The organism is Vibrio sp. Vb0349 (genome assembly GCF_033338975.1).
Map to the genome: position 1 here is coordinate 1 of NZ_JAWOTS010000004.1, position 57,671 is coordinate 57,671.

Here is a 57,671-nt window from a genome sequence, read left to right on the forward strand (position 1 = left end):
CTTTAAAATACAAAACGCCCGATGAAGTACATCGAGCGTTTTAGTTAAAAAGTGTCAACCCATATCAGGACGGGTCACGCCGATCTTTTTAGCGTTTGAACGTTACTTGCTCTGCTTGTTCAAGATGAATATGAGTTGTCGCAGGCTGTGTTTCTGCGATCACTTTACCGTGACGAACAGAGTAGCGAACCGGCACTTGGCGACGTACTGCGTCAAAACCATTTTCTGCGGGAAGAATCAGTAAACTACCTGGTTTGCCTTCTTCAATGCCGTGCTTGTCTTGAATGTTCAGTGTACGTGCTGAATTGGTGCTGATCAGATCCAGTGAGTTGTTGATTTGGTCGTAACCCATCACCTGACACACGTGCAGACCCATATGCAGCACTTGCAGCATGTTTGCAGTGCCTAGTGGGTACCAAGGGTCAAATACATCATCGTGTCCAAAGCAGACGTTGATGTTGGCATTCAGCATCTCTTTCACTCGTGTTACGCCGCGACGTTTTGGGTAATCATCAAAACGGCCTTGTAAGTGAATGTTCACCAATGGATTTGCCACGAAGTTGATACCGGACATGCGTAATAAACGGAACAGGCGAGATGCGTATGCACCGTTGTAGGAACCCATCGCTGTGGTGTGACTGGCCGTGACTTTATTCCCCATATCAAACTTGTGCGCTAATGCTGCCAGTGTTTCAACGAAGCGAGATTGTTCGTCATCGATTTCATCACAATGCACGTCGATCAGGCGGTCGTATTTTTGCGCTAACTCGAATACGTAGTGCAGCGATTCAATGCCATATTCGCGTGTGAATTCAAAGTGTGGAATCGCGCCAATCACGTCCGCACCTAATTTGACGGCTTCTTCTAGCAGCTCTTTGCCATTTGGGTAAGAGAGAATTCCTTCCTGCGGGAAGGCGACAATTTGGATATCTACCCATTCTTTCATCTCTTCACGCACTTCTACCATCGCTTTTAGGGCAATTAGGGTAGGGTCTGAAACATCGACGTGGGTACGAACGTGTTGTACGCCGTTTGCTATCTGCCATTTTAAGGTTTGTTTTGCGCGCGCTTTCACGTCTTCAATCGACAGCATTTCTTTGCGCTCAGCCCAACGTTCAATACCCTCAAACAATGTGCCAGAGATGTTCCAGCTTGGCTCGCCTGCGGTTTGAGTTGTATCTAAGTGAATGTGTGGATCGCAGAAAGGCGCAACCGCCATACCGCCTTCAGCATCGATGATGTCACCGTTATGACTAAGCTCCACATCGTTGCTTTCAATGTGCTTGAATTGACCATCTTCAATCAAAATTTGCTGCAGACCTTCTTGTCCTTTTAGCGTTACGTTTTTGATCAGTAGTGTTGTCATGATGGTTCCTTACGCTGGCTGTGTAGCCAGTGCTTTTTTGTTAAGAATAGGATTAAGAATCAGGAAGCTAATTGCGCCGCCAAGTACAGCGTTAATCGGCACTACGCCAGGCAGGAAGTGTCCCGCACCAACGCCAATCACGACAGCGATAATGCCAGCCCAGTTAACGTTTTGGAATTGGGCGGCTTCAAAGTTTGCGTAGCGTTTACGGTTCGTGAAGAAGTCAGCGATGATCACACCGCCAATCGGTGGAATTGCCAAAGATAAGAAGGTCAGCCAGCCAACAAAGTTATTGTAGAGCCAGAGAGCGCAAAGTGTGCCAACAAGACCGTTCGCCATTGAGATGTATTTACTTGGTAAGCCTGTGATGTTGGAAAATCCAAGACCCGATGCGTAGAGCGCGTTGTCGTTGGTCGTCCAGATGTTCAAGCCAAGAACGATGATAGCTGGAATAAGAAGACCTTGCGCGATCATCACTTCAGAAATGTCTGATTGACCCGTCACCGACGCACCTGCCGCGCCAAAGATAAACATTAACGAGTTACCGATGAAAAATGCCACCATGGTGATCATCACGGCGCTGCGCGGCTTTTTACCAAAGCGTACGAAATCCGCCGTTAATGTACCAGCACTGACAAAAGAGCCGACAACCATCGCGAGAGCTATTGAAAAATCGAGTGGCTCGGTTGGTTGAACTTGTTGTAGTTCGCCAATACCACCAACGCTATTTACTGCCTCGATGACAGAGTAGCCGCCAAGTAGCGCAATGGCAGGAACGGCAATTGCTGACAACACCATCAGTGCGGAGATGCCAAAGTAAACGGTCGCGGTCATGAGCAAACCGGATACAAGGATCAACGTGTTGGTATCGATGCCCGTTGCTTTATGCACCGGAATCGCAAACATCGCGACACCAACTCCAAACCACCCAACTTGAGTACCGCCAAGAAGAGCGGAAGGAAGCCAAGAGCCTTTAGAACCAAAAGAGAAACGAGCAAGAAGGTGAGTAGAGAGACCAGTAGAAGCGCCGATGTAACCGAGGAAAGAAGTGTAAATACCGAGGATTAGGTTACCGATGAGAACAGCGAGGAAAAAATCATTGAAGGAGAGCCCAGTACCGAGAGAACCCCCAGTCCACATACTTGCGGAGAAAAAAGTGAGTCCTAACATCACCATTGTAAGTGATGCCACGCCTTTTCTGGCCGTGTTGGGAACTGGTCCAAGACTGTAATTATTGTCTCCAGCCATTATTACCTCCGCACATTGAAACATTAAATTATAGCACCTGATTTCAGGCAAACGGCGCGTATTATCGTGATGTAAATTTAATAGTCAATGATAAAATTGCAATTTAAACGTTTGCTTGATTTTTGTTGTGTATTTTTTCTTTTAATAACAATAGCTTGATTTTTAAATTCTAAAAGTGAAAAGTTTGGTTTTACGTGTTTTCTATGATTTATAGACAGATTTTCTATGTGAAGTTAATGTTTTGAATTGCTATTTGTTTTTATGGATTAAATTTATCTATAACTCTAAATTGTTCAGTCGATTTCTATGAAAAGAAAACGTTTTCATGATGAGGTTTTTGGTTTGGACGGTATTTGTTCTTTTCTTGGGTATGTTTTCTTGGTTTTATTTTATGTAGGTGATTTATTTTTGTTGAAGCTGACATTTCTAATGGTTTATTGGGCGAATATTTGAATTTTATAAACAGTAAACAATCTGTTGTGGGCAAGAAAAGTACAACCGAGCTCGGTCAGAGGATAAGAGGGCAATAGCCACATAAAAAAATAGCCAACCGCAAAGAGTGCGATTGGCTTATATACATGTGAACAAAATCAAGTTCACTAACAACGTCAGTTGGCTAGGTGACCCTCGGCTTAAGAAGGGTCGATTTATATAATGCAGTTACTGTGCCAACTTTAATATGCCCTAAAATACGTAGTTTCTGTGACATGCGTTGCTTAAAGTTTGAGTATGTTTGCAATTTGCAACTGCGTTATGCAATTTGACTCTATTATGCTAATGATTGATTAATAAACAATGAACCTTTTAAAGCATGACTAAACTCGCCGTTCCTAAAAAGGCGAAAAAACCAACTACATCTGTCACTGTTGTTAGAATCACCGAGCCAGCCAAAGCGGGGTCCAATTTAAACTTATCCAGAATAATGGGAATCAGCACACCAAATAAAGCTGCGGTAATAATATTGACGATAATGGCCAGCGCGATGGTTCCCCCAAGAACCGGAGATTGAAACCACAATCCGGCGAGCCCGCCGATGATTAACGCCCAAGCAATGCCGTTCAGAGAGCCAATACCCAACTCATTTTTCAAAAGCTTGAAGCGGTTACCTGGGGTGATCTGATTAAGCGCCATCGCACGAATCATTAGAGTGAGCGTTTGGCTGCCAGCAATGCCCCCCATGGATGCAACAATTGGCATGAGCACCGCCAAAGCCACCACCTGCGCAATTACATCTTCAAATAGTCCGATAGTGACAGAAGCCAAAATCGCAGTAAGCAAATTGATGCCTAACCAAACACCGCGCTTTTGCGAGCTTTTTAATACTGGCGCAAACAAGTCATCGCCTTCATCCATACCTGTACCCGCCATCAAACGTGCTTCGTAGATTTCACGCTGTGTACTCAATGCAAACTGCCAATCGACTTCACCGATCAGTGTTTGGTCTGCATCAGTTACAGGGAGAGCGGGCAGTGTGCTGTGTTCTAATGCCTCTACCGCTTCAGGAAGCATCATTTTACTGTCTAGCACCGTCACAGCCTCAATAATGAGTGTTTTTAAGCGAGTATCGGGGTCACCACGTAAGATATCGAAGTAGTTGACCGTTCCACGATACTGTTTATTACGATTAATCAGATACACCTGTTGAGGCGTGTCGTAGCTATAGCGCTCCATTAACTGCTTAGCTGTCCCAATCGTAATGTTGAAGGGCAGGGTGATGATCTTACGTTCAGCCCAGTGGCCGAGTTCTTCATCAGCATACTCGTTTGCTTGATCGTAAAGTTCCAACTCATCTTTTTCTATCAACGAGAGCGCTTCGCTGATGATCGACTCTGGCAACGAATCGGCCCATTCGATGAGCGACAAGTTGTCGAGTTTAGCGAGAGTTAGCTTTAGCTCGACTTCAGATAACGCGTTGATGATAGAGAAACGTACGTCCGCACGCATTTCCGTTAACACGTCGATATGTAGCTCTAGTGGTAAAGCTCGCCATAAGCGAACACGATCGTCGATTGGAAAGGCTTCTAGAATCAGGGCAACCGCGCCGGGCTCGAGGCCCGCTTCAATAGATTCATTGAGCGTTGCGACTTGATCCGCTTCTTCGGCTTGGCCAATTTGCTGGATTAGAGTGGAGAGATCTTGAAACTTGCTCACCGAGTACCCCGATAGTTAATTCGTTTTATGGAAGTATGGCATGTTATTGAGATGCACAACTATGCATCTTAACCTTGCTCAAGGTACTTGAAAGTAACAGAAAAACAATAGGCTATTCGCTGTTGATGGTGAGATATGGCTGTACCAATTGGCGAATGTTCACTTTTGCGCCAATACGGGCTGCCAGCAAGTACATTCCGCCGATTTTTCTGTGTAAAAATAGGGCATCTGCTGGTGGAGTATGCCAGTATTCTTGTTCCATGCTCAAAATAGTGCCAGCTTCGCGAAGCTTTTGTGCTAAGCCGCTGGCTTTAAAGTCATAAGGCTCATCAACTAACATTGGTTCACATGCCATTTTCACTAGATCGAGAATCGCTTGGCGCTGGTCTGGAAGGATGGTTTGGCTGAAGAAGCCTATTTGTTCAAGCGCATCATTTAAGCCTTGTTCGTCATTATTCACGACAGACGCAAAAGCTTGGCGATAGCCGGTACTGAACCGTTCGCTGTATTCGCGGGTCGCCCCGAAATCTAGCAAGCCGATTTGACGAGTGTTTTCGATATATAAGTAGTTGGCGAAGTTTGGGTCGGTTTGTACCATCTTAAATTCGAACAGCTCTCGAAACAGTAATTCGAGTAGGCTGTGCATGACAAAATCTCGCGTACTCTGATCATAATGTTCGATTTGCTCAATCGGACTGCCATCAATGAATTCCATCGCGAGAACGGAGTCTGAGCAACTTTCAGTATGAATCTTGGGCACCACAAAATGAGGGTGCTCCTTCAAAGCGTCATGATAACGAATGGCAAATTGTGCCTCTCGTGCGTAATCGGCCTCGTCATGTAGCTGCTTTTTCGCTTCTTCGAGCAATCCTTTGTAGTCGACAGACTCGGGAATCAACCCAACGACCTTGAGCAGTGTACCGACATTATCGACGTCGCTATCGATACTTTTCCGTATGCCCGGATATTGCACTTTGACGGCTAGGTTATCGCCCGCATCGCTGTAAGCTTGGTGCACTTGTCCTATTGATGCACTGGCGATTGGTTTGAAGTTAAATGACAGAAACTCAGCTTTCCAATTCGTTCCTAGCGAACTTTCCATTACTGCGTTGAGTTGTTTTGCAGGCATTGGGTCTGCGTCGGAACGAAGACGGGAAAGAATATCGGCAAGTTCAGGTTCTAAAACATCACCAGCATCCATTGATAGCATTTGACCAAGCTTCATTGCAGCGCCACGCAGGTGAGCAAGTTGGTCAGTTAAGCGCGCGATGTTCTGTGGCGTCAGCAAGAGGTCTTTCGCTTTTGGTTTGTTGCCTTTGGTTATCTGTTTCGTGCCTTCTGCAATCACATTGCCTGCGACACGGGTAGCAAGTGAAGCGAACTTGCTGAATCTTGAGATGCGATGGGTAGGTAGGCTTCTTTCCTTTGCCGACATAAATCTTCTCCGCTATTTACTAACTAATTGTTATACGGGAAAAGGATATGTTTGGATACAAATGAAAAGAAAACCGCCAGCGTAACTGGCGGTTTGCGAGTTTAGATAGAGTAGAAGAAGTACAGTTGAGACTTCATTCGGATGATGATCCCGCGAATCACATCTAAGAAGGCCATGAAGCCTATCGGTTTTTCACCGCTGACCCATGCGAGGCCAACAGAGCCAACAGGGATGTCGTAGCCTTCTGGCTCATCAATCTTAAGACGAACAAAGTGGTGTTTGTTCTGTAAGTTCTTTCCAGTGGTGACACGTACGGAATCATCGAAACCCAGTAGATTACCTTGTGACTCACCTGTTGCTTCAACAATGCCTTCGACGGTCGCTGAGAAGATCTTACCTGGGTAAACGGACGAAGAGAATTCCGCTGGCTGACCCGGTTTGATGTTACGAATCGCCTGGTGGTTGACTCGCATCAGCACGTACTTCTCGTTAGTGTACATGTTGATACGCGGCATCATCGATACACGCTGACCTTCACGCAGGATAAAGTTGGTGACAAAGCCATCTGTTGGGGCATGAACTTTTGTGCTATTCAAATCCCATTGCGCTTTTGCAATTTGCTCTTCAGCTTGGCGCAGTTCAGCTTGTTTAGTTTCAACTGCAAGTTCCGCTTTATGAATCGCCAGTTTTGCACGGGAAATATCGACTTGTTTCTTCTTGATTTGAGACTCAAGGGTCAACACGTTGTGACGTGCCATATCAACCGCACTCGATTGTTTGTCGATATCGCTTTCCGTGATGGTGTTGTGCACTACTCGGTTTTGCTCAACATAACGATCTAGCATTTTTTTCTGCAATTTGTAGTCAACTTTCGCCGCTTCCAACTGGCTCTTTGATGTTTCTAGATCTTGCACTAGCGCTTCGTGGTTAGCTTCTTCAATCTCGATGTCGCCTTTTGCTGTAGCTAATGCAACGCGAGCAGAATCAGCGGATACGTTCGCTTGATTTAATGCGATTTTGTATTGCGTTGGGTCAAGTTCATAAATGAGCTGACCTTCTTTAACTTGCTGATTCGGCTCAATGTAAATGTGGTCAACTTTACCTTTTACATTGGTTGAATCTGGACGCAATTGGATGTGTGGTGACTGCACGACAGAACCGCCGGATAAATCCATCGGGGTGAAGTTAATCAAACCTACCCAGACGAACATTAGCCAACCCAAGCCGCCAAGATAAGCGAACGATTTGGTTGCTTTGTTCCAAGGCATGCCAACCAAACGCAACAGATAGATGAAGAGTGCCCATACCGCTAAACCTTCTAACATTATGCTTCCTCTTTTGGCTGTGTTTCTGTTTGCGGTTTACTTTTCCATGTATCACGCAGATTGATGATGGCTTTTTCCATATCAACGAATGCAAAGATCACGGCTAGCACCCAAACCCAGTGCCAGACAAACCCTATCCAGGTCAGCGCAGTGATGAGCCCTATCTGATGATGGTCTTTGCTGTGTGCTTTATTGATAGGTAATTCATGGATTTTCCAAAAGCCGTAACACGCGCCCGCGACACTCGCGATTAAAACGACAGCAGCGACAACATGTAACGCCGTATCTGCGCCTGTACCGACAAATGGGACACTCAGTAAACTCATTAAACACTCCTCTATCAAACTGTTGGCGTATTGTGATCTGAATTTGATTCGCGGCTTTCTTTGTGACAGATTCAATCACTATAGGATTAAATTTGATGTGATTGGTTATGAAAACGGTTCGGTTTATTCGTGCGATGGGCATTCTAAACATGCATAACCTCGCGTTATCTAAATACAATTTGGACTCGGATGAGTTAGGGATCCCAGCATCGGTGTTTCGCAACCCAATGACACTGATCCCGCTAAAAGCCGTTGCGGAATGGTACCGTTGTGTTGAACAAGCCAGTGGTGACCCGGATGTGGTGTTGAGTCTCAGCCGAGGTATTGAACTGCAAAAGCTAGGGCCAGTGGGACGCTGGTTATTCTCCGGCAATGATTTAGCCAGTACCATTCGGCGAGTGAATTATGGTGTGAGCAACCTACAATCAGGGGCGTTTTTTGCTGGCGAACAGTCGGGTAAAATCATCAAATGGACTTACCACAACCCGTTTATAGAAACGTCAGTAAAGGTGCACGATAGTATCCGCTGTGCGGTATTTATGATTAAGGTGTTACGCGAATTTCTTGGCAAAGATTACCAGCCTTTACGTGTCAAGGTTTCAGGCTCGAGAAAAAATACTGAGCGATACCGGGAATATTTCGGCTGCGAGGTGGAATGGAGTCAGCCAAAAACAGAGATATGGATCCCGGGAGATGACCGACTAGCTTCTCGCCAAGTGAGCCATCGAGAAGACAGCCGTCTAGCGATGAGTTTTTCCGATTTGGATGATTTGCTTAATATGCCCGACCCAGAAGATGAGTTGAAAGTGATTTATGAAGTGGTGAATTACAGCAGCCATTATGGATTGCCAACGTTAGAGCGCGTGTCTTCTCTGCTTGATTTATCTGAACAGCAGTTTCAACGTCGTTTGCATAAATTAGGACTCAATTTTTCGACGGTTTCTGGCTATGTATTGAGTAATATTGCAGCTGGTTTGTTGAGTAAGCGCGTGAGTATTGATGACATTGCCACGCGCCTTGGTTATACCAATGTGGCGAGCTTCAATCGTATGTTTAAGAAACATCGTGGATTAACGCCCAAGCAGTATACGGGAAGATTAGAGAAGTAGTGCTCCACTTATCTCTATGAGTACAAGCAATAAAAGCCCTCAAAAAAGTAGAGGGCTTTGTTTTTTTGTGTGTTGTTGTTTTATGTAATGGCTATTTTTTAGGGCGCCAACTTAGTGCACTTGCAACAGCGCCGATGGCAATTACATCCTTTTTTTGTTCGCTAAGTTCAGGGAGCATCTGTACCGCAATGGTACCGTTCGTCTGCACAGCGGCAATTTCTTGTGTGCCTTCCTTAAAGCTATAACCCAATGGAATGTCTACCGCCATCATGGCGTCAGGACTAGTATGTACAGTTTCTACATTAAAGTGGGTGCTACCAATACGCACTACGCCTGTCTCTTTTTTCTCAAAGCTGATGTCGATGAGAGCGGATTTTGGCTCCATCGCAAACTCACCGACTTTTTTACCATCTTGAGTAATGTCACAGGTGTAAGGATCATTCCCACCAAAATCGACGCCCATGTAGTTAACCGACATACCGCCTCCGGTGCAGTTCAAAAGCCAAGTTTCCCCGCTGTCGATACGAGTCACTTCTGCGCCCATTGAACCTTCTTTGAAAGAGATACGGTTAAACCAACTTGAGTTAGAAGCACTGCGTGAATACTTGCCTTTGTACTTACCAGCAAAATCAAAATGGCCATCTGCACCGAATCCCCAAAAATCACCGTCGGTTTTGATCAGCATTTCTGGTTGTGCTTTTACGGCATCAGTACGATCCATGACGGCTAGGCCACCACAACCAACAAGGAGCAAGGGAGCGAATAGAATAAGTTTCTTCATGTTTTTCATTGTTTATAGCTTGGTTACATCTAGGGTTTGGTCGGTGAATTGGATGTTCTGAATGTCGTACAACTCGTCAGTGCCTGTATTTGGGCACTCAACAGAAACACTCTTTGCTTTGATAACAGTACATTCCGCCAGTTTGTGTGGCACGATATAGGTGTTGATACCGCCTTCACCATAAATGCTGTTGTCTTTGCTGTTGCCTTCAAAAGTATTGTTTTGATCATTACCGATCACATTCATCGCGTCGTCGCCAATGATCTTCACTTTTGTTAGCCACTGAGATTTGTAGGTGTACGCTTCTATCAAACCGTCTTTGTTGGGAGCCATACGGAAGGTAGGTACTGTGCCTGGATTTGTCTTTTCTGTGTAGAGCTTGACGCCCGCAGAGTCGATATTCGCGGTATATTGCAAGTATCCGTGGAATAAGCCACTGATCCAATCAACGGCTTGTGGATCTTGGGTTTGCATTTCTTCACGCGTTAACGCTTGGTAGCCATCTAAACCATGTCCGTTTGCTTTTGCTACACCCATGTAAGCTTCAAAAGCGGCAGCAAAATATTCGTGAGAATATGAAGGGCCCGTTTGTTTCACACTTTCAGGATCGAAGTCGTCCGATTTCCAATCGTCCCAGTCATACTGAGTAGGGCGCCACACCGTCGGTTTGCCCGATTGAATATCGTTATAGATGCTTAACGCATGAGCTTGAATGTCATTTTGCAGTGCCGCAGTCGCCGTGTTAGGTGCAATACCTTGCGCTTGGACCAAGTGTAAAATTTCTTCAAAAGCGGCGTCTCGTTCGGCTTTTTTACCAAGATTGGCGCAGTAATCGGCAAAATTACTCATGTAATGGCAATCGCCTTCAACTGTCAGTTCTCGATACATTAAAGATTGGCTATTCCTTAGCCAGTTTGGTGTTTCTTTACTAGTTACTAATGTTGACGCGATAGATGTGACAAGTGTATCCATATCATCTTCGTTAAGTACCATCATGCTTACAACAAACTTTTCTAGAGAACTCGTATCAAAAGAGTGTGCTAAGCCCGAGTTTGTAACTGCATCGTTCAATTTGTCTTGGCGAATCAGTTCGTTGATAAAGATTTTGGTTAACATCTCATCATTCTGTTCGTCGTTTTCGGTCAGCATTAGTGTGGCATCACGCTTGGCTAATGTCTTAGCGATACGAGACTTGTCAGCACCGTACTTAGAGTCTGGTTGGTTTGTTAGAAGGTGTTGGATGATTTTGGCTGCACGAAAGATTTTTTCATTATTCGCACCGTCATCAACAGCCACAATGTGAAATGTATCGTTGTTGTTTGCTTCGGAAAGGGAGATTTTCACATAGTGGGTGAAGCCAGCATCAGCAGCCACTTTTAACTTGGCTGGAAACTCTGTAGAAACGACAGTTGGGATTGTAACAGTGCTCAATGTTGGCATTGGTGGTGTTGGAGGTGTCGTTGTCGATGGTTTCGGATTAGATTCACTGCCGCCACAAGCAGTTAGACTTATCGCGCAAAATATGGCTAAAGGTGTTAATTTGGAATATCTCATTTCATGTTACTCGTAGACTTTATTAGAGCAAGAAACTTAGAAGCAACATAAAGTCCTGTCTATATAAGCAAACTAAGTCATATATGTTGATATTGTTTTTTGGTAAGACCTATTATTCGATATGTTTAAAAATATAGTAGATTTTTATTCCGAATTTTATTTTCTATGTGAAGCTATATTCTGATAATAAATGAAACATCAGGTTATTGCATGGTTTAAGGGGTATAGAATGATTAGGGTTATCGTATATGTATGGTTTGTAAGCGTATGTAAGCCTGCGTTTTATTAAAATTATCATTTAAGTAGGTTGCGCAGTATAGGACGAGCGATATACTCCCTCCATCATATTGGTGGAGTAAATGATTCATGGTGGGTAATACAATCTTACTGGTAGAAGACGACTCAGAGATTGCTCGATTAACCAAAATGTACCTCGAAGCCGAAGGGTATACGGTAACTGTCATCGATAACGGTCAAAATGCATTAGAAACGATTAAGGGGCTCAAGCCGGACCTAGTACTGTTAGATTTGATGTTACCAGGAAAAAATGGCGCAGAAATATGCCAAGAGGCGCGTAAGTTTTATCATGGTATTATCATTGTTTTGACTGCGACCGATGATGAAATGAGCGAGGTGAGCTTATTTAAGTTTGGTGCTGATGATTACCTTACCAAACCGATAAAAGGCAATATCCTTCTCGCCCGTATTGAAGCAGCGTTGCGTCGCTATTGTCGTCAAGTTGATATCGTTGAAGAAGAAAAGCTGAGCCGATATGGCATTAGTCTTTGTCTTCGTCGCTCCCAGGCATTTTATTTGCAAAAAGATATTGGTTTAACGAGTTCTGAGTTTGAAATTTTAGAGCTCCTGATGCTGAATGTCGATAAGCCAGTATCTCGTGAATCATGTTGCCGTCTTGCCCGAGGCATTGAATACTGTATTACTGATCGTTCGATTGATATGCGTATATCCTCGCTAAGGAAGAAATTCTCCAAGGCTCATATCCATACGGCTACCATTAAAACCATACGTCACCACGGCTACATGCTGACAGGTAAATGACGCATGTTTTCCCTGTTTACTCGTCTATATGTGGGGTTAGTAACTGGCCTTGCGCTGACTGTTGCTTTGTTTCTCTTTATGGGGGAAGAGTACATGCGCAAAACAGAAGTCGGTGTTTTTTTGAGTGACGGTGCTTATTTTGTCGGTCAATACATTGAGCAACGAGGCACTCCGGATTCTCTCTACAAGAAGTTAACCGAAAACGGCAAGCAAGATTTCTTTATCTTTGATTTAACATTGGTTGAAAACTGGGACGGATCACCGCCTTGTCGAGATTGTAATCTGCTGTACCGTATGCAAGGGATACCTGTTTATCTTATTGATGGCAGTACCTATGCTGCGGTATTCCCTTTGCCTAACACTTCGAAGAGTTTAGTTTTCAAAGAAAAAACGGATTTCTTTAGCCCACACGTTGATTGGAATGAAGATTCTGAGATTGTATTTATACTTACTCTACTTTTGGTTGTTGTATGCAGTTTAGGCATTATGGTTTACATACCTGTACGACGTCTTGACCGCCAAATTCGGCAACTAACGGCTGCGCAACAACAATTTGGTTCTGGTGAGTTGAATACGCGAGTCGAGCTAAAGCAATTTTCGCAACCCGTGAAAGAGCTCGCCCAAGGCTTCAACTGCATGTCTGAAGAGATTGAGAGACGAGTACGCCAAACACACATCTTTACTCAAGCTATTCCTCATGAAGTGCGCACTCCGCTGAGTCGTATTCAGCTAGCGACGGATTTAGCTCGACGCACGAGTGGTGAAATGCAGGCAGAGTTACATGACGATATTGAACGATACGTTGATGTAGTGACGGATTTAACATCCGACATTGTCATGCTGTCTCGCTTGAGTGTGAAAAACCATTCTTTGAGCGATTCTGTTGAAACCATGGAACTGCCTCTTTGGTGTAAAAGCCGCATGAATTACCTAGGCTTAGAGTCCGCCATGTTGAGAGCAGAAAAGGAACTCGCGAACCAATTGATTCACTTTCAGCCTACTTTGGGTAACCTCGTCCTCGATAATTTATTGCAAAACGCCAAGCGTTACGGTGAATCCTGCGTTGAGGTGACGATTCGAATGGCAGCGGATTGCTGGAGCATCGATATTGAGGACGATGGTCCGGGCATACCTGAAGCGATGCGAGAAGAAGTATTTATGCCATTTTCACGTTTAGATAAAAGCCGCAACGCCGACGTGAAAGGCTTTGGTTTAGGGCTTGCTATCGCTACCAGTGCAGCGCGGCAACTGGGTTGGGAGCTTTCCGTCGGCGAGAGTCACTTAGGCGGCGCACGTTTTACGGTGCTTATTCCTGCCAACGATTAGAGTAGGCACTGCGGTAGTCTGGTTCAGCGATACCTTCATACAAATCTCCACAAGCTTGCAGCGGACCTACGACGGTTCGGTAGGGTAGGACACCTGCCCAAACAGGAATGTCCATGTCTTCTGCGTCGTCGTTGACGCCAAAATTGCTGATTTTCACTGATGCCTCCGTGAGCGGGATACGCAGTAGCATGGTGGCTTTGAGTTCTTTTTCATTACTCAAACGGACTTGTTCTGTTCTCCCCGGAGCGATCTGTTCAATAAAGTGATTCAGCAACCTGTCTTTCTCTTGGTTATCTTCCACCACCTCAAACTGGCCAAAGACCACAGCACTGCGATAATGCGCACTGTGGTGAAACGCACTTCGAGCCAATACCCAACCATCAAACAAAGTAAAGGTTAAGCACGTTTGCACTCCTTGTTTGAGTGAGCGTAACAGTCGACTGTTGTTGGCACCATGGATATACACGTAATCATCGACACGCCATGCCAGCATAGGGATGACCACAGGGCCTGACTCGTTGGTTATCGCAATATGAGCGATTAGGCTTTCATCTATGATGGCGTGCAGTTTGCTTACATCAGAGACGGCTTTATGTGCGCCTTTCTTAATTTCCGTTCTATTGGTGTTGGATAGCATTTTCTCTCCTTGTTTGCTCACGATTACGAGCGATTGATCCTCATTCTTTGATTGCAATGTAGCGTTTAACTGGTAGCTTAAAGAGAGCCACTTTTAACTAATGGATGGATCCAGTTTGTCTTTGATTGATATCGGTGACCTGCATTTAAAAGACACTGATGGAACGCGTCAGCAAGCGTTGTTTTTTGCTATTCGCAAGAAAATTGTTCAAGGACTGTGGATGAAGAATGGGAAGCTGCCTTCTACGCGGAAGCTTTCACAAGAGCTTAATCTAAGTAGGAATACCGTGATTTCTGCCTACGAACAGTTAGTGGCGGAAGGGTACTTGAACAGCCAAAAAGGTTCTGGTTTTTATGTTGCCGTAGAACTGCCAGAGCAGTACTTGCCTGAACCTAGTTCAGTTCAGAGAGACTCATCACCGAAAGCTCACTTTGATATCAACCGCGCATTTGCACCGGGTGTGCCGGATTTGGACGCATTTCCGATGGCGCAATGGCAAAAGTTACTCACTCGCCATATGTCTCGTACTTGCTTGTTGGGGAATCAAGATATTCAGGGTAGTTGGGCATTGCGCTGTGCTTTAGCTGACTACCTCGCATCAAGCCGTTCAGTGAATTGTTCTCCAGAGCGCATCATTATTACCTCTGGGGCGCAGCAAGCGTTGTCGATTGCGACGATGGTAGTGCTCAAACAAGGTGATAAGGTTCTGATGGAGCAACCAGGTTACGCGCAAATGCGGAAGTTGATTCAATTCCAGCAGTATCAATTTGAGCCTTTATTCGTCCGAGAGAAACTAGGCTTTGATGTGGAAGCTGTGACCACAAGCGATGCCGATGCCCTGTATATCACCCCAAGCAATCAATATCCGATGGGCACCACACTCAATACTGAGCAAAGAGGGAAGATCATCAACTGGGCAGTCGAACAGTCACGTTGGATCATCGAAGACGATTATGACAGCGAATTCCAGTTTGCTCATCGTCCCTATACCAGCTTACAGGGGCTAGCGGCTCAAATGGGTCGAGATGATCGTGTGTTGTATGTGGGTTCCTTCAGTAAAGTGATGTTTAACGGATTGCGGCTTGGCTACCTTGTAGTTCCTGAACGTTTAGTAGAGCAATGTTTAGTGGTTAAGGATGCGTTAAGTGGTGATTCGCCGACGCATACACAAGAAGCATTGGCAGATTTTATTACTGAAGGTGGGTTATTACGTCATATTCGAAAAATGCGTCGACTGTACAAAACTAAGCATGAACAGATGCATGTATCCATTCAACAGCATTTTGACGACCGTGTTTGCGTCGTTAGCCAAGCGGCGGGGCTTCATATTACGTTGAAATGGCAAGACGGTATGGATGAGCAGCGTTTTACAAAACTAGCAGAGCATGAAGGGATCATCTTGCGACCTTTGAACTATTATGAACACCCAGATTTTCAAGCACGTCACTGGCATGGTGCCGTGCTTGGTTACGGCAATATCGCGTTAGAGAACATAGACGCTGGTATCCAACGTTTAGCTCACATATTTCGAAATGGGACGCGATGACTATTCAACTACACGTGTTTGTCGCTTATGTCGCCACTGTTTCCAAGGCAGTAAAAGTAGAGTAAAAATGCCAAGTGCATAAAACATTGACCAGCCTAAACATATAAAAACACCGGTACAAAGCAGTAGAGAAAGTCCCGCAAGCGCTTTACCAAATCCTCGAAGCAATTTGAAAGCGGCTAACATCGCCAACATGTAAACCAGAACGAATACACTGTTTGCGAGTTTTAGGAAAAACTCCAGATCGAGCTGTGATAGGGTTCCTATCACACAAGATATCAATAATATACCGCCAACTAATATGGTGGCTGAGAAAGGGACACCACGACGTGAAATCTTGGCTAGTGGACTAGAAGGACGATGTTCCCGAGCTTGAGCCCAGACCATTCGCGCTAGGCTCTGTGTGTATAAGTTAACGCTCGCGAAACAAGCGGAGAAACCTATCAAGCTGATTATCCATTTGGCTCCATCGCCTAGTAGTTGGGCACTAAGCCAGGGGATGGATGCGTTATCAAATTGAGCGTTACCATACGCGCCAAATTTTAAAATAACGACAGAGCATGCCCAATAGGTAGCCCCTGCTACAAAACAACCGACCACAATGGCAATAGGGAAATCTCTTTGAGGGTTTTTGAACTCTTCCCCCATATGGGCAAAAGCCTCTATGCCAACAAAACACCAGAACATCACGCCTAACGCTGCGGTAATAGGCCAAATTGACTCTTGTGTGATGGCGGGCATCACAAGATCGGCGTTGTTAACGTCGCCTTTCCATAAAAATGCGCCAACAAGTGCGAAGACACTCAAAGCAATAAGAGTTTGTAAATGACCTGATGATTTTGTGCCCATCAAGTTGACGAACACAAGAAGTACTACCGTGAGAACTTGTGCAAACAGATTGTTGCTAATAGGCTCTGGCAATATTTGTTGTAGGAAGCCTGCGGCGAGTGCAATCGCGGCCGGAACCCCTACCGGAATGACACTAACAAATAGCCAAGCGACACTACTTTCCAGTTTGGCGTTAAAGGCTTTGCGTACAAAAAAGGCTGTTCCGCCCGCGTTGGGGTATCGTTTACCCAGTTGAGCAAAAGTCAGCGCAATAGGACAAATCGCGATGAACAATAAAATCCAAGCCCATAGTGAAAAATGGCCAGCTATACCTGCTGCGATAGCCGGGATCATAAACAGCCCCGTTCCCATTAATGTGGTGGATAACTGTGCGATACCTGATGTGAGTGAAATGTCTTTTTTGAGCTCTTCCATGCGAATTGATTCATCCAATGTTATGAGGGTTATTGCGAAAAAGCTTGTGGCTTCTGGTTATTTCGTTTTATGTGTTTAAGCGATGCTATTTATGTGCTGAGTACTTAAGGTGGGAATTTGATTTCAATGTGTTATCTATTTTCTGTTGAAATGGATAACAGCACTCATCTCATGCCCGCCAAATAGCATATCCAAAATGTTAATAACAAAATGATTTACTAAACCGTCAATATGACGGTTGTTTTAAATAATTCCAACAAAATGTTGGTTTCTTATGCAGTTAGAATCGGTATAGAATGAGAAAAATAAGGAAAGCTTGGTAACGGTATGGACAAGTTTGATCATAAGATTGTGGATCTGCTCAGGCACAACGCTCGGCTGTCGGTGACTGAAATTTCGGATAAAGTAAACCTTTCTCGTTCTGCGGTAACGGCCCGTATTCGTAAGCTAGAGCATGACAAAGTGATTCTAGGGTATCACGCTGAAATTGCGCCTTCGGGTGGGGATTCGATTTGCGCCTATTTTGCCTTAAAGTTCGATAAATCAACCTCTACGTATTATTGCGAATCATACGCGGACGAGTTATACAAAATTGATGGCGTAAAATGGTGTCATGCGATCAGCGGTGAGACGGACATGATGGTTTTTGTCGAAGTGCCTACGATGGCTCGCTTGAACGAAATCAGAGATCAAATTCAACGATATCCAGAGCTTCGAAACCTGATGACTCATACCGTCTTAGCTGAATTCTTTAACACGACTGGGAACCTGTTTGTGAAGTGACCATGAATGGATGCCATGTTGAAAACCCTTCTGAGCGAATATGTTAAACAACATTAATTTGAATCTACTTAGATCCCTGCATGTACTTTTAGAGGAGTGTCATGTCAGCCGGACCGCAGACCGTTTGCACATTACGCAGTCTGCCGTCAGTCGACAGCTTGCACAATTGCGCGATCTGTGTGGTGACCCACTGCTTATTCGTCAAGGTAATCAACTGATACCAACGCCACGAGCAATAGCGTTAAAATCAAAGCTTGATGCATTACTGGCTGAGTTTGACCATTTACTCGATGACCAACCTTTTGAGCCGCGGCAGTGGCAAGGTGAGCTTGTTATTGCTTCTAGTGACTACGTGGCGCAATACGTATTGCCCGATATTGCCTCTCACTTGGGTGAACAAGCGCCACAGTTAGATATGGCGTACCGACTGTGGCAACCCAACTTTCTTGATAAACTTCATGAGACGGGCATCCATATCGCGTCTTCTATGTATCCAGAAAAACCACAGAGTGTGTCGAGCGTTAAAATTGGTGAGGATTCATCAGTTTGTTTGATGAAATCTTCTCATCCGTTAGCAAAGCAGGACCAGATCAGTATTGAAGACTTGATTTCATATTCACACATCAAAGTGACTGGCGGCGGAGACAAAGATTCCTACACTGATTTAGCATTGAAAGAGCTAGGGCACACCCGCCACGTTACCTTTAAGGTTCCATTCTTCTCTGCTGCGATCAATCGCTTAGTTGCAAGTGAGCACCTGATGGTGGCTCCTGAACATATTGCCGTTAACCTCGCTAAGCATTGGGACTTAACCCATAAAGCATTACCACTCGAAACACCTATTCATCAATATTGGTTAATGTGGCACCCCAAATACGACACGGATCCTGCGCATAAATGGGTGCGAGAAGAGATTCGCTCAGTAATGCAAATCTCTGAATATTCCATTCGCTAATACGTACACCGTTTAGCTATGACTTGAAGTCATGATTAGTATGAATAACTTTGATTTCTAATTATACCTCTTCCGTTGATAGAGTGAGCTTCAAAGAGGGGAGATTCTTATGACACTAACAGTTTGGTTATCACTTTTTACCGTGTGTTTATTAGGGGCTATGTCACCAGGTCCCAGCTTAGCTATTGTCGCTAAGCACTCGTTGGCTGGTGGACGTATCAATGGATTAGCTACGGCTTGGGCTCATGCGTTTGGCATTGGTATATATGCGTTTATTACTTTGATTGGGCTCGCTGTTGTTTTGCAGCAAAGCCCGATGTTGTTCAAGACGATTAGCCTTGTGGGTGCTGCATATCTTGCGTATTTAGGGTTTAATGCTTTGCGTTCAAAAGGTGGTGTGGCTGCGAAGTTGGAGTCAGGTGAGGAAACAACGGTAATCCAGTCTGCGCGAGAAGGCTTTTTTATCTCGATTTTAAGTCCCAAAATTGCTTTGTTTTTTATCGCATTATTCAGTCAGTTTGTCGCGCTCGGTAATGATTTGAGTAATCAGATGATCATTGTTGCCACGCCGTTTGTTGTGGATGGGCTTTGGTACACCTTTATTACCCTAGTGCTATCGAGCTCTAAAGTCGTTGACAGAATTCGCTCTAAGGCAGTGTTGATTGATCGTTTGTCAGGGGTAGTACTCATGCTGCTGGCTCTTAGAGTGGTCGTAACGGTATAGACAAGCTCGCAAGACAGAAATACTAAAAGCAGCCCGTGTGGCTGCTTTTCAAAAAAGCACCCTGCCATTTTAAGGACAGGGTGAAAGCAAGAAGTTTCTCAGGAGCGGTCGGGGGAGAGAAACTCATCTAAATCTTATTTACTTACCGGCGAACCTCTTCAAATTCACCTTCAATCGCATCTGCTTTACCTGTATTAAACTCATATTCTTCGTGCATTTCTCTCTGCATTTTCTTGACGCGCTTTTCAATACGCTTGCCGGTAATTAATGCTGCGATGGTCAACGGAATCGCAATGATCAAGCTAAATACTAACGTAAAAAAGCCGGTAATCAGTGCTAGTGCAGTTACAATAATCCGATTCATAATCATGACCTCTCTGTAATTTATGTGCTCAGATTAATGCTGTGAACATGAACAAAACATGAATGCTGACGTTCACTTTGTCCGGAGAGTGTCAAATGAATGAAACGAAAAAACGCCTGAGGGTGATCAGGCGTATAAACGGGGAAAAATATTAGTAATGCGCATGGCGCTTATTATTTAGAACAAATATGAGATATTGTCCGCTACGCTATGTGGTTAACGTTGTGGAGCAAAGTTCACCTATCGAGGGAATGTTTGGTAACGAACACCCATCATTTGTTCCATACAGTGCACAACTTGGCAGCTGTAACCGAATTCGTTGTCGTACCAGATGTAAAGTACACAACGCTTGTCTTGTGCGATAGTCGCTTGACCATCTACGACGCCTGCATGGCGAGAGCCAACTAAGTCAGTTGATACAATTTCTGTTGAATCGGTGTAGTCAATCTGTGCCGAAAGCTCAGAGTTCAACGCCATTTCACGCAAGTAATCGTTCAGTGAATCACGGTCTACGTCTTCACCTAAGTTTAGATTAGCGACTGCCATAGAAACGTTTGGTGTCGGTACGCGAATCGCGTTGCCTGTTAGCTTGCCTGCAAGCTCTGGCAATGCTTTAGCAACTGCTTTTGCCGCACCTGTTGAAGTCAGAACCATGTTTAGTGAAGCACTACGTCCGCGACGGTCACCAGAGTGGAAGTTGTCGATCAAATTTTGGTCGTTTGTGTATGAGTGCACGGTTTCAATATGGCCAGAAAGAACACCATATTTATCGTTCAGAGCCTTAAGGACTGGCGTGATTGCATTTGTTGTACAGCTTGCCGCAGAGATGATGGTGTCATCTTCTTTAATTACCGACTCATTTACACCGAATACAACGTTTTTGATGTCACCTTTACCTGGTGCTGTTAGCAGTACTTTCTCTGCGCCTTGACACGCTAAGTGTTGGCTCAGGCCTTCAGAATCACGCCAAACACCTGTGTTATCAACAACTAGCGCGTTATTGATACCGAAAGCTGAATAGTCTACTTCGCTTGGGTTATTTGCGTAGATAATTTGGATGTAGTTGCCGTTAACGATCAGTGCTTTACGCTCTTCATCGATAACAATACTACCGTTGAACTGGCCGTGAACTGAGTCACGACGCAGCAGGCTAGCACGCTTCTCCAAATCGCCTTTTTTACCGCCACGAACCACAATCGCACGTAGTCTTAGTGGGTAACCTGGACCACTTTTCTCAATGAGAAGGCGAGTAAGTAGTCGACCAATGCGACCAAACCCGTAAAGAACCACATCACGCGCTTTCAATGAAGAATCTGCGTCGCGAGCGCCATCAAGTGCAGTGATAAGGAAATCGTTTAGAGAGCTTGTATCGTCATGTTCATTCCAGTACATAGTTGCCAATTGGCCAACATCGACACGGCATGAAGAAATGCTCATTTCACAAAGCGCTTGAATAATAGGCATCGTGTGCTCAAGCGAAAGTGGGTTACCGGTATAACGTCTTGCAACGCGATGAGTTTTGAGAATGTCTATAGTAGTAGCATTAATAAGCGTTTTACCAAACAGAACCACTTCGATTCCTTTTTGACGATATAGCTTACCAATTAGAGGGGAAATAGATTCAGCAATCGTTTGGCTAGTTTGCCAGTCTTGGAGATATTTCTCTGGACTCATTGTTGTATTAGACCTTTCACGTTTTGGGGGCTAACCATACTCTCTGCTGTTGCCTCTTCGGCAGCGTGCAAGAGTGTGGTGGGTTATGTAATCGGGTTGTAATAGTTATGTGTGCGGATTCTAAGGTCGGAGTCCTTATTCTGCTAGGAAAATTAAATCCAGTGTAAAACACTACTTAAGGGGACGTTAGTGGTGGATTAATGTGACTAAAGCAGTGGTTTTCACGTATTGACATTTAGAAAGTAACTTACTTTTTTTGCGATGATAACGTTTGCTTTCAAATTATTTTTGTTGACAAAAATGGATATTTTGCATTTTTGTGTGATTTGACTCGATAAGGCAACTCAATAGGTAAACATACAATAGATGATTTCCTGAAAAGTGATGCGACTCTTAGTTGTGAGTGAAACTTTATTGTTTGCATCCAACTTTAAGATCAAAAAATATGACTTGAATCACAATTGCCACTTCATTAGCCGATGATAAAACACTCACAATAACCATAATCTAGGTAGGTGAATGTTGTTTGAAAGTAACAATGTCGTATATGCCTTTCAATGCAAGAAACTAGTCTAATATTAAATAAACGGATGAAATCAACCATTAGGCTGATGGATGTTGAGATTATCAATAAAAACACGCTTAGCACTCCTCGCACTATTACCCGCTGTGGTAATAGTGGTGTTTGCAGTTCAGCAGTTTTCTGATAATGCGTTGCGCGTGAGCCGTCTCAATCAAACGGTTAGCAATATTCAAGGTTTCCAATTGATATCCAAGGCCTCCCACTTTATTTACTCCATAGAGAAAGTACGCCGACAGCCTGATCTTCAAGTCTCTGCAGCCATTAATATTGAAGAACAAGGTGAAGTTATTTCTTCTTTGCATCAAAAGTTTGTGAGTAACCCTAATACTGCTGAGTATGCTGATGAACTGAAAGAAGCCATGCTGGGGGTATTGTCAGGTAGATTGAGTGAGATGGACGACCTGGGTGATTGGGCATTTCAACAGCTCCAAAATATGTCGCGCTCTTTGTTGCAAAATCATCAATGGTATGGCAGTGACGATGGCATTCGCATGCAAAATTTTATTGCCTACCTTGCTCAGCTCTCTTTTTGGACACAGAAAGAAGCTTGGCTGACGAACCGTTTAGTCCAAGACCCTAAGAGTCGGCTAAGTCAAAGTATGTTTTATCAGGCGATTGACAGACAGCAGCAAAATTTGGATGCGTTTTTAAACTTAGGTGGGTCATACGAGCAAGTGGATAAATTGCTTGGCTTGTTTACTTCGCCGAGATATCAGAGAAACTTGGCGTCTCGCGGACAATTAATGTCAGGAGACATGTCACAAAGTGACTACGCCGCGTATTTAAAAGAACTCGATTTTCGTGTGCAGCGCTTACAAGTGCTCATTGATGGGTTCACCAAACAAACTGAGCAGTCGCTTCTCACGCAGGTTCATGAACAAAAGGCCAATATAGCGATGATCAGTTTTGGCGTCGCCTTAGTGGTTATCCTGCTTTGTTGGCTCGGATTTAGTACTTGGTTCCGAGTTAACAGCAAACTCGATGCGATCATTCATACTTTAAACGCGTTGATCAACTCCGAAGAGAAGCAAACAAAAGTCAAAGTTGATGGAAGTGATGAACTGACCATTTTTGCTCAGCAAGTGAATCGAGTGGTTGAAGAAATGCAGAGACAAACTGAAGAAATACTGCATGCAAAAGAGTCAGCAGTGTCGGCTAATCGTGCAAAATCTGTGTTTCTTGCCAACATGTCACATGAAATACGCACGCCCCTTAACGGGATCATGGGCATGACAGAAATACTCTCTCAAAGTGAGTTGTCTTCGCATCAACAAGAAGTTGTTGATGACATTGACTCATCATCTCAAACGCTGCTTACTTTACTTAACGATATATTGGATCTCTCTAAAATCGAGTCTGGACGATTGGAGCTGTCACTAGTAGAAGCGGATATCCGAGAAGTCGTGTATCAGTCGATGATTTTATTCCAATCCAAAGCAACATCTAAACAGCTAAAGTTAGGTATTAATTTAGCTGAAAATATCCCCATTCGCGTGATGGTCGATGATCATCGTGTCAAACAGGTAGTTACGAATCTGGTATCGAATGCGGTTAAGTTTACCGAAAGTGGGCATGTATGCGTTGATGTTAGTTATGAAGAGTTACCTGAGAAAGAACGTGGAGTGCTGACGTTTAAAGTAGAAGATACCGGAATAGGCATTGATCAAGATAAGTTAACCACGATTTTTGAACCCTTTACTCAGGAAGATGAAGGAGTGTCGAGGCAATTTGGCGGCACAGGGTTGGGTTTGGCAATTTGTTGTCAGCTTGTGTCGATGATGGGGGGCAAGCTCGTAGCAACATCTACAAAAGGAGTGGGCACATGCTTTGAATTCTCGATTGAGGTTGAAGCAATTCCGGTGTTTGGCTGGCGTTCTGAGGTGATTAATAAAGGGCTTTTGATCTGCTCAAATTACGACTACGCCGACCAAGTATTAAAAGAGTGTCGCTTAGCGAAAATCAATCTCTTTGGTGTTAATAATGTGAATGAAGTGCAAGCGATAAATGATGACTTTGATGTCATATTTCTGTGCCACAGTAACGACGCTAATACCGATGAAATCTTGGATAATCTATCATTTAATTACGATCTTCGCCGTGTGATTATTTGCCAGCATCATTTATCCACTCCCTACGAAAATGCAGAAAAAGTACATGCCGTACTCACATTACCTTTCCTTGGCAATCGATTTAAGCATGTCATTGATGATTTAGCTAAGGTTGAAAAGACTATATCAAGTGACAATGTCACCAATAATGTTGTCAGCTCTGAATATCGAGCGTCGCGCTCTCATCGGAGGATCTTAATTGCGGAGGATAACTTGATGAACCAGAAAATAGCGAGTTTCTTTCTGGATAAAGCAGGTTATGACTATTTGATAACAAGCAACGGTCAAGAAGCGTTAGAAGCCATCACAAAGGGAGAAGAATTCGATGCAATTTTAATGGACTGCATGATGCCCGTGATGGATGGACTGACCGCGACGAAAGAAATTCGTCGTTGGGAAAAGAAAGCAGGACGTGAAAAAACGATGATTATCGCACTCACTGCGAGTGTTTTGGAAGAAGACATCCACAACTGTTTTGCGGCAGGCATGGATGCTTATTTACCTAAGCCGTATAAATCGAACCAGTTGTTTGAGCTCTTTAGTGAATTAAAACTCGCCTAGCTAACATTTCAACTTAGACAAGGTGTCAAAACGATTAAGCCCCATTTCAGGGGCTTAGTTCTGATTATTCATCGTTACGCGTTGGCTTGAGCGCCTGCGAGTTTGCGTATGGTTTGGCGATAGGTTAGGTATGCGGAAACACCAGCTAACAGGTTGCCGATACAAGCGCCTAAGAGTAAACCTCGGATTCCATCCATTTGAGCGCCAACCCACAAGCACGGTAGGAAAAAGACAAACAAGCGCAGCGCTGAAATAGTGAGCGCGGTGTAAGATTTGCCTAATGCATTACAAAGAGAAACCATTAGCATACAAACCCCTAATGAACCCAAACTGATCGGCACTATCAGTAAATGCATTTCCAAGACTTGCTCCACTTGCACATCACTTGTCATCAATAATGCGAGTGGGTTTGCGACGGCAAATGTAATGGCAGCAATCAAAAGTTGGAAACCTAGAATGAATTTTACGGCAATACTGACGAGCCTTTGGATATCTTCATAGTTCTTTGCTCCAAGTAAGCGTCCAACCATTGGAGGCATAGACATTGTCAGCGCCAAGACCGAAACGATAGCAAAGAACTCATAGCGTGAACCAAGCGCCCAAGCGGCGACTGCTGCGGTTCCAAAGCTTGCCAATAATTTTGTTGCTAGCATGGAAGACAACGGTGGCAGCAGTTGGCTAATCATCGCAGGGCCCATAATGTTACCGATAGATGCAACACTTTTGGCTACGTTAAGATCTTGCCATTGTGTCGTTGCCCAGTGATTCTTTTTCACGCGAGGAGCGACGACTAAAATACCAAACCCAAAAGCGACGATGGTTGCTATTGCCGCTCCGTTAATACCCAAGTCAAACGTGAAAATAAATAGCGGGTCGAGCACAAGGTTCACGCCGCTGGTTATCATCATCATTGTGCCAGGTAACATTGTATTGCCATTAGCTCGGCAGATACTGTAGTAAAAATACAAAACTGCACCAGTCCATGAGCTTAATAACCACCAAGGCCAGTAACTGTCGATTATCGGCATAACAGATTCTGGAGCGCTTAATAGAGCTAAAATGGGGTAGCGCAAAAGCCAAATTAGCCCGCCAAAAATAGCGACACCAATTGAGCCGATCATCAATACCAATCCGCCAAGTTGTTTGGCATACCGACTTTCATTCGCCCCAAGAGCTTTAGAAATGACCGCTGTCGTTGCGATCCCTAGACCGACTTGAATACCGATAATGACCATTTGCAAAGGCAGAGTGAAACCTTGAGCGGCTAACGGTAAAACGCCGAGCTGACCGATAAACGCACTATCCACAAGCTGAAAGCTCATTAAAGACAGAACGCCAAATAGCATTGGCCAGGTCATCGTAAATAATTGTTTTGCAAGCGTTGGTTGTGTACTTGTCGTAGTTGAAGACATAGAAAGCTGAATGCGTTAGGAATAAGAGTTAGATTGATTGTACACGGCGGTTAGTTTAGAGACAAAAATAAACCCCGAGGAAGATATTCTTGCTCGGGGTTCGAAAATCTAGCTTACGCGTTTATTTTTTGCCGCTAGTTTGCTTGTCTTCTTCAGTCAGCTCACGAATGCGACGGCTGATGTCACGACGTGCTTTAGAGATCTCAGCGCTTTTAATGATGTGGTCATCAACACGATCTTCATAGTCTGCTTTCATATTTTTGATGATTGCGACGATTTCATCGTGAGTCATTTCTGGTTTGATGTAGTCTAGAAGGTTTTCTAGAAGATCAACACGTTTACGGTTATCACGAACTTTCTTCTCGTTATCAAGAAGCTCACGTTTTAATTTGTTTTTACGACGAGCTTGGTTAACGATTTCAAATACGCTACTCATAGTTCTCTTTCCTAATTTTATGAATATCTTCCTCGATTAAAGCACAACATCCAGTGGCATAACAGTCTTTAGATCAATAGCAATGCAGAGTTGAACATTTCTCAACCAATTGCGCTGTGTCCATATAATCGTGCTGCTTTCTTCGAGTTTTGGCCAACATCGTAGAATCCATCGATTCATTGTCATAACGTGGCCTTCACTATATTATCAACACCATTGAATGCAAAATGATGAACTTGATATGGACTCTGGTAACACTGCGGAGCAAGTAAATAGTCAAGATAATGAGCAAGTCACTCGCTCTGTGGCTGAAAAGTTAAAAACGGCGTATATCAACGCACGCGAGCAACTCGAAATCATCGAAGTTGAGCTTAATCGTTCAAAAATAATGATGGTCGACCAAGATGGCAATTTGACGAGAGTGCCGATTCTCTCGGAGCATTGATACCTGACCCTATTCGTAAGGGGTGTCAGGTCTTACGCTATGCTTTAGCCTGACACCAACACCTGAACCGCTAACGCTTCTTGCACTGCTGTGTGAATTTATGGCGTATGATTTCGAAGCGATTTAGGTACAAAGTCAAATGCAAAAATAATAAGGAAATGCATTATGAAAGTTGAGCTAACGGCAATTGAAGCACGAGTTATTGGTTGCTTGATCGAAAAAGAAGTCACTACCCCAGATCTTTACCCCCTCAGCCTGAACGCATTAACCAACGCGTGTAATCAAAAAAGCAACCGTGATCCCGTGATGTCACTCTCTGAGTCAGACGTACTCGATGCCGTTGATGCTCTTATTGAGCGCAGGCTCGTCAGTGACGAAAGTGCGTTCAACAGCCGCGTCAGCAAGTATCAACACCGTTTCTGTAATACGGAGTTTGGTGATTTAAAGCTGACTGAGCAGGAGAAGGGCATTGTATGCTGTATGCTTTTGCGCGGTGCTCAAACACCTGGGGAAATTCGCACTCGTACTAATCGTCTCGCGACATTTCATGATGTAAAAGAAGTGGAAACGGTCCTTGAGCATTTAGCAAGTGAAGAGAAAGGACCATTAGTGGTCAAATTACCACGTGAGGCTGGTAAGCGGGAGTCGCGTTATATGCATTTGTTCTGTGGTGATGTTGATGCGTCCGAACTTGCAGCGCCTGTGTCTGCTGCAAGCTCGAGCTCCGATCGAGTAAGTCAGCTAGAGCTCGAAGTCGCTCAGCTGAAAGAAGAGCTGGATGAATTAAAAGCTAAGGTTGAGTCACTGCTTTCATGATGGAAAATACAACGCAGCGTTGGAGTGTCTATCTGATACGAAATAACCGCAACGCGTTGTATTGTGGTGTTACCAATGATGTTGAACGAAGATTCAATCAGCACCAAACCGGAAAAGGAGCGAAAGCTTTGAAGGGAAAAGGCCCTTTGGTATTGGAATGGTCATCGGATTTTGACTCAAAGACGCTTGCCATGCGAGCAGAGTACTATATTAAGCAACTAACTAAAGCGAAAAAAGAGCTGCTCGTTATGTCAAAAGCAAATATTGTCGTCGACGAACATCAACAAATGATGTTAGAGATAGTGGCACTCTGATAAGCCCTTGCTACGCAAAGATACACGGAAACCGCCTATGTCACATTGGCGGTTTCTTTTTGTTTTTGGAGTACCATGTAGGAATAAACTGACGCATAATGGGCTGGTGTTCTGTTTAAAGGTCCTGAATATGAAAAGCGCGAAATGTCTCTACGTCATCGAGACAAAGGAAGCGACTCAATGTACTTTATTTGCATCCACTCAGACCAAGAACCAATTTACTATTGAAACAGACACTAAGAGGAAGGTAGATTACAAGAGTATAGGATGACTCGGCTAGGTAATGAATAGAGCTGAATTAGGCTCATAAAAAAGCTAAAAGAGCAGTAGATGAAAAAAGCGTTAGTATTCTCCCTGATTTCAATGGCCGCTTTTACGCCGAATGTGCAGGCCACCCAAGTTCTTAATGGGTATTGGGCATATCAAGAATTTTTAGACCAGTTTCCACAACAGAAGCAGCTAACTAGTGCGTTGGCTGAAGTGGTAAGAGAAACCCCTGTACCCGTAGCAAAAGACAAAAAGCGTCCACTGAAAATTTCTGTTGTTTATCCAGGGCAGCAGATCTCTGATTATTGGATTCGAAACATCGATGCGTTTGAAAAACGCCTAGATAAGCTTGATATCGACTATCAACTAAATCAAGTGTTTACTCGTCCTAATGCAGATATAAAGCAGCAAAGTTTGTCTTTAATGGAGGCGCTGAAAAGCAACTCCGATTACTTGATCTTTACTCTAGATACCACAAGACATCGTAAGTTTGTTGAGCATGTCTTAGATTCAAAGAAAACCAAGTTAATTTTACAAAATATCACCACACCTGTTAGGGATTGGGAACATCATCAGCCGTTTCTTTATGTTGGTTTCGACCACGCAGAAGGAAGTCGTGAATTGGCCGTTGAGTTTGGCAAGCGTTTCCCTAAACATAGCCACTATAGTGTTCTCTATTTCTCGGAGGGCTACATTAGTGACATCAGAGGCAACACTTTTATCAACCAAGTGAACCGCGATAACCAGTTTGAACTACAATCTGCTTACTACACCAAAGCAACAAAGCAATCTGGGTATGAAGCGGCAAAAGCCAGTTTGGAGAAGTATCCGGACGTTGATTTCATTTACGCGTGTTCTACCGATGTAGCATTAGGTGCTGTTGACGCTCTTAAAGAGTTAGGTCGTGACGATGTAATGATCAATGGTTGGGGCGGCGGTTCAGCAGAGTTAGAGGCGCTTTCTAAAGGGGAGTTAGACGTTACCGTTATGCGTATGAACGATGATACAGGTATTGCAATGGCTGAGGCCATTAAGTGGGATTTAGAAGGAAAGCCAGTTCCCACCGTTTACTCTGGTGATTTTGAAGTCGTTACCAAATCGGACTCTCCAGAAAGAATTGAAGCATTAAGAAAACGTGCATTTAGATACTCAGATAATTGATGACAACTACATCAAAAACAAGAAAGCGTCGCTCATTGTCGACGCTTATTACCAAAATAATTATTCTCGTACTTGCTCCGATCATTCTAGGCATCTTTGTTCAGAGTTATTACTTCTCGAAGCAGATTATTTGGCAGGAAGTCGACCGAACCAAGCAGCAGACCTCTGCCCTGATCCTGAACATTTTTGATAGCCATTTTGCAGCGATTCAGATTCATCACAACAGCAATTCGAAAAGTGATGTTGTATTGGATTTTTATACAGAACGTGATGAAGAGGCACTCAATTACTTTTTCATGAGTATTGACCAGAGTGATCCTTCCCATACACCAGAGTTTCGTTTCCTAACCGATCATCAAGGTATTATTTGGGACGATGGCAACGCGCATTTCTATGGCATCAACAACCTGATACTTAGCCGACTTGCCAGTCAGGTGACCTTTAGCAACAACTGGTATTATCTACCCTCACAGACCCCGATGGGAGCTCGCCATCTGTTACTTCGTCGCGTACCCGTTTTACAACCTAAAACCGGTGAAGTGATGGGGTACTCTTATAATGTTGTTGTTTTAGATAATAACTTTGGGTTAATGGAAAGGTTAAAAAATGAAGGCAACGTCGACAATGTTGTGTTGGTCGCTAACAACACACCATTGGCAAGCTCATTAGTAGGAGATGAGGCTTATCAAATATTTGACGTACTCAAACGACGAGAGTCCCAGCACAAGCTTGACCAATTATTGATCATCAAAACCCCTATTGAGGTAAATGCCGCCGAGACTGACTTGTGCTTGCTTACTGTGCAAGACAATCAGAGCGTGGTGACATTGCAAATCCAACACCTGTTAGCAATGCTAGCCTCAGTTATCGGTATGGTCATGATTGCGCTGATGACTAAAGAATGGATCGAGAATCGAGTAGTTGAAGAGTTAGGATCCCTGATGGCATATACCCGCTCGGCTCGTGAAGAAAAAGGATTTGAGCGTTTTGAGGGGTCAGATATTGAGGAATTCGATCATATTGGTTCGACACTAGAAAACACTTTTGAAGAGCTTGAAGCACAAAAGCGGTCTTTCCGCGACCTGTTTAACTTTGCGTTATCACCTATTATGGTGTGGTCTGAATCGGGTGTACTTGTCCAAATCAATCCGGCAGCACGCAAAGAGTTAGTCATGGAAAACGATGTTGAAACCATGCACCCAGTGTTCAAAGGTTTCAAAGAAAAGTTGATGCCACACCTTCGCATGGCGGCTCAGGGAGCTACGTTGACAGGCGTTAATGTGCCAATTGGAGACAAAGTATATCGCTGGAACTTATCGCCGATTCGAGTTGATGGAGATATTAGCGGTATTATTGTTCAAGGTCAGGATATAACCACGCTTGTTGAGGCGGAAAAACAGAGTAACTTGGCGCGCAAAGAAGCAGAAAAATCTGCTCAAGCCCGTGCCGACTTTCTGGCTAAAATGAGCCATGAGATCCGAACGCCAATCAATGGAATTTTAGGGGTTGCTCAATTGCTAAAAGACTCTGTGGAAACAGAAGAGCAGAATAACCAAATTGACGTACTTCGGCATAGTGGTGAGCACTTACTTGCTGTTTTGAATGATATTTTGGACTTTTCGAAGATTGAGCAGGGTAAGTTTAATATCCAAAAGCACCCGTTTTCTTTCACTGATACAATTCGAACGTTAGAAAACATTTATCGTCCTATTTGTGAAAGTAAAGGCGTCAACCTTGTCATTGAAAACAAAATAGATCCCAATGTTGAAATCTTTACTGACTAAGTTCGTCTGAACCAAATTTTATTCAACCTAGTCAGTAATTCTGTGAAGTTTACGCCCTCGGGTAGCGTGCGCTTGCATGCTGAACTTGAGCAGTTCTATGGCGCTGACAATAGCGTGCTGGTCGTGGAAATTTCGGATACAGGTATCGGCATCGAGTCTGACAAACTCGACCAAATGTTCGAACCTTTTGTTCAAGAAGAAGCAACAACGACTCGAGAATATGGTGGCAGTGGCTTAGGGCTGACCATTGTGAAGAGTCTTGTCGACATGCTGGAAGGTGATGTTCAAGTCCGCAGTCAGAAAGGCTTAGGAACGACTTTTGTCATTACAATGCCAGTGAAAGATCGTGAGCGAGTACTCACCCCTCTTGATTCGAGTTTGCGAGTTAAGCCAGGTGAACTATTTGCAGAGAGTCTCAAAGTGTTGTTGGTAGAGGATAACCATACTAACGCATTCATTCTAAAAGCGTTTTGTAACAAGTACAAAATGCAGGTTGATTGGGCGAAAGATGGGTTAGAAGCAATGGAATTCTTAAAAGATCATACTTACGATTTGATACTGATGGACAACCAACTTCCGCATCTTGGTGGAATTGAAACGACCAAAGAGATCCGACAAAAGCTAAAACTAGGCACGCCAATTTATGCGTGTACTGCTGACACCGCGAAAGAAACCAGTGACGCCTTTATGGAATCGGGTGCGAATTACGTGCTTCTCAAGCCGATTAAAGAAAATGCGCTCCATGAAGCATTTGTGGATTTTAAGCAGCGGTTCTTAGTCGAGCGAACATGAATAATTGGCTCACTACGAGATAACCCAATTATTCATTATCTGAAAAGCACAACACCATGACTGTGGGTTGTGCTTTTTTGTATCTGACCCTTTTACTCTTATACAAATCAGACTTTATTGGTCTCGACGTTTGTTGTGTACATCGCTGCATTTCAAATTCAAACATAGTGTTGTGTTACTTAGATTTCTGCCCCTTCACTGACACACCCAATGTGATTTCAATCACAAAAAAATATTTACTTAGCGTGCTAACTATTTTATATTACTTAGCACGCTAAGTAATTGAGTAGTTCTTATGATTCAAGACATCAACAGTTTGCGAGACCTTTCTCTGGCTGAAAAATTATCTCGTGTTGCTCGTTTGTGGAAAATGGTTGCAGATCGCGAGTTAGAGCCTTTAAACCTAACGTATCCGCGTTGGACTGCGTTATGGAAGCTTTATCGAATGGGTGACAACATCAGTCAGAAGCATTTGGCTGAAGCGCTTGAGATCGAGTTAGCGTCGTTGATGCGAACATTAAAATTATTAGAAGAGCAATCTCTGATCGTTCGCCATTGCTGTGAACACGATAAGCGAGCACGTATTGTTAGCCTCACAGAAGAGGGGAAAACCCTACTAAAGCAAATGGAGGCTCGAATTCTTCAAGTTCGAAGCAAGCTCCTAACGGACATCAACGACCAGGAACTTCAACAGCTTTCATTGATTCTTGATCAGATTGCTCACAATGCGCTTGATTCACTTAGCGAATAAGTCAGAAAACCGAATAAAAAGAGAAGTAAACGCCTATGACTCCAGATCAAAAATTCGCACGTTGGATCAAATATTCTTGCGTCGCGTTTGTCCTTGTCTTTGCCTATTTTCTAGTTGCAGATCTCGCCATGCCGTTGACGCCTCAGGCAATGGCAACGCGTGTGGTAACTAAAGTGGCCCCCCGTGTGAGTGGGCAGATTACACATCTTTATGTTGCCAACAACCAAGAAATAAGCCAAGGCGATCTACTATTTCAGATTGATCCCCAGTCCTATCAGCTCGCCGTAGAAAAGGCTCAACTTAACCTTGAACGTGTGATTCAAAACAACGAACAACTTGATGCTTCTATTGCTGCGGCAAAAGCAGACGTTGAAGCGAGCAAAATCGTGGCGGAACAAAAAGTTCGCGAAGCAAAACGTCTTAATACCCTGTTTCACCGTAATGGTACTTCGCAACAGCAGCGCGATGACGCACAGAGCAGTGCAACGGCAGCTAAAGCGAACTTACTGGCCGCACGTGCTCGTTTAAAAGAGTTGGAAGTAAACCGCGGTGATTTAGGCGCAACGAATGTGAATATCCGCGTGGCGCAAAACCAGCTAAAACAAGCGGAACTTAATCTGTCTTACACTCAAGTCTCGGCGGAACATGATGGCGTTGTCGCTAACTTGCAGCTCGAGACGGGGGCCTATGCGGCAGCTGGTACACCTCTTGTCGCTTTAGTCTCCGATGACGTGGATATCATTGCCGACTTTCGTGAAAAGAGTTTACGACACTTTAATCAGAACAGCCGTGCGTTAGTGGCTTTTGATAGCTTACCTGGTGATGTATTTGAAGCTCGTATTACGAGTGTGGATGCCGGGGTCAGCTCGGGTCAATTCGATGCGGATGGCCGCTTAGCAACACCAACTGACTCAAACCGTTGGGTGAGAGACGCGCAGCGCTTACGTTTACATTTAGCTATCGATGAGCCTCAGCAGCGTGCATTTCCAGCAGGGGCACGAGCAACCGTGCAGTTGTTGCCAGAAAACGCATTATCTGGCTGGTTAGCGAGATGCCAGATCCAATTCTTGAGTCTTCTTCATTATATTTATTAACGAGGAGGCGATATGAAGTTATGGGACCACCCCATGTCGGAAAACGACTTCCGTCAGTGTTTGCGCATTGCAACTGGTGCGACTATTGGTTTCACTTTATGTAAAGTATTTGGTTGGAACTATGGCGTATTCTTTACTGTAACCCCGATGCTGTTACTTGGAATGGTGCCAGTCATGAGTCTACATGCCGCACGACAACTGATTTTTTCAGCGGTTGTGTGTGGATTAGAAGTTGGTGTGCTTGGTGGGTTGTTTGGTGGGCACCCAGGCATGATGACAATCATTGCATTCGGGTTGTTCCTATATAAATTCGCCTGTATGTCAAAAGGGAGCTTGTTCTTATTTGGAGCGAACAGCGTACTGAGCTTAAGCATCATGCTGCATTTTGCGAGTTATCCAACCACTGACTTAAATGACCTAATATTTAGCAACCTGCAAGCGAATGTTATTTCAGTGATCGTTGCTTATGTGGTGACATTTTTGATTCCCGATGCGGAACCTCGTCAGCCACCAGCGAAACCGTCGCAGCCTAAACAGAGTCATCGAATGCGTCATGAAGCCCTTATGGGGGCGAGTATCGCTACAATGTCTTTCCTTGTATTCCAGCTATTTGACCTCAGTGACTCTATGTCTGCTCAGGCGACAACCTTACTTTTATTGTTTCCTATGCATTGGAACGGTGCTTTAGGGTATGCGCGAAAAAGAGCAATGGGGACCTTGATGGGGGTGACCTTTGGTGTTGTCGGACAACTTGTATTATACGATTGGTCGGATACCTTATTGTTTATCGTCCCATTGCTTTGGATTGGTGCGATGATGTTCAGTTATATGCACGTGAAAGAGTCTAGCGGTTCGGGAGCCGGATTTGGCGGTTTAACCACATTAGGCATTTTGTTCGGCCAATATCTTACTCCGGATGGTGACTTAATGTTCAGTGCGCTGTATCGCGTGAGCAGTATTTTGTTTGCTATTGTTGCGACGCTGCTTGTGACCTATACGGTTCACAGAATACTCAACAGCTTTGAGGCGACGCGCTTTAGCGAGCAGTAAGTTCAGACGTTACTGGTTAGAAAGGATTGCTCCAGTAACTCTGTTTTTAGTTCGTGAGTCATCGCAATGGGACTGGCAAACTTAATTCCAACTACCCATCCCTTCACCAATTTCTTAATGTTGGCAATGACACATCGATTTTCTTCTCCGATATAGTGGCTTAACGGGCATTCGATGGTAACACTCTCACCCACGTTGAATTCGGGCTCAATCAAGGTTGATATACCAACACCTGCTAGAGAGAAATCGATAAGGCTGCCGTCGTAGACATTCCCTGCATGAATAACGTTACAGTCCATTTGCAACTTGTAACGCTCATGTTCCCGAACTGGTTTGGTTGCAAATGTTCCTGGAATGCGGATAAACAAAAGGGGGGATGGTCGAACGGTCGTCGTCAGCACGCTGGACTTAAACGCAATGACATGGCCTAACTCCGTATCTGATACACCACGCACGATGACATCGGCGTTGGGGAGTTTTCTCATCACTTGCTCTTCAAGCAAACGCATTGGTATATCAAGAATCAAATAAGCATTTTCTTTCATCCCAAGATAGGTGGTGGAATACGTATATTGATCCTTAGGCCCAAATTCGAAATTAGTAGAAAGTTTCATTCCCGGTTTGAGAAACCTATGCAGTTCATCTTTAGTATGAGTGGCTGGCATCACATTGGCGTTTTAATTTTTTAGTTAAGCTGAGGCTATCAAAACGCCATTTTGTTATTCAAGATAGTAAGGCATAAGTTTTTGTAAAATCATCGCTATCTGTGAAGTGGTGGGCGATAAGTTTGGCTCATTCCACCTTTCATAAAGATTTGGCTTGCCACAATACTGCCGCATGTGACCAACATCAGCGCTAACCAAGTGAGAGAATCTGGTTGTTCACCAAAAATTGGAACGGCAAGAAGTGTCGCGACGACTGGAGTTAATGAACCAAAAGCAGCGCTGGCTTCGGCACCGATGATCCTAATTGCATAAATGAAAGTGAAAGAAGCGATTAAACCTGCGCCAACACCTTGTAGCATCGCGTGGCCAAATAACTCCTCCCATGGCCACTGGCTGAACGGTGTTACCACCAAATAACTGTCTACCCACCCGAAACCAACGGCGATGATGAGCAGAGCCAAAGACGCGATTGCAACGAATCCTGCACAGACGTGTGCATTAAGATTGGCGACACGAGCACTGATGGTGAAAGCAGCCCACATGATGCTGCCAGTTAGAAACAGGATATGCCCTTGCAACTGAGACCAGTTGTACTCTGCGCCGCTATTAGAAAGAAGGAATACGAAAATCCCTAACAGCACCGTAGAAAGCCCGATTAAGCGGTGAGCACTCAGCGACTGTTGATAACAAAGTACCGCGATAGCAGAAACAAACAATGGCAAAGTGCCAGGTACTAATGCACTGCCGTGCGCCACGGGAGCGAAATGCATAGCCGTTCCGACGACCAGAAGATAGGGAAGGCCGCTTCCAACCACAACACCAACCAGGTAGCGTTTAGGCACTACGCGCAGCGACTGTTTATGCTTAATCACAAATGGTAATAAAATTATACTTGGGATTAGAAAGCGAACTAACGCGATATCGGCTGGCTGCAAGGCAGAAATTGCGCCCCCTTTTAAAGAAATAAAGAAACCAGACCAAAGCAGTAAGGTCGTTAATATAGCTGCGTATCCCAAGATCATTATCGACATGTCCATTTGTAAATGATGTGTTAATTGTTGAATAAAACTCTTGCAAAAGGGAGGCAAAGTTTGACGTAATTAGGCTTGATGTTGGTGATAAATTGCGTATAAGTGTTAATTGTTGGTGATTAAAGGCATGGAAGAATAAATGGATAAAATTGACAGGCAACTTATCAACCTAATGCAGAAGGATGCCACTCTGACAACGGCAGAACTTGCTGACCAAGTAGGGCTATCGGCATCACCTTGTGCAAGACGCATTAAGCGTTTGGAGCAGGAAGGTGTAATAAGTGGTTATCGAGCTATTGTGTCCAGAGACACTGTAGGCATCGCGATGACTGTATTTGTTGAAGTGAGTTTAAATAACCACCAAGCTTCTTCGATTGATGAGTTTGAACATGCCGTTGTTGAGATGGATGAAGTGATCTCATGCCATGTCGTATCAGGGGCCTATGATTACCTGTTAGAGGTGGTCAGTAAAGATCTCGCTGGTTATGAAACATTTACTAGAAAGTTACAGCGATTAGAAAATGTGAAAGATATTCATACCCACCTGGCGATTAGACAAGTGAAAGGAAATGGCAGTTTGCCGATTTATGCATAAGAAAGATGAAATTTTTCGATAGACTTAAGATTGCCCACTATCATCGAAAGCGATATAGACAGTTTGGTAAAGACAGAGCCCGAACTTTGGGATGGGCAGATAAGTATAGTCAGAACAGCCGTTTTGAGGCGTTGTGCCGAGGGTTAACGTTAGACGGTTCAAGTATTTTAGATATTGGGTGCGGCTACGGAGACTTGTTAGCGTTTATCGAACTTACGGGGTTGCATCCTCAAAGCTATATTGGCATTGATCAGCAAAAACAATTTATCTCTGAAGCCAGAAAACGAGATTTTCGTACGCAAAGTAAGTTTATATGTGGCGACTTTTCAACGTTGGTATTGCCTCGTTGCGATTTTGTTTTTGCTTCCGGATCATTGAACTATCAATCCACCAACCCAAATCATACCATTGAAATGATTGATAAAATGTACCGAGCGACAGAGAAAGGTTGTGTGTTTAACTTGTTGGATGAATCCAAACTACCCAGCCTGAAAATGTTAGCGTCGCACAATAAAGAAGGTGTCTTTCGCTATTGTCGGTTGCTGTGTCCGAATACACGATTGATTGAGGGATACTCCGAGCACGACTTTACGATTGCCATGATCAAAAAAGCGGAGTCCGTTTCCTGACTCCGCTTAATAAATTCTTAAGCCTTATTGGTTTTTGTATTGTGAGATTTCACAGTTACCTGTGTATCTATCAACCTTGAATGAGAACGCGGCTGAATGGTATTCCCTCCCATCACTCCATATTGTTTCTCCGAAGATTTTACAAAGATCCAAATCACTGATTGAACCGAACTCTTTTACGTGCCTAACTACTGACAAAAACTTGGCTTTGGTAGCATTAGGACATTCCCTGTTACTTAATCGATTGATAACCATGTTTGTAGCATCATCTCCAGCCAAATGTGACTTTTTATTAAATTTTATTAATGGCTAAACTAACCAAAAAATGTCCATAAGTAAAGCATTAATGTGACGTATGTCTCTATAAATTGATTGTCTTGGTCATGGTTTAGTCAAGTTTGTCAAAGGGAACAATCCCATTATTTACATTTGATATCGTTCACGACTAAGGAAAGATAAAAAGCACGAATAACGTCCAATATTGGAGTGAAAAACCAACATCGTCTATTCAAAACTGGCTCTGTTTTTACTTCGAAACATCTTGAGCGTATTGAAGCGCTCGGGCTTCTTTATCATAGACTTGTGACAGAGTTTGATATTGTGAAGAGAGGCGCTTGTAATCTTCAGCAAGTTCCAAAGCGTTGGTGTTATACCATTCCGCAGTTATTTGATTGGCTGTTTTGTTTGACTCGCGGCACTTCTGGGCCAGTATCTCCCACCCATTTGCTGACCATTGGGATTGTGTGCTCAATTTAAGCAGCTGATTCGCTTTAGTTGTGAGCTCTTCTTTGTATTGAATCGATGCTTTTAATTGCGCTTTGAACACATTTTGGTTCGACTTGGCACGCCAAAGTAGCACGAGCTCATGCAGTGAAAAGGTTTCGGACAATAACTGACGCTGTTTATGTTCGGTCAAAAGTGTATTGAATACCTCAACATGCTGATTGTAATTGGACTCTAAACGATTGAATTGGGTAAGATTGTCATTCCACGACGATGGGTTACATTGAATATTGGCGTGCCCCGTTATCGGGAACAGAAGAAATAGTAGTATCCAATTGAGTCTGTTGATCATTATTGCTCGCGTTAGTTGACTTGCTCTTTTGAGTATATACCCAAATTTCTACGACATGCGTGCTGCTGGTGGGATAAGAATAAAGAATGAAAAGGAAAAGGGCATGAAGAAAATTCTCGTCGCATTGATTGTCATGCTGTTGCTCGGCGGAGCGGGGGCTGGATACTATTTCTTCTTTATGCAGAAAGATGAACCTGAAGCACCAAAGGCTACACAAGTCGAGCAATCGTCACTGCAAAAAGAAACATCCAAACCGATTCTGGATTTAGAAGCCGTTCCCCCGGAAGTTACCGAGTACTACGTTATTGAGCGTCGTGTCAATGTTTACAACAAGCCTAACCCTAATGCTTTAGTTGTCGATACGCTCTATAAGGGAGAAAAAGTATCGGTGTTAGAAAAAGTAGATGGGTGGTACCGAATCTCCGGCTATCTTGTCTATGAAGAGGGTGGAGAAGAAAAAGCCGAATGGTTGAATGCTGAAGGGTTATCGGATGCAGAGCCAGTTATTAAAGAGCAAGAGCGCTTAGAGATATTGGATGAATACCTACAGAAGTCGGATGATTTAAAAGTTCACTTGGATATTTTCCGTAAGAAAACACAGCAATTGTTAGACGATGAAACCTGTGATCCGAGTGATTTTGAGGAGCTCGGAGGCTGGGTTCGTTCTGTGACGTTCAAAAAGCGCAACGTTTACTTCATCTATTGTGGCGGTTTGGAGCAAGAGAACAAGATCTACTTAGATGTTGATAAGGGCGATATTTTTTATCGATAACTCACCACCAATTACACTAGTTTTCTAAAGACGTTTTGATAAATGCAATAACGATGCAAACCTGAAATCAGAGATTTATAACTTTTTAGTTGTGAACCATAATCAATAGGAATACTATCAACGAGTCAAGTGACCTAACTTGGCTCTTTGTGTTTTTAGTGAGTTCCTATGCCTTGGATTTACCTTAGAAAGTTGATTTTGCTGCTATTTGCAATGGTATTGCTACCAGTGCATGTATCTGCTGCGCAAATCGACCACAAGGCTCACGTACCGCACTTTTCTAAGCTACAACCTTTTGTAGCCGTAAGTGTATCGCCAAACTCTTCCGTCGATTTTTCTGAAGTTTCAGAAGAAAGCTCTCAATCTCCAGTATCTGAAGGCCATGCAAGTCTCGATTCCGTTGCTTTGTTTAACTCTCAGCGCTGGACGTCTTACTTACGGGAAGGGCTTGATGACGAGCACGTAGATTTTGTCGGCGATCTCACTACTCCGTTTTACGCTGATGCGGGTTACGCATACAGCTTGATGGACATTAACTGGCGTCACAACCAGTCCACATTTTATCATTTCACAAGCGATCATCGCATTTCTGGTTGGAAAGAGACCAATGCCATGTACGTCGCACTCAATAGTCAGTTTTCTGCCTAAACACCATTTATTTGCACCATTGTGCACTCTTAACACGACGATTGTATTCGACAGGACGTGAGCGTTCTGAGCATTTCATACCCTGAATTTATTCTGGGAGCATCTGTCGTGTGTTAAGCCTTGTTATTAAAAGCTTCACTTCATTGTGAAGGGATGATGTTTACATGAAAAAAACACCAAAGCAGCAAAAGAACAGAAAGCTGATGAATCACTACTCAGCTTGGAAATATGTCGTATTAATCACGACGGTCATTATTTTAACCCTAAGTGCTATACCAACTTGGTTTGGCGAACAGCCTTCTATCCAGTTGACGTTTGCGGATCAAAACAACAGTGAAATGTCGGTTGTTCATCTGAATCAACTGCTAAAAACCAACCATATTTCAGCCGACAAAATCATCGAAAAAGACGGCAAAACAACCATTGTATTCGATGGTGAAGATGCGCAAAGTAAAGCTCGTGCGTTGTTAAACAAAGAGCTAAATAAAGACGACAGCATCACTTTCTCATACGTATCGGTTGCGCCAGAATGGTTGGATGAGATGGGCTTTAGCCCAATTAAACTCGGTCTTGATCTTCGTGGTGGCGTTCAGTTCTTGTTGAATGTTGATGTGAATAAAGCGTTTGAAGAGCAACGTGATGCGTTGATTGATGAAATCAAAGCGAATCTGCGTGATCAACGTGTTCGTGGTGTGCAAGTTCGAGCAGAAAGCGGCAACCGAATTACGGTAAACAGTGACAGCGAGCAAGCATTGTCGGAAGTAAACAAGTTCTTGCGTCAAAACTACCCGGGCTGGATTTCAAAAAGTTCATCTCGTGGCTTTGTGCTTGAACCGAGTGAACAAAATATCCAAGAATTTCAATCGTCGACTCTTCAACAAAACCTGAAGATCATGCGTGGTCGTATTGAAGAACTTGGTATCACAGAGGCACTAGTGCAACGCCAAGGTAAAGAGAGCATTCGAATTGAGCTCCCTGGTGTACAAGATCCTGCTCAAGCGAAAAACGTTATTGGTGCAACAGCAAGCTTGGCGTTTTATGAAGTGAAAGATGCGAGCCAAGCACACAGCAGCCAAGATCTTGTTCTTCAAGATAATGACGGTCGTACTGTGATTTTGGCAAAACGACCAGTTCTAACGGGCGAGCACATCGTGAACGCTCGTGCTGGTGTCGACAAAATGGGCATGTCAGAGGTAAATATTTCTCTTGACCACGCTGGTGGTAAGAAAATGAGTGACTTCTCAGCAACTCACATCGGCAAGCCAATGGCGACCGTTTACCGAGAGTACAAAACAAACGATCGCGGTGTAACTGAGCGTAGTGAGCGCGTTATCAGCGTCGCAACTATTCAATCTCAACTTGGTAGCCAGTTCCGTATTACTGGGGCAGGTAGCATGGACGATGCGCAGCAGTTAGCGCTATTACTTCGAGCGGGTTCACTAACTGCGCCGGTTACTATTGTGGAAGAGCGAACAATCGGTGCTTCTCTGGGTGCAGAAAACATTGAAAACGGTTTTGCAGCACTGGCTTTAGGTATGGGTTTAACACTGACCTTTATGGCACTTTGGTACCGCCGCTTAGGTTGGGTAGCAAACGTGGCGCTTTGTGCCAACATGCTTTGTTTGCTTGGCTTAATCGCCTTGTTACCAGGAGCGGTTCTAACGCTTCCGGGTATTGCCGGTTTAGTGTTAACCGTCGGTATGGCAGTGGACACCAACGTTATTATTTTCGAACGTATTAAGGACAAAATGCGTGAAGGCCGCAGCTTCGCTCAAGCGATTGATCTTGGCTTTGACAGCGCATTCTCGACCATCCTTGATGCCAACATTACTACCATGATCACCGCCGTGATTTTGTACGCCATCGGTAATGGCCCAATCCAAGGCTTTGCCTTAACACTCGGATTAGGTTTGTTAACCAGTATGTTTACAGGCGTATTTGCCTCTCGAGCAATGATCAATTTAATTTGGGGCCGCGATGCCCGTCGTGATGTGAGGGTTTAATCATGGTCGAAATGCTAAAACAAAATATTCGTAAAATTCGCTACTTTACTACGCTAGTTTCCATCATTTTAACGGTGATCGCCATCGTCGCTCTAGGCTTTAAAGGGTTGAACCTAGGTTTGGATTTCACTGGCGGTATGGTGACAGAAGTAAAGGTAGATAAGCAGCTAACTAACCATGATCTGCTTGACGTTCTGCAACCAAAGCTTGGTGAATCTGCGTCAGTGACACGCTCTGGTGAAGATGGCCGTTGGGTGATTCGTTACTCTGCGCCGGAAGATGGGCAAACGTTGCCAAGTGTAGAAGAGGTGTTGAAGCCAATCTCTCACCAAGTTGATGTTGTCAGCAACAGTATAGTTGGCGCTCAAGTTGGCCAAGACTTGTTTGAGCAAGGTGGCTTAGCATTGTTGATTTGTGTGTTGAGTATTCTCGGTTACTTGTGTTTCCGTTTTGAGTGGCGTTTAGCGAGTGGTTCACTGTTTGCTTTGGCCCATGATGTGATCTTAGTGCTTGGCTTCTTTGCAATTACTCAAATGGAGTTCAACTTAACCGTTTTTGCTGCTGTGCTGGCGATTTTAGGTTACTCATTGAATGACTCGATCATCATTGCAGACCGAATCCGTGAGCTGTTGATTGCGAAGCAGAGTTGGAAAACAGAAGACATCAATGACCAAGCTGTTATCGCGACGTTTTCACGCACTATGGTGACATCTGGTACGACATTGATCACTGTTGGTGCATTATGGATTATGGGAGGAGCGCCTTTGGCTGGTTTCTCAACCGCCATGTTTATTGGCGTTCTGTCGGGTACATGGTCTTCGATTTCGATTGGTACTGTGCTGCCTGAGTGGTTGAAACTGGAGCCGAAACATTATCTTCCAGTTGAGATCGACGCTGCGCCGTAGCATTATTTTTAAGGTAAAAGTGCTTGCGCCACTCATCTTGAGTGGCGCTTTTTTGTGCTTATTTCACGCGCATCAAGCGATGTTTCACAAGTCCCAAATCGAACTCTAAGACTTGTGAGCGCTTCATTGCTTCGACTTTATTCAACATTGGCTCTTGGTAGCCTTTCTTCTTCATCCACTGAAGAGGTACAGAGAAAGCATCTTCATTAACGACATAAGACTCGCCTTTATGCTCACCGGTATAGAGGTTCACAACCCAAACTCGGGCTTGAAAGTCCAATACTTCACCCATGACTTTAGCGATTTTATTCAGAATATTTTTCATTGTTTCCAGTTTGCCTTAGCTTAGTAGCAACCAGACACCAACTCCCATCATTAAAGTGCCTGCGATACGGTTCATTAGACGTACATTCTTAGACTGACCTAATACGTGTTTCAACCCTTTACCACCAGTAGCGTACAGAGACATGCAAATGAACTCAAACAGTAAAATAATGGAGACAAGTATGATCAGTTGCGGTGCAAGCGCTGCGTTTTGGTCTATAAAAGGCGGTAAAAGAGAAATCATAAATGCCCAGCCTTTTGGGTTTGCGATTGCGGTAACGAAGCCTTGCATGATCAGTGCGATATTGTCACTCTTTGGTGTTTCTAAGTTGTCGACATTAATCGCAAGTTTCCCTCGCGATCGCCACATTTCAACACCAAGATAGAGTAAATAACCGCCACCAATGAACTTTAACGCGATAAACATCCAAGGATAATTGAGCATAATCGCAGCGATACCTAACACCGCAGAGACTGACACCAGCGCAACACCGAGAAGTTCTCCTATCATCATCCATAACGTGCGACGATAACCGATACTCATACCTAACGTTAGGGCGAGAGTCATGCACATACCAGGCGTGATTGAGACAAAAAAGAAAGTAGGGATGAACATACTGAGCAATGCAAGATTCATATCTGTTGATGATTTAGTGATTAAAGAGAAGCCACAAAGATAGTGCAAAGTGGAAAAGGATGCTACTACAAAGCGAATGATTACTTTCACTAGTAGCTAGTTGATGTTCTTCGAATATATAAATTTAAAATGAAATTATATTTTAATCTATGCGTCATAATAGTGCGTATTGCACCACTATGAGACAAGCTCTTATATCATTTTTAGATTAAATATATTTAATTTATTATATTTTATCGGTATTAATCATCACTGTATTAAAATAATCAAATTGATAACTAAATTATCATTAAATGCAGTAATTAAATGATATGTTTGATAATTATTTTTACTGATAATTGAATTATTATTCTAATCTCAAGTTTGTTGTAATCATATAGGCTTAAGATTCAGATCTTAAATCATGACATAATGTAACGTCTACCATTCTGTATGTAAGTGCATGATATTTAATAATTATGTTTCTATTTCTGTTGGTGTGGCTTTTGTGGAAGTGTGATTTAAAACAATGACTTATGTAAAATTAACCATTTTATAACATTTCACGGGTAATGAGATCTAAATCAATCTTATGCAATTGGGTGAGTTTTTCATTTGAAATGTAATATTTCTAGGTTAACTTAAAATAAAGGCAGCACGGGATTGGTTGTCAAAAGAATAAATAAACACGTCAGTTGGTGAACTATTTCATCAGTGTATTAAGTTTGCTTTTTAAATGCCGTTAAGAATGGAGTCTTCAATGAAGAAAGTCGCTTTGATCACTGGATCAAAAGGCGGAATTGGTTCTGCTATTTCCTCTCAATTAGTCAATGACGGTTACCGTGTAATCGCTACTTATTTCACAGGTAACTACGAATGTGCGCTGGAGTGGTTCAACAGCAAAGGGTTTACCAAAGATCAGGTTCGCCTTTTTGAGTTGGATGTAACAAACACGACAGAGTGTGCAGAGAAATTGGCGCAATTGCTTGGGGAGGAAGGAACCATTGATGTTGTTGTCAACAACGCAGGAATCACACGTGATGGCGTGTTTAAAAAGATGACTGCGCAAGCTTGGAATGATGTCATCAATACCAACCTCAATAGTTTATTCAACGTTACGCAACCCCTCTTTGCTGCAATGTGCGAAAAAGGCGGTGGTCGTGTCATCAATATCTCTTCAGTCAATGGTCTTAAAGGGCAGTTTGGTCAAGCAAACTACTCGGCGGCGAAAGCTGGGATGATCGGTTTCTCTAAAGCCTTAGCATACGAAGGTGCTCGCTCGGGTGTGACAGTTAATGTTATCGCTCCGGGTTACACGGGTACGCCAATGGTTGAGCAAATGAAGCCAGAAGTGCTGGAATCCATCACGAACCAAATTCCAATGAAACGTCTTGCGACACCAGAAGAAATTGCAGCATCAGTGAGCTTCTTGGTCAGCGATGCGGGCGCCTACATCACCGGAGAGACTTTGTCGGTGAACGGCGGCTTATACATGCACTAAGGAGAGAAGATGATGGAAAAAGTATTTATCGTAGCAGCGAAGCGTACTCCAATTGGTGCTTTTGGTGGCAGCCTGAAAAATACTTCTGCTGGCGATCTGGCAGCAGTAGCGATTAAAGGCGCGTTGGAAGCGGCAAAGTTGCCTGGCGACAAGGTTGACGAAGTGATTGTCGGCAACGTTGTTGGTGCAGGTCAAGGAATGGGGGTTGGCCGCCAAGCGGCACTGTTTGCTGGGATTCCTGAATCTGTTCCTGCATATGGCGTAAACATGGTTTGCGGTAGTGGCATGAAAACGGTCATGGATGCCGTGTCCCATATCCGTAGTGGCGATGCTGAGATCGTTGTAGCAGCGGGTGTTGAAGTCATGTCTCAGATTCCGTTTGCTGCACCAAGCAGCATTCGTGATGGCAACAAAATGGGCAATCTGGAGCTAAAAGATCTGCTCGTAGCGGACGGTTTAACCGATGTTTACAACCAATATCACATGGGTGTGACGGCAGAAAACGTAGCAAAACAAATCGGCTTAACTCGCCAGCAGCAAGACGAATACGCGCTGTCTAGCCAACAGAAAGCGGTAGCCGCTATCGAAGCTGGCAAATTTCAAGACGAAATTGTGCCAGTGGAAGTAAAGCAACGCCGTGAAACCGTGATGTTTGATACGGATGAATACCCAAAAGCGAACGCGACAATGGAAGCCTTAAGCAAGCTACGTCCTGCTTTTGACCGCGAAGGCACTGTGACTGCGGGTAATGCATCAGGCATTAACGATGGAGCGAGTGCGATTATCGTGGGGTCTGAAAGCGCAGTTAAAGCGCATGGATTAACGCCGCTTGCTGAGATCGTAAGCTATGCGCAATCGGGTCTTGATCCGAAGATCATGGGCCTAGGTCCTGTTGAGTCGGTCAATAAAGCACTCGAAAAAGCAGAACTCACAGTAAATGATATCGACGTTTACGAGTTAAACGAAGCATTTGCAGCGCAAGCACTTGGCGTGATTCATCAGTTGGCGGAAACAAACCAAGTTCCAGTTAACGCGATTCAAGATAAAGCGAACTTTAACGGTGGTGCTATCGCGCTAGGACACCCGCTTGGTGCATCTGGAAACCGAATCTTAGTCACGCTGGTTCACGAGCTTCATAAGCAAAATGGTCAATATGGCGTTGCTTCACTTTGTGTGGGCGGCGGCATGGGCACGGCTGTGGTTGTAAAGACAGTTAAGTAATTATTTAAACGGACATTTTTAATTCTTTCTCTAGGAGACAAACCATGTACACAGATTTCTTCAAAACATTTAGCGATCAAACTGAAAAAAATCTAGAACCTTACTTGAAGTTCAACAAGCTAGTGACAAAAAACGTAGAAGTGTTGACCGAGCTTCAATTGAACGCCATTCGCACATACAGTGAAGTGGGTCTAAACCAGATGAAAGCAGCGACAGAAATCAAAGACGTAACGTCATTGACTGCTTTCAACAGTCAGCAACTAAGCGTACTTACTAAACTTTCTCAACAAATGATGGATGACAGCAACAAGCTTCAAGCGATTGCAAAAGAGTTCAAAGAAGACGTTGAGAAAATGACTTCGGAAAATCTAAAGACTGTTACTCCAGCGTAATTTGTCCGATTCTCGCCGCCCCTAGATTTGGGCGGCGTTGTTTTTTCCGAATATAGGAGTAAGACTATGTTTCAACACTTCTTTTCGGACTATCTTGTGAAGCTTCAGGAAACCAATCATCAGTGGTGGCATGATTTCGAAGTGAACAAGGCAGTCGTGAACTCTCCTTTAAACAAGGCCATGCAAGAAGTGAACTTTGAGGATACTGCCAAACTGTTCGAACAAGCTGCGAATCAGCCTGCTGCGATTTTAAAGCTGCAAGCACAGTGGTGGGAACAGCAGCTGCAAATTTGGCAGAATGTTGCATTGGCAGGGAACCAAGCACAAATCGTCGAAGCTGAAAAAGGGGATAAGCGTTTCTCAAACGAAGCGTGGCAAAATGAAGCCATGTATAGCTTCATCAAACAATCCTACCTTTTATTTAGTAAGACCTATCTGGACACCATCGAGTCTTTGGAAGGCTTAGATGAAAAGACGAAAGAACGTATTATTTTTTTCTCTCGCCAAGCCATTAACGCCCTTTCTCCTTCCAACTTCATCGCCACTAACCCAGAGCTTTTGAAGCTGACACTTGAGCAAAACGGTCAAAACTTACTGGCAGGCTTAGAGCAGTTGAAAGAAGACGTTGAGTCGAGCGCAGACATTTTAAAAATTCGTATGACGAATAACAATGCATTCCGCGTGGGAGATGACGTTGCGACGACACAGGGCAATGTGGTTTTTCAAAACGAATTGTTTGAGTTGATTCAATATCGACCTCTAACAGAGAAAGTGAATGCGACGCCGCTGCTCATCGTCCCACCTTTCATCAATAAATACTACATCCTTGATTTAACAGCAAAGAACTCAATGGTTCGATGGTTGTTAGAGCAGGGGCATAGTGTATTTATGATGTCTTGGCGCAATCCAGGCAAGGCACAAGCGCACATAGAGTTTGGTGACTACGTGACAGAAGGCGTAGTGAAAGCTGTCGCTGCAATTGAAGATATAACAGGACAAGAGCAAATCAATGCTGCTGGTTATTGTATCGGTGGTACTGTTTTAGCAAGCACGGTTGCCTACTACGCTGCAAAACGTATGAAGAAGCGCATTAAGTCTGCCACTTTCTTCACCACGTTGCTCGACTTCTCTCAACCAGGTGAAGTCGGCGCGTATATCAATGACACCATTGTTAGTGCAATTGAAGCGCAAAATAACGCAAAAGGGTATATGGACGGCCGTTCCTTAAGCGTGACGTTTAGTTTACTGCGTGAAAACAGCTTGTACTGGAACTACTACGTCGACAATTACTTGAAGGGTAACAGTCCGGTTGATTTCGACTTGTTGTACTGGAATAGCGATAGCACCAACGTCAGCGCTGCATCTCACAATTTCTTGCTTCGCGAGCTCTATTTAGAGAACAAGCTGGTGCAAGATAAAGGCGTCAAAATTGGTGGAGTATGGATTGATCTAAATAAGATCAAAATTCCTAGCTATTTTGTGTCAACGAAAGAAGACCATATTGCGTTATGGCAGGGAACTTACCGTGGTGCGCTGAACACGGGTGGTAACAAAACATTTGTCCTCGGTGAGTCTGGTCATATTGCGGGCATCGTGAACCCGCCAGCTAAAAATAAGTATGGTTATTGGTTGAACGATAATTTGGATGACTCTGCTGATGAGTGGTTGAATAACGCGGAACACAAAGAGGGATCGTGGTGGACACACTGGAACGAGTGGTTACTCCAATTCAACCCTAAAGAGCAAGTTGAGCCTTTCCCTATTGGCTCAGAAAACCATCCGGTTATTGATGAAGCGCCAGGACAATACGTCAAACAGGTTCTGCCAGTAAAAGAATCTTAAACGACTCCCTATAGCAGTAAATCTTAGCGGCCTTTATGGTCGCTTTTTTTATGTATGATTGCTTGTTTATTTATTGTTGGCAGTACCATTGAGCAATAAATAAAAAGCGCCGAGCATTTGCTCGGCGCTCAGTGTCAACAAATAGGCTAGTTGACGAGTAGAGATGCGTTACGTTACACCTCTTTATCCTTACCAAATGACAGCAGCCAGAGAGAGATTGCTGCTACCGCCACAAAGCCGGAAAGAATAATCACTGGCATAGCACTGTAGCCAAGGATATGCCAAATTACAGATTCTAATGTACTCATGGTAAGTCTCCTTAGTGCCAGCCTTCAACGCCGCTCATGTCTGGTAGTTTGTGCGCAATACCTTTGTGACAGTCTACACATGTTTTCTCGCCTGAAGCGAGAGCGGTGGAGTGCTGTTCTGCCGCACGTGATCCTTGCTGAGAGTAATCCATGAAATCAAACTCATGACAGTTACGACATTCAAGAGAGTCATTCTTCTTCATACGTGCCCACTCTCGTTCTGCGAGGTGTCCACGACGCTCTTGGAACTTCTCTGGCGTATCGATCGTCTTCGTTACGAAGTGTGCAAATAGCTCTTTAGATGCCTGTACTTTACGAACGATCTTATCCGTCCATTCATGAGGAACGTGACAGTCTGAACAAATCGCACGAACACCAGAACGGTTGGAGTAGTGAATTGTTTCTTGAATTTCAGCAACGATCGGCGCGTGACAGCCAGAACAGAATTCTTCTGTGTTGGTTGCTTCCATACCTGTGTTGAATGCGCCCCAAAATAGAAGGCCACCAGCGAAGCCTAGAAATAAAACCACACCAGCGGCAGCTTTACTCGGGCTCGACAGTCTCTTCCAAAACGCTTTAAGTATTTTCATAAGTAACCTCTTAGTACTCGCGTTTCAATTACTGAAGCGAATCGACTGCCTTAAACTCGTTTTCCACTAGTGGTTTTGCATCCGTTTGTGGAACGTGACATTGCAAACAGAAGTAACGACGAGGAGACATATCTGCCAGTACCGCATCTTCTCTGTTTACATAGTGCGTTACGCTAATTTTAGTCGCACCTGACTCTTTTGCATTTTTCCAGCTATGGCATGCAAGACACTTGTTAGCATTTAACGAAATTTCGTAGTGAGGAATGCTGTGTGGGATCAACGGTGGTTGATAAACATAGCTGTCTTCAACAATTTGATCTTTAGGGAAGTCTTTGAACTCGTCTGCTGGACGCGTATCTTCCAATTGAGACATTCCACGTAAAGATTCTAGACCACCAATACCACCTGGGTTATCCAACTCAGCTTGCGCAATGCCTGTCACTAACGCACCTACAGATAAAACTGCGACAAGTAATTTTTTCATCATTTCATCTCCGCCTTTATGGCTTAAATTCTTTATTAGGCCGCCATAATGACGGCCGTAGCATTCAGTATCTGAAGGTTAAGCAATCTTAGTGATTTTGACTGGGCACTTCTTAAAGTCTGTCTGTTTAGACAGTGGATCAGTCGCATCTAGGATAAGCTTGTTAATCAAAATACGTGCATCAAAGAACGGTACGAATACCAAACCTTTTGGCGGACGGTTACGACCGCGAGTTTCAACACGAACGCGCACTTCACCGCGTTTGTTTGCCATGAGTACTTCTTCACCACGACGAACATTGCGTGCTTTTGCGTCTTCTGGGTGCATGTAACACACTGCGTCTGGTACTGCTTTGTATAATTCAGGTACACGACGAGTCATGGTGCCTGTGTGCCAATGCTCAAGAACACGACCAGTACATAACCACATATCAAATTCATCGTTCGGTACTTCTGGTGGCGCTTCGTATGGCGCGGAAATGATCTTCGCTTTGCCATCGGCATTGCCGTAGAAGTCCCAACCAGAACCTTCTTTCGCGTATGGGTCTGAACCTTCTTTAAAGCGCCACTGTGTTTCCTTACCATCAACAACAGGCCAACGTAGACCACGCACTTGGTGGTAGCGGTCGTATGGAGCCAAATCATGCCCGTGACCACGGCCAAATGTTGCGTATTCCTCAAACAGACCTTTTTGGACATAGAAACCGAAGTGGTGAGCATCGTCATTCAGTTCACGAGCTTCTTCGATAGGGAATTTGTCGACGTTACCATTGCGGTAAAGTACGTCGTACATTGTTTTACCACGGTATTGAGGCGCTTTCGCTAAAAGCTCTTCAGGCCACACTTCTTCCATTTTGAAGCGTTTCGAGAACTCCATTAGTTGCCAAAGGTCCGATTTTGCTTGACCGACCGTGCCCACTTGTTGGTACCAAGCTTGAGTACGACGCTCTGCGTTACCGTAAGCACCTTCTTTTTCAATCCACATTGCGGTAGGAAGAATAAGGTCTGCTGCTTGTGCTGTTGCTGTCGGGTATGGGTCAGACACAACGATGAAGTTTTCTGGGTTGCGGTAACCTGGAAGACGTTCTGTGTTGATGTTTGGACCGGCTTGCATGTTGTTGTTACATTGAACCCAGTAACAGTTCAGAACGCCGTCATTCAGCATACGGTCTTGCAATACGGCGTGGAAGCCAGGTTTTGGTGGAATCGTACCTTCTGGCAGTTTCCAGATGTCTTCTGCAATCTTACGGTGTTTAGGGTTAGCAACCACCATGTCCGCTGGTAGGCGGTGAGCAAACGTACCAACCTCACGAGCGGTACCACATGCTGATGGTTGGCCCGTTAGTGAGAATGGACTGTTCCCCGGAGTCGAGATCTTACCGGTTAGTAGGTGGATGTTGTAAACCAAGTTATTCATCCATACACCACGAGTATGCTGGTTCATGCCCATTGTCCATAGAGACATCACTTTCGTGTTTGGATCCGCGTATTGCTTCGCAAGCTCGATAAGCTTCTCTTTCTCAACACCAGAGATTTCAGATGCTTTCTCTACTGTGTATGGCGCTACTGATTTCTTGTACTCTTCGAATGAGATAGAAGTGAGTTTGCCAGAGTTCGGGTTCTTCGCTGCTTTTTGTAGCGGATCATCGTCACGTAGACCGTAGCCGATGTCAGTGTCTGCTTGAGTGAAGTTCGTGTGTTTGTTCACGAAGTCCCAGTTTACTGCATCGTTTTCGATGATGTAGTTTGCGATGAAGTTAGCAATTGCAAGGTCAGACTGAGGATTGAAAATGTAGCCGTGGTCTGCCAACTCAAATGAACGATGGTAGTAAGTAGAAAGCACGTTCACTTTAACGTGAGGGTGGCTTAGGCGGCGGTCAGTAATGCGAGTCCATAGAACCGGGTGCATCTCTGCCATGTTTGAGCCCCAAAGAACGAAAGCGTCTGCGTTCTCAAAGTCATCGTAACAACCCATTGGCTCATCGATACCGAATGCGCGCATGAAACCTACAACGGCAGAAGCCATACAGTGGCGAGCGTTTGGATCAATGTTGTTTGATCGGAAGCCTGCTTTCATTAACTTTGATGCAGCGTAGCCTTCCATTACTGTCCATTGGCCTGAGCCAAACATACCTACGCTTGTTGGGCCTTTTTTCTCGAGGGAAGCTTTCCATTTCTCAGCCATGATGTCGAAAGCGTCATCCCAAGAGATAGGTGTAAATTCACCATCTTTGTGGAATTTGCCATCTTTCATTCGTAGCATCGGTTGAGTTAGACGGTCTTGACCGTACATGATCTTAGAAAGGAAGTAACCTTTGATGCAGTTCAGACCTTTGTTTACTGGTGCTTCTGGGTCACCCTGTGTTGCTACCACTTTGCCGTTTTGAGTGCCAACAAGAACAGAACAGCCTGTACCACAGAAACGACAAGGTGCTTTGTCCCATGTGATTTTGGTTTGATCAGAGCTTGCAATCAGGTTGGCTGCAGATGCTGGTAGTGTCACACCTGCGACAGCAGCAGCTGATGCAGCCGCGTTTGCTTTCACAAACGCACGTCTTGTCATTTTCATACTTCACCCTCGATTTGGGAATGTTGTGTTCCAGTGTCTTCTTCATCCGTTTCTTCAAGCCCAGTTTCGATTTGGTGATAAACCAATACCGTGCTTAAGACGTTCGGTAAATTGTTAATGGCATCGATAGTGTCTGTGATGAAACCTTGGTTCTCAGTTTCAAGTACGACGATAATCTTGCCTTCAGGACTGTCACCATAGATTTCCGCATTTTCGTGTGCTTCTATCTTTTGTTTGATTTCGTCCAAATGTTCCGGCAGCACATGTACTACCAAACTTGAAATATGCACTTCATTTAGTGACATATAGCTCTCTCATTTATTTTTATTGCCTTTGGCCAACGACATTCGGCTTAGGCTGTTATATTGCTCACATTGATGGATGAAGTCGGGCACACTGAAACACAGGCGCCGCAGCCGTTACACTCATCAAGGTCTAAATTGGGTTGTGCTACTTTCCCCAGTTCTAATTTGAACTGAATTGCCATCGGGTCGCACATATCCCCACAGCTTCGGCATTCGACATTTTGTTTTGCTAAGCAGTTATCGTTGATACTTGCTTTTGCTTGCCAAGGTTGTTCTGTTTCTGGCAAGAAAAGGGGCTCAGGACAGGCGTTTGCACATTGATAGCAAAATGTGCATTCATCGATGGAAAAGTCGACCGAGGGGAATCCGCCATCACTTTTGGTTATAATCTTTGTTTCACAGGCCTCAATGCATTTACCGCAGCGAGTGCAATCGTCCGTAAACTGTTGCGGTTTAGTTAACCAAGGCAAACGTACGGCGTTGTCGGGGTGCGCTTTTCTTGCAAAGAGTCTTCTTCTGGAAAGGTCTACCACTTAGTCACCTCGAAACTTGGAACCCAAACTAAGCATAGTCCACAATTTTCATTAATAAACTGTCATTTAAACTAACGAAATTGTAGTTTTTGACATATTTGTATAAATACCTCTTAGGGGGTAAATGGTATGCAATATTGTTTTGGATCAATAAATTCCGTCGCAGGTGATCACATATTGATAAAGTTGAAAGGTAATGGGTTCATTGTACGTACAAATAGGATTGTTAATGGGCGAGGAACTCAGATTGTTTAAAAATGTGAAAAAGTCGGTGACGCGCACGATTGCGTCCGCGATGCTTCTTATTTTGCTGCTCTCAGTCGCTACGACTGGTTTTGCAATTTTTACGTTAGCGTCCAGTTTGAACGATGCTGAAGCCGTCAATGTTGCTGGCTCGATGCGAATGCAAAGCTACCGTCTGGCGAATGATATTCAGGTTAAATCTGTTGACTATTCTTCACATATTGACGCATTTGAACATTCGATATATTCACCTTCAATGAAAGCGCTTCAGCATTGGTCTGTGCCAGAAGACATCACTCACGATTACTACCGTCTTATTATCAGATGGCATGAACTTAAGGCGGTGCTTAGAGGAGACAACCCGGCAGAATATCAACTCCTAGTGGCCGGTTTTGTTGAACAAATCGATGAGTTTGTATTTAAGCTGCAGAGCTTTTCGGAGCAAAAACTGATTAACTTAGCCTGGATCGGCGGGTTAGGGTTGGGTGGCATTCTTTGTGTCAGTATGTTTGTCGTTCATTTTGTGCGCCTCGAAGTTGTTCGGCCTCTGCGTGCCTTAGTTTTTGCTAGCGAGCAAATTAAAAATCGCTCATTTAATATATCGCTCAATGTATCCAGCGATAATGAAATGGGAATACTGACTCGAACCTTTAATCGGATGGCGACAGACCTTGGTAAGTTGTACCGAGGATTAGAACAAGCGGTTGATGAGAAAACACGTAAATTGCAGCATGCCAACCAGTCTTTAGAGGTGCTGTATGACTCGTCAAAAGAACTCACGGCGTCGCGTATTAATCAAGACAATTTCCAGGCGATTTTGCAGCATATCGTCAGTCTTGAGGGCATTAAAGCGGTCAAACTTGAAATCGAGCAGCTGGGAGAACCGAGCTGGATATTGATGGAAGGAGAAGAATGCTGCCAAGATTGTGATGAAGATTGCCACGGTAAAGCCCTGATGCTAGATGGTGAGCACTTGGGTTATTTATATTGGAAAGCAGGGTTACCTTGTCCGAACGAGGCTCTTATTGACAACTTCGTGCAGATTTTATCACGCGCCGTGTATTACAATCGGGCGCAGCGCCAAGCAGAACAAATTCTGCTGATGGAAGAGCGAGCCACTATTGCTCGGGAGTTGCATGATTCATTGGCTCAAGCACTCTCTTACTTAAAAATTCAGGTCGCTTTGTTAAAGAGAAGCGTAAAGAACTTGCCTGACGAAAAGGCGATCGCGCAGGCTAATCAAGTTATTGCTGAGCTAGATACGGGCTTATCTGCGGCTTATACGCAGTTACGCGAGCTACTGACGACGTTTCGTCTTACGATTAAAGAGGGCAGTTTTGGCCAAGCATTGCAAGACATGGTTGAAACGCTCAGTGAACAAACTGCTGCGGACATTACGCTAAAAAATAGACTTTCATCAACTGAACTGGATGCACATCAGCAGGTTCATTTACTACAGTTGATAAGAGAAGCGGCAATTAATGCTATCAAACATGCGCAAGCAGATAATATTCACATTCAATGTCTCGATAATGATGGAAAAGTCACAGTAACCGTTAGCGACGATGGAATAGGCTTTGAACATCAAGACGAAAAATTAAATCATTACGGTATGAGTATCATGCAAGAGCGGGCCGCTAGACTGCATGCCGATCTTCACATCGAAGCATCGATAAACAAAGGTTGTACCGTAAAATTAGAATTCCAACATAGTAAGGAAGTAAACAGTGACAGTGTGTAAAGTAATGCTGGTGGATGATCATCCACTCATGCGAAGAGGTATCCACCAGCTTTTAAGCTTTGAGCCTGAGTTTGAGGTCATTGCAGAAGCAAGTAATGGCGCGGATGCAGTAGCGAAAGCGCATGAGCTGGAACTGGATCTTGTACTTCTTGATCTTAATATGAAAGGCATGTCTGGCCTTGATACTTTGCAAGCACTGCGTGCAGATGGCTGTGAAGCCAGAATTGTCATTCTAACCGTTTCGGATAGCCCAGCAGATATAGAAGCAATAGTTCGAAGTGGTGCCGATGGCTATTTATTGAAAGACACTGAGCCTGATGAGTTGGTTGAGTTGCTAAAACAAGCGCATCAAGGGGACAAGGCATACAGCCAAGAAGTTTCTAAGTATTTGAGTGAACGTTCAGAGCAAGAGGACGTGTTTGATACACTGACCGATCGTGAATCGCAGATCTTAAGAGAGGTGGCAAGAGGTTTCCGCAACAAGCAAATTGCCGATCGTCTTTTTATCTCTGAGTCTACGGTTAAAGTACATATGAAGAGTTTACTTAAAAAGCTACAAGTTCCTTCTCGTACTGCAGCAACCGTCCTTTATCTTGAGCGCTTTGGCGACATCAAATAACATTGTTGGATTTGAATCTGTAATAATAAATAAAATCAACCAGTTATATTGATTCTGACGAATAAAAAAACCGCCTTTTAGGCGGTTTTTTTACTTGTCTGGGCGAATAGAGTACAAGTCACTGTTGTGCTTACCACACTCCAAATAGTACTGATAAGCCACTTTTTTGCTTTCAGCAATGACTCTCATGCAGTGCATTTTCCCCTGTTCAAAGTATCGAATCTCATATTCTACACTGGTATCAAGTTGCTCAGCGGCTGCCATACTTCGCCTCCATAAACCATCCAAAAAACATCCATGCAAATTATATGCCGTTATAGGGAGCGTCGTTCGGTACGTTTTTTAGCCGATAATTGCGCTCTAACTCACTTTTTTGCGGATAGCTGTGATCAAAAAGTTAATTTCAAACTCTATATATTATTAAGGTGGCAATCAATATTTGTCACACTGGTGTAAGTTTGCCGCAATACTAAGTGATACAGGTTGAGTATAGAACTTAATCAACAGAAAAGGGAATACGAATAAGTGACTAAATTAAAGGGTGTATCTAATAAGGCGCTTCGTTATGGCCTTCTATTTTGTTTCGTATTTCTGCTTGCCGGTTGTGCGAAAAAGTTTTTATACAGCAATATCGATTGGTTCGTGCTCGATTACTTAGAGGACTATATCTCGTTGCAAGGGGAACAAGAAGTCCTAGTGGAAGAGCGCTTATTACTGTTGGCAGACTGGCACAAGAAAGAGGAGTTACCATTATATATCGAACATTTAAAAGACCTTGAGAGATTAAAAGCGAGCGATATCACCTTAAATTACTTACAAAAAAATCGAGATAGAATGCGATCGCATTACGATAGAGTGGTC

Annotated in this window: 55 protein-coding genes and 1 pseudogene (1 of these 56 running past the window's edge); 30 read left to right on the forward strand and 26 right to left on the reverse strand. The window is 44.0% G+C overall.

Features of this window, described 5'->3' with window-relative positions:
- Window positions 1-88: 88 nt before the first annotated feature.
- The 4 genes from R7Q47_RS06485 to R7Q47_RS06500 form a co-directional block, all read right to left on the reverse strand.
- A complete protein-coding gene (locus R7Q47_RS06485) occupies window positions 89-1,366 on the reverse strand; it encodes a cytosine deaminase (protein WP_318088743.1) in 1,278 nt (425 codons plus the stop codon).
- Window positions 1,367-1,375: 9 nt separating this feature from the next.
- Window positions 1,376-2,614 carry a cytosine permease gene (gene codB / locus R7Q47_RS06490; RefSeq protein ID WP_047101164.1) on the reverse strand — a complete coding sequence of 413 codons (1,239 nt, stop codon included), beginning with the start codon at window positions 2,612-2,614 and terminating at the stop codon, window positions 1,376-1,378.
- An 804-nt stretch (window positions 2,615-3,418) separates the two neighbouring features.
- Complete coding sequence (locus R7Q47_RS06495; protein ID WP_186585461.1) at window positions 3,419-4,765, reverse strand: magnesium transporter; 1,347 nt, start codon at window positions 4,763-4,765, stop codon at window positions 3,419-3,421.
- A gap of 112 nt (window positions 4,766-4,877) precedes the next feature.
- Entirely contained in the window at window positions 4,878-6,200 is a 1,323-nt protein-coding gene (locus R7Q47_RS06500; RefSeq protein WP_248486481.1) for an ABC1 kinase family protein, read from the reverse strand.
- Between R7Q47_RS06500 and R7Q47_RS26880 the strand changes: the two genes are divergently transcribed.
- Window positions 6,148-6,285, forward strand: a complete 138-nt coding sequence (locus tag R7Q47_RS26880) for a hypothetical protein (protein WP_411912869.1) — start codon at window positions 6,148-6,150, stop codon at window positions 6,283-6,285. The genes R7Q47_RS06500 and R7Q47_RS26880 overlap by 53 nt on opposite strands.
- 16 nt (window positions 6,286-6,301) lie before the next feature.
- Here the strand turns inward: R7Q47_RS26880 and R7Q47_RS06505 are convergent, their stop codons facing one another.
- Window positions 6,302-7,525: an HlyD family secretion protein gene (locus R7Q47_RS06505; protein WP_054577755.1), complete on the reverse strand. Its 1,224-nt coding sequence runs from the start codon at window positions 7,523-7,525 to the stop codon at window positions 6,302-6,304.
- Window positions 7,525-7,851, reverse strand: coding sequence for an MFS transporter (locus R7Q47_RS06510; protein ID WP_017635162.1), 327 nt, complete (start codon window positions 7,849-7,851; stop codon window positions 7,525-7,527). Before R7Q47_RS06510 ends, R7Q47_RS06505 begins: the two co-directional genes overlap by 1 nt.
- 107 nt (window positions 7,852-7,958) lie before the next feature.
- Here R7Q47_RS06510 and R7Q47_RS06515 point away from each other — a divergent pair, with 107 nt between their 5' ends.
- The gene (locus R7Q47_RS06515) at window positions 7,959-8,960 is read left to right on the forward strand and encodes an AraC family transcriptional regulator (RefSeq protein WP_053304538.1); all 1,002 of its coding nucleotides are present in this window, start codon (window positions 7,959-7,961) and stop codon (window positions 8,958-8,960) included.
- Between the two features lie 91 nt (window positions 8,961-9,051).
- Here R7Q47_RS06515 and R7Q47_RS06520 read toward each other — a convergent pair whose 3' ends face one another.
- A complete protein-coding gene (locus tag R7Q47_RS06520) occupies window positions 9,052-9,741 on the reverse strand; it encodes a hypothetical protein (RefSeq protein ID WP_080276951.1) in 690 nt (229 codons plus the stop codon).
- Window positions 9,742-9,753: 12 nt separating this feature from the next.
- Window positions 9,754-11,295, reverse strand: coding sequence for a hypothetical protein (locus R7Q47_RS06525; RefSeq protein ID WP_248486479.1), 1,542 nt, complete (start codon window positions 11,293-11,295; stop codon window positions 9,754-9,756).
- A 366-nt stretch (window positions 11,296-11,661) separates the two neighbouring features.
- On the opposite strand from R7Q47_RS06525, the gene R7Q47_RS06530 reads away from it, so the two are divergent.
- Window positions 11,662-12,354, forward strand: a complete 693-nt coding sequence (locus R7Q47_RS06530) for a response regulator transcription factor (RefSeq protein WP_005373624.1) — start codon at window positions 11,662-11,664, stop codon at window positions 12,352-12,354.
- Between the two features lie 3 nt (window positions 12,355-12,357).
- The gene (locus tag R7Q47_RS06535; RefSeq protein ID WP_248486476.1) at window positions 12,358-13,680 is read left to right on the forward strand and encodes an ATP-binding protein; all 1,323 of its coding nucleotides are present in this window, start codon (window positions 12,358-12,360) and stop codon (window positions 13,678-13,680) included.
- On the opposite strand, the gene R7Q47_RS06540 is transcribed toward R7Q47_RS06535, so the two are convergent.
- Entirely contained in the window at window positions 13,661-14,317 is a 657-nt protein-coding gene (locus R7Q47_RS06540; RefSeq protein WP_248486474.1) for a pyridoxamine 5'-phosphate oxidase family protein, read from the reverse strand. The two genes, R7Q47_RS06535 and R7Q47_RS06540, sit on opposite strands and share 20 nt — an antisense overlap.
- 100 nt (window positions 14,318-14,417) lie before the next feature.
- On the opposite strand from R7Q47_RS06540, the gene R7Q47_RS06545 reads away from it, so the two are divergent.
- Window positions 14,418-15,863, forward strand: a complete 1,446-nt coding sequence (locus tag R7Q47_RS06545) for a PLP-dependent aminotransferase family protein (RefSeq protein WP_318088748.1) — start codon at window positions 14,418-14,420, stop codon at window positions 15,861-15,863.
- On the opposite strand, the gene yjeH is transcribed toward R7Q47_RS06545, so the two are convergent.
- Window positions 15,864-17,126, reverse strand: a complete 1,263-nt coding sequence (gene yjeH, locus R7Q47_RS06550) for an L-methionine/branched-chain amino acid transporter (RefSeq protein ID WP_248486470.1) — start codon at window positions 17,124-17,126, stop codon at window positions 15,864-15,866.
- Window positions 17,127-17,453: 327 nt separating this feature from the next.
- On the opposite strand from yjeH, the gene R7Q47_RS06555 reads away from it, so the two are divergent.
- From R7Q47_RS06555 to R7Q47_RS06565, 3 genes are all read left to right on the forward strand, one after another.
- Entirely contained in the window at window positions 17,454-17,909 is a 456-nt protein-coding gene (locus R7Q47_RS06555; RefSeq protein ID WP_154204236.1) for an Lrp/AsnC family transcriptional regulator, read from the forward strand.
- 40 nt (window positions 17,910-17,949) lie between these two features.
- Window positions 17,950-18,864, forward strand: coding sequence for a LysR family transcriptional regulator (locus R7Q47_RS06560; protein WP_017819875.1), 915 nt, complete (start codon window positions 17,950-17,952; stop codon window positions 18,862-18,864).
- Between the two features lie 109 nt (window positions 18,865-18,973).
- Entirely contained in the window at window positions 18,974-19,588 is a 615-nt protein-coding gene (locus tag R7Q47_RS06565) for a LysE family translocator (protein WP_005373611.1), read from the forward strand.
- Window positions 19,589-19,730: 142 nt separating this feature from the next.
- On the opposite strand, the gene R7Q47_RS06570 is transcribed toward R7Q47_RS06565, so the two are convergent.
- Together R7Q47_RS06570 and R7Q47_RS06575 are read right to left on the reverse strand one after the other, a co-directional pair.
- Window positions 19,731-19,952, reverse strand: a complete 222-nt coding sequence (locus tag R7Q47_RS06570) for a hypothetical protein (RefSeq protein WP_005373607.1) — start codon at window positions 19,950-19,952, stop codon at window positions 19,731-19,733.
- 240 nt (window positions 19,953-20,192) lie between these two features.
- Window positions 20,193-21,626, reverse strand: coding sequence for a glyceraldehyde-3-phosphate dehydrogenase (locus R7Q47_RS06575; RefSeq protein WP_005373606.1), 1,434 nt, complete (start codon window positions 21,624-21,626; stop codon window positions 20,193-20,195).
- Between the two features lie 615 nt (window positions 21,627-22,241).
- Here R7Q47_RS06575 and R7Q47_RS06580 point away from each other — a divergent pair.
- Window positions 22,242-24,878, forward strand: coding sequence for an ATP-binding protein (locus R7Q47_RS06580; RefSeq protein WP_158159481.1), 2,637 nt, complete (start codon window positions 22,242-22,244; stop codon window positions 24,876-24,878).
- A 74-nt stretch (window positions 24,879-24,952) separates the two neighbouring features.
- On the opposite strand, the gene R7Q47_RS06585 is transcribed toward R7Q47_RS06580, so the two are convergent.
- Both R7Q47_RS06585 and R7Q47_RS06590 read right to left on the reverse strand, forming a co-directional pair.
- Window positions 24,953-26,290: an MATE family efflux transporter gene (locus R7Q47_RS06585; protein WP_005385628.1), complete on the reverse strand. Its 1,338-nt coding sequence runs from the start codon at window positions 26,288-26,290 to the stop codon at window positions 24,953-24,955.
- 121 nt (window positions 26,291-26,411) lie between these two features.
- Complete coding sequence (locus R7Q47_RS06590; protein WP_005373603.1) at window positions 26,412-26,726, reverse strand: DUF496 family protein; 315 nt, start codon at window positions 26,724-26,726, stop codon at window positions 26,412-26,414.
- Window positions 26,727-26,946: 220 nt separating this feature from the next.
- Between R7Q47_RS06590 and R7Q47_RS06595 the strand changes: the two genes are divergently transcribed.
- The 8 genes and pseudogenes from R7Q47_RS06595 (at window position 26,947) to R7Q47_RS06630 (ending at window position 35,200) form a co-directional block, all read left to right on the forward strand.
- The gene (locus tag R7Q47_RS06595; RefSeq protein WP_005385630.1) at window positions 26,947-27,171 is read left to right on the forward strand and encodes a hypothetical protein; all 225 of its coding nucleotides are present in this window, start codon (window positions 26,947-26,949) and stop codon (window positions 27,169-27,171) included.
- Window positions 27,172-27,336: 165 nt separating this feature from the next.
- Window positions 27,337-27,987: a YceH family protein gene (locus R7Q47_RS06600; protein WP_005373594.1), complete on the forward strand. Its 651-nt coding sequence runs from the start codon at window positions 27,337-27,339 to the stop codon at window positions 27,985-27,987.
- Window positions 27,984-28,301, forward strand: coding sequence for a GIY-YIG nuclease family protein (locus tag R7Q47_RS06605; RefSeq protein WP_005373593.1), 318 nt, complete (start codon window positions 27,984-27,986; stop codon window positions 28,299-28,301). Before R7Q47_RS06600 ends, R7Q47_RS06605 begins: the two co-directional genes overlap by 4 nt.
- 330 nt (window positions 28,302-28,631) lie before the next feature.
- On the forward strand, window positions 28,632-29,729 hold the full coding sequence (locus R7Q47_RS06610) for an autoinducer 2-binding periplasmic protein LuxP (RefSeq protein ID WP_104980502.1): 1,098 nt from the start codon (window positions 28,632-28,634) through the stop codon (window positions 29,727-29,729).
- Window positions 29,729-32,305, forward strand: a pseudogene (luxQ, locus tag R7Q47_RS06615) (quorum-sensing autoinducer 2 sensor kinase/phosphatase LuxQ). Before R7Q47_RS06610 ends, luxQ begins: the two are co-directional and overlap by 1 nt.
- Before the next feature lie 295 nt (window positions 32,306-32,600).
- Window positions 32,601-33,056 carry a transcriptional regulator SlyA gene (gene slyA, locus R7Q47_RS06620; RefSeq protein ID WP_017635177.1) on the forward strand — a complete coding sequence of 152 codons (456 nt, stop codon included), beginning with the start codon at window positions 32,601-32,603 and terminating at the stop codon, window positions 33,054-33,056.
- A 35-nt stretch (window positions 33,057-33,091) separates the two neighbouring features.
- A complete protein-coding gene (locus R7Q47_RS06625; protein ID WP_005385639.1) occupies window positions 33,092-34,150 on the forward strand; it encodes an HlyD family secretion protein in 1,059 nt (352 codons plus the stop codon).
- A gap of 12 nt (window positions 34,151-34,162) precedes the next feature.
- Complete coding sequence (locus tag R7Q47_RS06630; RefSeq protein WP_065275183.1) at window positions 34,163-35,200, forward strand: DUF2955 domain-containing protein; 1,038 nt, start codon at window positions 34,163-34,165, stop codon at window positions 35,198-35,200.
- 2 nt (window positions 35,201-35,202) lie between these two features.
- Here R7Q47_RS06630 and R7Q47_RS06635 read toward each other — a convergent pair whose 3' ends face one another.
- On the reverse strand, window positions 35,203-35,865 hold the full coding sequence (locus R7Q47_RS06635) for a flagellar brake protein (RefSeq protein ID WP_064369362.1): 663 nt from the start codon (window positions 35,863-35,865) through the stop codon (window positions 35,203-35,205).
- A 95-nt stretch (window positions 35,866-35,960) separates the two neighbouring features.
- A complete protein-coding gene (locus tag R7Q47_RS06640; protein WP_017635181.1) occupies window positions 35,961-36,887 on the reverse strand; it encodes a DMT family transporter in 927 nt (308 codons plus the stop codon).
- Between the two features lie 148 nt (window positions 36,888-37,035).
- Between R7Q47_RS06640 and R7Q47_RS06645 the strand changes: the two genes are divergently transcribed.
- Window positions 37,036-37,491 (forward strand): Lrp/AsnC family transcriptional regulator, encoded by a 456-nt coding sequence (locus R7Q47_RS06645; protein WP_005373581.1) that lies wholly within the window; start codon window positions 37,036-37,038, stop codon window positions 37,489-37,491.
- A gap of 5 nt (window positions 37,492-37,496) precedes the next feature.
- Window positions 37,497-38,120: a class I SAM-dependent methyltransferase gene (locus R7Q47_RS06650; protein ID WP_318088752.1), complete on the forward strand. Its 624-nt coding sequence runs from the start codon at window positions 37,497-37,499 to the stop codon at window positions 38,118-38,120.
- Between the two features lie 526 nt (window positions 38,121-38,646).
- Here R7Q47_RS06650 and R7Q47_RS06660 read toward each other — a convergent pair.
- Entirely contained in the window at window positions 38,647-39,195 is a 549-nt protein-coding gene (locus tag R7Q47_RS06660; RefSeq protein WP_017635183.1) for a hypothetical protein, read from the reverse strand.
- Between the two features lie 103 nt (window positions 39,196-39,298).
- On the opposite strand from R7Q47_RS06660, the gene R7Q47_RS06665 reads away from it, so the two are divergent.
- The 4 genes from R7Q47_RS06665 to secF all read left to right on the forward strand — a co-directional run bounded on the left by R7Q47_RS06665 (window position 39,299) and on the right by secF (window position 43,523).
- A complete protein-coding gene (locus R7Q47_RS06665; protein WP_005385650.1) occupies window positions 39,299-39,967 on the forward strand; it encodes an SH3 domain-containing protein in 669 nt (222 codons plus the stop codon).
- A 168-nt stretch (window positions 39,968-40,135) separates the two neighbouring features.
- The gene (locus tag R7Q47_RS06670; protein ID WP_005373572.1) at window positions 40,136-40,615 is read left to right on the forward strand and encodes a hypothetical protein; all 480 of its coding nucleotides are present in this window, start codon (window positions 40,136-40,138) and stop codon (window positions 40,613-40,615) included.
- Between the two features lie 164 nt (window positions 40,616-40,779).
- Window positions 40,780-42,618: a protein translocase subunit SecD gene (gene secD, locus R7Q47_RS06675; protein ID WP_025605816.1), complete on the forward strand. Its 1,839-nt coding sequence runs from the start codon at window positions 40,780-40,782 to the stop codon at window positions 42,616-42,618.
- 2 nt (window positions 42,619-42,620) lie between these two features.
- Window positions 42,621-43,523, forward strand: a complete 903-nt coding sequence (secF, locus tag R7Q47_RS06680; protein WP_005373567.1) for a protein translocase subunit SecF — start codon at window positions 42,621-42,623, stop codon at window positions 43,521-43,523.
- A 58-nt stretch (window positions 43,524-43,581) separates the two neighbouring features.
- Here the strand turns inward: secF and R7Q47_RS06685 are convergent, their stop codons facing one another.
- Together R7Q47_RS06685 and R7Q47_RS06690 are read right to left on the reverse strand one after the other, a co-directional pair.
- The gene (locus R7Q47_RS06685) at window positions 43,582-43,848 is read right to left on the reverse strand and encodes a hypothetical protein (protein ID WP_318088757.1); all 267 of its coding nucleotides are present in this window, start codon (window positions 43,846-43,848) and stop codon (window positions 43,582-43,584) included.
- A 15-nt stretch (window positions 43,849-43,863) separates the two neighbouring features.
- The gene (locus R7Q47_RS06690) at window positions 43,864-44,484 is read right to left on the reverse strand and encodes a LysE family translocator (protein WP_021035942.1); all 621 of its coding nucleotides are present in this window, start codon (window positions 44,482-44,484) and stop codon (window positions 43,864-43,866) included.
- Between the two features lie 739 nt (window positions 44,485-45,223).
- On the opposite strand from R7Q47_RS06690, the gene R7Q47_RS06695 reads away from it, so the two are divergent.
- From R7Q47_RS06695 to phaC, 4 genes are all read left to right on the forward strand, one after another.
- On the forward strand, window positions 45,224-45,964 hold the full coding sequence (locus tag R7Q47_RS06695; protein WP_005373555.1) for an SDR family oxidoreductase: 741 nt from the start codon (window positions 45,224-45,226) through the stop codon (window positions 45,962-45,964).
- A gap of 12 nt (window positions 45,965-45,976) precedes the next feature.
- On the forward strand, window positions 45,977-47,185 hold the full coding sequence (locus tag R7Q47_RS06700) for an acetyl-CoA C-acetyltransferase (RefSeq protein ID WP_104976598.1): 1,209 nt from the start codon (window positions 45,977-45,979) through the stop codon (window positions 47,183-47,185).
- A gap of 44 nt (window positions 47,186-47,229) precedes the next feature.
- Window positions 47,230-47,577 (forward strand): phasin family protein, encoded by a 348-nt coding sequence (locus R7Q47_RS06705; protein WP_005373550.1) that lies wholly within the window; start codon window positions 47,230-47,232, stop codon window positions 47,575-47,577.
- Window positions 47,578-47,643: 66 nt separating this feature from the next.
- Window positions 47,644-49,419, forward strand: coding sequence for a class I poly(R)-hydroxyalkanoic acid synthase (gene phaC / locus R7Q47_RS06710; RefSeq protein WP_017819891.1), 1,776 nt, complete (start codon window positions 47,644-47,646; stop codon window positions 49,417-49,419).
- A gap of 173 nt (window positions 49,420-49,592) precedes the next feature.
- On the opposite strand, the gene R7Q47_RS06715 is transcribed toward phaC, so the two are convergent.
- The 6 genes from R7Q47_RS06715 to napF all read right to left on the reverse strand — a co-directional run bounded on the left by R7Q47_RS06715 (window position 49,593) and on the right by napF (window position 54,207).
- Window positions 49,593-49,727, reverse strand: coding sequence for a TIGR02808 family protein (locus R7Q47_RS06715; RefSeq protein ID WP_005373546.1), 135 nt, complete (start codon window positions 49,725-49,727; stop codon window positions 49,593-49,595).
- Between the two features lie 11 nt (window positions 49,728-49,738).
- A complete protein-coding gene (locus R7Q47_RS06720) occupies window positions 49,739-50,317 on the reverse strand; it encodes a NapC/NirT family cytochrome c (protein WP_005373542.1) in 579 nt (192 codons plus the stop codon).
- Between the two features lie 28 nt (window positions 50,318-50,345).
- Window positions 50,346-50,801 carry a nitrate reductase cytochrome c-type subunit gene (locus R7Q47_RS06725; protein WP_318088868.1) on the reverse strand — a complete coding sequence of 152 codons (456 nt, stop codon included), beginning with the start codon at window positions 50,799-50,801 and terminating at the stop codon, window positions 50,346-50,348.
- 78 nt (window positions 50,802-50,879) lie between these two features.
- The gene (napA, locus tag R7Q47_RS06730; protein ID WP_005389060.1) at window positions 50,880-53,369 is read right to left on the reverse strand and encodes a periplasmic nitrate reductase subunit alpha; all 2,490 of its coding nucleotides are present in this window, start codon (window positions 53,367-53,369) and stop codon (window positions 50,880-50,882) included.
- Window positions 53,366-53,674, reverse strand: coding sequence for a chaperone NapD (locus R7Q47_RS06735; protein WP_005373535.1), 309 nt, complete (start codon window positions 53,672-53,674; stop codon window positions 53,366-53,368). The genes napA and R7Q47_RS06735 overlap by 4 nt, the downstream gene beginning before the upstream one ends.
- A 47-nt stretch (window positions 53,675-53,721) precedes the next feature.
- Window positions 53,722-54,207: a ferredoxin-type protein NapF gene (gene napF, locus R7Q47_RS06740; protein ID WP_080276949.1), complete on the reverse strand. Its 486-nt coding sequence runs from the start codon at window positions 54,205-54,207 to the stop codon at window positions 53,722-53,724.
- Window positions 54,208-54,454: 247 nt separating this feature from the next.
- Between napF and narQ the strand changes: the two genes are divergently transcribed.
- Together narQ and R7Q47_RS06750 are read left to right on the forward strand one after the other, a co-directional pair.
- Window positions 54,455-56,191: a nitrate/nitrite two-component system sensor histidine kinase NarQ gene (gene narQ / locus R7Q47_RS06745; protein ID WP_025767926.1), complete on the forward strand. Its 1,737-nt coding sequence runs from the start codon at window positions 54,455-54,457 to the stop codon at window positions 56,189-56,191.
- A gap of 4 nt (window positions 56,192-56,195) precedes the next feature.
- Complete coding sequence (locus R7Q47_RS06750) at window positions 56,196-56,810, forward strand: response regulator (RefSeq protein ID WP_031777156.1); 615 nt, start codon at window positions 56,196-56,198, stop codon at window positions 56,808-56,810.
- Between the two features lie 90 nt (window positions 56,811-56,900).
- On the opposite strand, the gene R7Q47_RS06755 is transcribed toward R7Q47_RS06750, so the two are convergent.
- Window positions 56,901-57,074, reverse strand: coding sequence for a hypothetical protein (locus R7Q47_RS06755; protein ID WP_005373524.1), 174 nt, complete (start codon window positions 57,072-57,074; stop codon window positions 56,901-56,903).
- 261 nt (window positions 57,075-57,335) lie between these two features.
- Here R7Q47_RS06755 and R7Q47_RS06760 point away from each other — a divergent pair, with 261 nt between their 5' ends.
- Window positions 57,336-57,671, forward strand: partial view of a DUF6279 family lipoprotein gene (locus tag R7Q47_RS06760; protein ID WP_213962674.1) — the beginning only. Its footprint extends 528 nt past the window's final position; only the first 336 of its 864 coding nucleotides appear in the window; its start codon is at window positions 57,336-57,338; the stop codon falls past the right edge of the window.

Coding starts and splice junctions, on each gene's coding strand:
- R7Q47_RS06485 (WP_318088743.1), bottom strand. CDS start 1,366: ATGACAACACTACTGATCAAAAACGTAACGCTAAAAGGACAAGAAGGT.
- codB (WP_047101164.1), bottom strand. CDS start 2,614: ATGGCTGGAGACAATAATTACAGTCTTGGACCAGTTCCCAACACGGCC.
- R7Q47_RS06500 (WP_248486481.1), bottom strand. CDS start 6,200: ATGTCGGCAAAGGAAAGAAGCCTACCTACCCATCGCATCTCAAGATTC.
- R7Q47_RS06505 (WP_054577755.1), bottom strand. CDS start 7,525: ATGTTAGAAGGTTTAGCGGTATGGGCACTCTTCATCTATCTGTTGCGT.
- R7Q47_RS06510 (WP_017635162.1), bottom strand. CDS start 7,851: ATGAGTTTACTGAGTGTCCCATTTGTCGGTACAGGCGCAGATACGGCG.
- R7Q47_RS06515 (WP_053304538.1), top strand. CDS start 7,959: ATGAAAACGGTTCGGTTTATTCGTGCGATGGGCATTCTAAACATGCAT.
- R7Q47_RS06520 (WP_080276951.1), bottom strand. CDS start 9,741: ATGAAGAAACTTATTCTATTCGCTCCCTTGCTCCTTGTTGGTTGTGGT.
- R7Q47_RS06525 (WP_248486479.1), bottom strand. CDS start 11,295: ATGAGATATTCCAAATTAACACCTTTAGCCATATTTTGCGCGATAAGT.
- R7Q47_RS06530 (WP_005373624.1), top strand. CDS start 11,662: ATGGTGGGTAATACAATCTTACTGGTAGAAGACGACTCAGAGATTGCT.
- R7Q47_RS06535 (WP_248486476.1), top strand. CDS start 12,358: ATGTTTTCCCTGTTTACTCGTCTATATGTGGGGTTAGTAACTGGCCTT.
- R7Q47_RS06540 (WP_248486474.1), bottom strand. CDS start 14,317: ATGCTATCCAACACCAATAGAACGGAAATTAAGAAAGGCGCACATAAA.
- R7Q47_RS06545 (WP_318088748.1), top strand. CDS start 14,418: ATGGATGGATCCAGTTTGTCTTTGATTGATATCGGTGACCTGCATTTA.
- yjeH (WP_248486470.1), bottom strand. CDS start 17,126: ATGGAAGAGCTCAAAAAAGACATTTCACTCACATCAGGTATCGCACAG.
- R7Q47_RS06555 (WP_154204236.1), top strand. CDS start 17,454: ATGGACAAGTTTGATCATAAGATTGTGGATCTGCTCAGGCACAACGCT.
- R7Q47_RS06560 (WP_017819875.1), top strand. CDS start 17,950: ATGTTAAACAACATTAATTTGAATCTACTTAGATCCCTGCATGTACTT.
- R7Q47_RS06565 (WP_005373611.1), top strand. CDS start 18,974: ATGACACTAACAGTTTGGTTATCACTTTTTACCGTGTGTTTATTAGGG.
- R7Q47_RS06570 (WP_005373607.1), bottom strand. CDS start 19,952: ATGAATCGGATTATTGTAACTGCACTAGCACTGATTACCGGCTTTTTT.
- R7Q47_RS06575 (WP_005373606.1), bottom strand. CDS start 21,626: ATGAGTCCAGAGAAATATCTCCAAGACTGGCAAACTAGCCAAACGATT.
- R7Q47_RS06580 (WP_158159481.1), top strand. CDS start 22,242: ATGTTGAGATTATCAATAAAAACACGCTTAGCACTCCTCGCACTATTA.
- R7Q47_RS06585 (WP_005385628.1), bottom strand. CDS start 26,290: ATGTCTTCAACTACGACAAGTACACAACCAACGCTTGCAAAACAATTA.
- R7Q47_RS06590 (WP_005373603.1), bottom strand. CDS start 26,726: ATGAGTAGCGTATTTGAAATCGTTAACCAAGCTCGTCGTAAAAACAAA.
- R7Q47_RS06595 (WP_005385630.1), top strand. CDS start 26,947: ATGCAAAATGATGAACTTGATATGGACTCTGGTAACACTGCGGAGCAA.
- R7Q47_RS06600 (WP_005373594.1), top strand. CDS start 27,337: ATGAAAGTTGAGCTAACGGCAATTGAAGCACGAGTTATTGGTTGCTTG.
- R7Q47_RS06605 (WP_005373593.1), top strand. CDS start 27,984: ATGATGGAAAATACAACGCAGCGTTGGAGTGTCTATCTGATACGAAAT.
- R7Q47_RS06610 (WP_104980502.1), top strand. CDS start 28,632: ATGAAAAAAGCGTTAGTATTCTCCCTGATTTCAATGGCCGCTTTTACG.
- slyA (WP_017635177.1), top strand. CDS start 32,601: ATGATTCAAGACATCAACAGTTTGCGAGACCTTTCTCTGGCTGAAAAA.
- R7Q47_RS06625 (WP_005385639.1), top strand. CDS start 33,092: ATGACTCCAGATCAAAAATTCGCACGTTGGATCAAATATTCTTGCGTC.
- R7Q47_RS06630 (WP_065275183.1), top strand. CDS start 34,163: ATGAAGTTATGGGACCACCCCATGTCGGAAAACGACTTCCGTCAGTGT.
- R7Q47_RS06635 (WP_064369362.1), bottom strand. CDS start 35,865: ATGCCAGCCACTCATACTAAAGATGAACTGCATAGGTTTCTCAAACCG.
- R7Q47_RS06640 (WP_017635181.1), bottom strand. CDS start 36,887: ATGATCTTGGGATACGCAGCTATATTAACGACCTTACTGCTTTGGTCT.
- R7Q47_RS06645 (WP_005373581.1), top strand. CDS start 37,036: ATGGATAAAATTGACAGGCAACTTATCAACCTAATGCAGAAGGATGCC.
- R7Q47_RS06650 (WP_318088752.1), top strand. CDS start 37,497: ATGAAATTTTTCGATAGACTTAAGATTGCCCACTATCATCGAAAGCGA.
- R7Q47_RS06660 (WP_017635183.1), bottom strand. CDS start 39,195: ATGATCAACAGACTCAATTGGATACTACTATTTCTTCTGTTCCCGATA.
- R7Q47_RS06665 (WP_005385650.1), top strand. CDS start 39,299: ATGAAGAAAATTCTCGTCGCATTGATTGTCATGCTGTTGCTCGGCGGA.
- R7Q47_RS06670 (WP_005373572.1), top strand. CDS start 40,136: ATGCCTTGGATTTACCTTAGAAAGTTGATTTTGCTGCTATTTGCAATG.
- secD (WP_025605816.1), top strand. CDS start 40,780: ATGAAAAAAACACCAAAGCAGCAAAAGAACAGAAAGCTGATGAATCAC.
- secF (WP_005373567.1), top strand. CDS start 42,621: ATGGTCGAAATGCTAAAACAAAATATTCGTAAAATTCGCTACTTTACT.
- R7Q47_RS06685 (WP_318088757.1), bottom strand. CDS start 43,848: ATGAAAAATATTCTGAATAAAATCGCTAAAGTCATGGGTGAAGTATTG.
- R7Q47_RS06690 (WP_021035942.1), bottom strand. CDS start 44,484: ATGAATCTTGCATTGCTCAGTATGTTCATCCCTACTTTCTTTTTTGTC.
- R7Q47_RS06695 (WP_005373555.1), top strand. CDS start 45,224: ATGAAGAAAGTCGCTTTGATCACTGGATCAAAAGGCGGAATTGGTTCT.
- R7Q47_RS06700 (WP_104976598.1), top strand. CDS start 45,977: ATGGAAAAAGTATTTATCGTAGCAGCGAAGCGTACTCCAATTGGTGCT.
- R7Q47_RS06705 (WP_005373550.1), top strand. CDS start 47,230: ATGTACACAGATTTCTTCAAAACATTTAGCGATCAAACTGAAAAAAAT.
- phaC (WP_017819891.1), top strand. CDS start 47,644: ATGTTTCAACACTTCTTTTCGGACTATCTTGTGAAGCTTCAGGAAACC.
- R7Q47_RS06715 (WP_005373546.1), bottom strand. CDS start 49,727: ATGAGTACATTAGAATCTGTAATTTGGCATATCCTTGGCTACAGTGCT.
- R7Q47_RS06720 (WP_005373542.1), bottom strand. CDS start 50,317: ATGAAAATACTTAAAGCGTTTTGGAAGAGACTGTCGAGCCCGAGTAAA.
- R7Q47_RS06725 (WP_318088868.1), bottom strand. CDS start 50,801: ATGAAAAAATTACTTGTCGCAGTTTTATCTGTAGGTGCGTTAGTGACA.
- napA (WP_005389060.1), bottom strand. CDS start 53,369: ATGAAAATGACAAGACGTGCGTTTGTGAAAGCAAACGCGGCTGCATCA.
- R7Q47_RS06735 (WP_005373535.1), bottom strand. CDS start 53,674: ATGTCACTAAATGAAGTGCATATTTCAAGTTTGGTAGTACATGTGCTG.
- R7Q47_RS06750 (WP_031777156.1), top strand. CDS start 56,196: ATGCTGGTGGATGATCATCCACTCATGCGAAGAGGTATCCACCAGCTT.
- R7Q47_RS06755 (WP_005373524.1), bottom strand. CDS start 57,074: ATGGCAGCCGCTGAGCAACTTGATACCAGTGTAGAATATGAGATTCGA.